Below are 57,144 nucleotides of genomic sequence, written 5' to 3' on the forward strand. Positions count from 1 at the left end.
CCCGCAACGACGTGTTCATCGACGGCATCCGCGATCCCGCGGTGTCGATCCGCGAGAACTTCTTCACCGAGCAGATCGAGATCCTGCGCGGCCCGGCTTCTTCGTATGCCGGGCGCGGCACCGCCGGCGGCGCCATCAACATCGTCACCAAGCAGGCTGGCGATACGAACTTCAAGCGGATGGATACCGAGTTCGGCACCGACCAGCAGAAGCGCGTCACGCTCGACGTGAACCAGGTGATCTCGCCAACCTTCTCGGTGCGCACCGGCGGTCTGTTCCAGGACTCCAACGTCGCGGGGCGCAACTACGTCACCGATGACCGCTGGGGCGCCTTCCTCTCGACCAAGTGGACGCCGATCGACGATCTCAAGATCACGACGAACTATGTCCATACCGATCTGTCGGGTTATCCGGATTTCGGTGTACCCTACTACAAGCAAGGCAACGTCCCCGTGACCTCCGCGGGCATTCCGCGCGGCACCTGGTATGGCTTCCTCAATCGCGACTTCCAGACGGCGCGGCAGGATTTCGGCACTGCCGCGGCCGAGTACAAGGTCAACGAGGCGATCACCCTCAGCAGCAAGTTCCGCGGCGAGCACTCGCTGCTCAACTATATCGGCACCTTGCCGCAAAATCCGAACACGACCAGCCCCAATCCGCTGCTCTGGACCACCACGGCGAGCGCGCAGAGCCGCTATCAGACGGTGGACGTCTGGGCCAACCAGAACGATGCGACGTTCAAGCTCGATACCGGGGGCATCAAGCACACGGCGGTGCTTGGTACCGAGTTCTCGAACGAGAACATCTCGATCGATCGCTACACCGGCCTCTCGTCCGAACTGTTCGGCGGCGGCTCGACCAGCTCGGGCGCGGTCACCGGCGTCAACGTGTACTCGCCGCAGTACACCTACATCCCATTCAGCAATACGCCGTCGCTGGTGGGCAACCCGACGCGCTACGGCGTCAACACCAACAGCGTCTACGTCATGGACACGGCCAACTGGCAGGACACGGTCATCCTGAACGGTGGGGTGCGCTATGACGGCTACACCATGAGCTCGTCGACGAACTCGCCGAAATACCTCAAGATGAACGCCGACCTGGTCAACTACAATGTCGGCCTGGTCTACAAGCCGATGCCGATCGGCAGCATCTACGCGGCCTATGCGACCTCGGCCAATCCGTTCGGCTCCGAGCTCGACGCCACCGGCACCGACTATGGCGGCGTGCCCGCCAACACCGCCGTGCTGCTCGGGCCGGAGCGCAACAAGGCCGCCGAGCTCGGCACCAAATGGGAGCTGGTCGACCGCCATCTGCTGGTCTCAGCCGCGCTGTTCCAGACCACCAAGGACAATGCCCGCGAGACCGTCGGCGGCCTGCTCACCTCGGGCGCGGCCTACCGCATCCAGGGCATCGACATCGAGGCGGAAGGCAAGCTCACCGATCGCTGGAGCATCTTCGGCGGCCTGGTGCTGATGCAGTCGAAGGTCACGCAGAGTGGCGTCGCTTCCAACATCGGCCTGCAGCTCGCCAACATCGCCCACCAGTCGTTCAGCATGCTGTCGAAGTACAAGCTCGACAATGGCTGGGAGATCGGCGGCCAGGCGGTCTACCGCTCCAAGGTCTATGGCGGTACCTTCGCGGCGAACACCGGCAACGAGCTGCCGAGCTACTGGCGCTTCGACGCGTTCGTCGAGAAGAAGCTTGATGCGCACTGGACCATGAAGCTTTATGCCCAGAACCTGACCAACAAGCTCTATTACGACACACTGTATCGGAGCGCGGTGCCGTTCGTCGCCGTGGCCCCGGGGCGCGCCTTCTACATCGTCACCACTGCGAAGTTCTGATCATGCTGATCTGCATCCCCGACGTTCTGTCGAAGGACGAGGTGGCCGAGTTCCGCCGCATCATGGATGCGGCGGAGTGGGAGGACGGCCGCTCGACGGCCGGGGCGCAGTCGGCCATGGTCAAGCGCAACGAGCAATTGCCACCGGATGGCGAGGCGGCGCGGGTGCTCGGCCAGCGCGTCATCCAGGCGTTGACGAAGCATCCGCGCTTCCTGTCGGCGGCGATCCCGCTGCAGATCTTTCCGCCCTTGTTCAACCGCTACACTGCCTCGCGCGGCGACCATTTCGGCATCCATGTCGACAATGCCGTGCGCGGCGATCCGCTCACCGGCTTGCGCATCCGCACCGACCTGTCGATGACGTTGTTCCTCGCCGAGCCCGACGAATATGATGGTGGCGAGCTTGTGATCGAGGACACCTACGGCTCGCACGAAGTCAAGTTGCCCGCGGGGCACGCGGTGCTGTATCCGTCATCGAGCCTTCACATGGTCACGCCGGTCACGCGCGGCGCCCGGGTCGCCTCTTTTTTCTGGATGCAGAGCATGATACGGGATGCCCACGTCCGGAGCATGATCTTCGATCTGGACACGGCGATCCAGAGCTTGGCGGAACGCCTCGGGAGGGACGATCCCGATGCTGTCAAGCTGACCGGCATCTATCACAATCTGATCCGGCAATGGGCCGAGGTCTAATGGGCCGAGATATGATGACATCGTTCCTCGTTAGGTTTGCAATCGTCCTGTCATGTCTGTCTGTTGCTGCGGGGCTACCTGCATATGCGCAGCAGGAGCCGGCCAGGTCCGCCCCGGCGGTCTCGACCGATCCGTCCGCGCCGGCGCCGGGCACGGCACACACGATGGCACCACCGGCATCGGTCCAGGCCGCGCCGACGGCCGCTGCGCCGGCCGGCGCAGAGAGCGGCACCCGAAGCGGCAAGTCGGTTGCCACCGGACTCGACGAGCTGTCGCCACTCGGCATGTTCCTCAAGGCCGACATGGTCGTCAAAGCGGTCATGATCGCGCTGGCGCTAGCTTCGGTCGCGAGCTGGGCGATCCTAATTGCCAAGAGCATCGAGTTTTCCGTGCTGCGCCGGCGGCTCGTCGGCGCGCTGCGCAAGCTCACCGGCGCCAAGTCGCTGGCGGAAGCGCAGCTCGCGCTCGGCCATGGAAGAAACGTTGCGGCGGTACTGCTGCAGGAGGCGATATCGGAGGCCCGGCTGTCGGCAGGGCTGAACAGCGATGAGGGCATCAAGGAGCGCGCGGCCTCGAGCTTCACCGAGATCGTGCGTGCCGAGGCCCGGCGCGTGCGCGTCGGCATGGGCCTGCTCGCCACGGTCGGCGCAATCTCGCCCTTCGTCGGGCTGTTCGGCACCGTCTGGGGCATCATGAACAGCTTCATCGGCATTTCCAAATCGCAGACCACCAACCTCGCGGTGGTCGCGCCGGGCATCGCCGAGGCGCTGCTGGCGACCGCGATCGGGCTTGCCGCGGCGATCCCGGCCGTCATCATCTACAACCACTTCTCGCGCGTGACGAAGGGCTATCTCGAGCTCGTCAACCGCGCATCGGGCGCCGCCGGCCGCCTGCTGTCGCGTGATCTCGACCGCAGCCAGGTCGGCATTCACGTGCGCGCGGCGGAGTAGCAGGCGATGGCCGTTTCGCTCTCCGAAGGCGATCTCGACGACGATTTCGACGAGACCCACGACATCAACGTGACGCCGTTCATCGACGTCATCCTGGTGCTCTTGATCATCTTCATGGTGGCGGCGCCGCTGTCGACCGTCGACCTGCCGATCGACCTGCCGTCCTCCAGCGCCACGCCGCAGAAGAAGCCGGACAAGCCGACCTATGTCTCGATCAAGCCGGACCTGTCGCTGGCGATCGGGGAGAACCTGGTCAAACGCGTCGACCTGGTGCGCGAGCTCGACGCCATGACCGATCAGCCCAAGGACCGGCCGATCTTCCTGCGCGCTGACAAGCTGGTGCCCTATGGCGAGCTGATGGGAGTCCTGGAGCTGCTGCGCGCCGGCGGCTACACCAAGATCAAGCTTGTGGCCCTGGAAGCGCCGCCAGCCGCGGCCGCCCAGGGACCTGCGCCAGCGCCGCCGGCCCAGCCCGCGCAGCCGTGAGGAGCGCCGACTTGTGATGAGCGACCTCGACATCGGGCACTCCCCCTCGCGCCGTCTGTGGTTTCTGGCCATCATGGGCGCGCTGATGCTGCATGTCGGCGGCGCCGCACTGGCGCTGACGCATCTGAAGGACGACGAGGACGCCGGCGGCCTCGGCGCGGCAGGCGCTGAGGTCATCGACATCGACATGGGCTCGCCGAAGGTCGAGAACGACGAGGTTCCGGTCGGACAGGACTCGGTGGCGCAGACCGCCGCTCCGCAGATGCAGGAGCAGAAGGCCGAGGTCGAGCAGACTGATCTCCAGAAGGACGTCCCGACCACGACCGAGGAGGCCGACCGCGAGGTCACGACCTCCGACGTGAAGAAGCCGACCGAGGAGCAGAAGGTCGCGACGGTCCAGACACAGGCATCAGAGGCGCAGGAAGCCTCCGAGGACACGGCGCGCAAGGCCCTGGACGAGAAGGTTCCTGAAGCCGAGAAGACCAAAGCGCCGAATGCCGGCATCGGCAAGGACGTGCAAAGGCTGACGGCCAATTGGGGCCGCAAGATCAGCGCCTATTTCGAACTGCACAAGAAGTATCCATCCGGAAAGAAGGTTGCGGCCCAGCTCAAGCTGGCGCTCGTGCTCAACCGGCTCGGCCGTGTCGTCTCGGTGGACGTCAGGGAAACGTCCGGCGATCCGGAGTTCGATCAGGCCGCCGTCAGCATGGTCCGCCGTTCGGATCCCGTGCCAAAGCCTCCCGCGGGCCTCACCGACGACGAATTCTCCTTCATCCTGCCGGTCAAGTTCAACCCGCCGAAATGAGCGGGTAGGGTTCGGCTGACCTCACTGCCAATACAGCCTGACTCCGACATAGACCGCGCAGAGCGCGGCGAAGATCAGCGCGACCGGCAGCTTGCGCGGAGCGGTCGTTCCGCTCTGCGCGGCCTTCGGCTTCGGCGGCAGCTTGCGGAAGGCGGTGACGTTGTCGGTCACCGGCTCGGCGGCGACCGGCTTGACTTCGGGCGGGGCGCCGCCACCGCCCATCTCGGCATAATAGGCCTTGTACATCTCGCGGATGGTGGCCTCGGTGGCCTCGTCCTCCGACATGTCGCCGAGGCGGGTCTTGTAGCTTGCCAGAAAGTCCTGCGCCGCCGGCGGCAGGCCGGAGGCGCCGTTCAGTTTGGCGATCATCTTCCAGGTCGCGAAATCGGCACGGGCGCGGGTGTCGGCGCGGCGTGCGATCATCATGTCGGCGGCTTTGACCAAGAGTGCCTCGGGGCTCGTTCGTTACCATCCCTGACGGGTAGATTTAGACGTTACCCGTCAATAACAGAAGCAGCTGCTTCAGAGAATCGGTCGTGGCGCGGAGCAGCCCCGACACAAGATCAAGATTGAGACCGAACTGGGAACCCGCCAGCGGCAGAAGGATCAAAAATCCGATCAGAATCAGCATGCCATAGGGCTCGAGCCGGGCAAGAGGCCGCGCCAGCACCGACGGCAGCAGGCCGACCGCGACCCGGCCGCCGTCCAGCGGCGGTATCGGGAGCATGTTGAACACGGCGAGCAGGATGTTGAACGAGAAGGCATTCAGCAGGTTGTGGGCAACCCACTGCGCGCCCCCGGCCGGCACGAACGGCATGAGGTGAAAGGCCAGGGCGGCCGCAAGCGCCAGCGCGATGTTGGTCGCCGGGCCCGCGAGCGCCACCATCACCATGCCGGCCCGCAGCGGCTGCAGATTGCGAAAATCGACCGGCACCGGCTTGGCGTAGCCGAACAGGAACGGCGAGCCGGACAGCAGCAGCATGCCCGGCAGCAGGATCGTGCCGAACGGATCGATGTGCTTGAGCGGGTTGAAGCTGACGCGACCGAGTCGCAACGCCGTGTCGTCGCCGAAGCGCCAGGCGACGAAGGCGTGAGCGGCCTCATGAAAGGTGATGGCGATGATGATCGGCAGGATCCAGACGGAGATGCCGTAGAGGGAGATGTTCAAGGATCGGGGTTCCGGACGCGTTACGGCCCTACATAGGCACGATGGTTCCCCGATGCTACGCGGGATTCTCCGGAAATTGCGGCAGGCCGTCGTTGAGTTGCACCCAATCCATCTTTTCAGAGACCCAGATGTGCTCGGTCGGGGCAAAGGCGTTGCGGTCGTCGAAGCAGGCCAGGGCCACGCCGACCACCGCGCGCGTGTTGCGCCATGAGAACAGCCTGACGCCGCAGCGCGGGCAGAACATGCGGTCGAGCGCGTCGGAGGAGGGGAAGCGCGCGGTTTCGCCGGTGATCGTCAGCGCGTCGTGCGCGAACAGCGCGCGGGCGAAGAACGGCGCGCCCGTCGCCCGCTGGCAGTTGCGGCAGTGGCAGACGCGCACGTTGATCGGCTCGCCGGTGCATTGGAAGCGCACCGCGCCGCAGAAGCAGCCGCCGTGGTGGGTCATCAGGCAAGCTCCATGGGTCAGAAATCGTGTCGTCAGCGAGACGTGTAGGGTGGGCAAAGGCGCGAGGCAGTCATGCCTGTGTTCTCGCAATATCTCCGGCGCGCTGTGCCCACCGTCCTGATGGGCGAAAGCCGATGGTGGGCACGTCGCCGTCTGCGACGGCGCCTTTGCCCACCCTACACATGGGACGTACCAAACTAACCAAACTAATAAGTTGCGCGGCCGCCGGAAATGTCGAATACGGCGCCTGTCGAGAACGAGCATTCTTCCGAGGCGAGCCACGACACCAGCGCGGCCAGCTCCTCGACCAGCACGAAGCGGCCCTTCGGGATCTTCGACAGCATGAAATTGATGTGCGCTTCCGTCATCTGGTCGAAGATGGCGGTCTTCGCCGCGGCGGGCGTCACCGCGTTGACCGTGATGTTGTGCTGCGCCAGCTCTTTGCCGAGCGACTTGGTCAGCGCGATCAGGCCGGCTTTGGACGCCGAGTAGTGCGCAGCGTTCGGGTTGCCCTCCTTGCCGGCGATCGAGGCGATGTTGACGATGCGGCCATAGCCCTGCTTCAGCATCACCGGCACGATCGCCTTGGCGCAGATGAAGGGACCGTCGAGATTGATGCGCAGCACCTTGCGCCACTCCTCGAGATCGGTCTCCCACACCGTCTTGTTGATGCCGGCGATGCCGGCATTGTTGACCAGGATGTCGATGCCGCCCAACGCGGCCAGCGTCGCGTCACGGGCGCCTTCGACCGCTTTGGTGTCGGTGACGTCGACCTGCAGCGCCAGCACCTCCGAACCGATCGCCTGCGCGGTCTTCTCCGCCAGCGCGATGTCGTGATCCCAGATCGCGACCTTCGCGCCCGACGCCTTGAAGCGCTCGGTGATGGCGCGGCCGAAGCCCTGCGCGCCGCCGGTGACCACGGCGCAGCGGTTGGTAAGGTCGATGTGGTTCATGATGTTTCCCCGGTCGATCTTTGTTGTCGTCATTCCGGGGCGCGCGCAGCGCGAACCCGGAATCTCAAGATTCCGGGTTCAGCCCTGCGGGCTGCCCCGGAATGACGGAGCAGAACTACAGCGTCCAGCCGCCGTCGATGGTATGCGCGACGCCGGTCGTGAACGCGCTCTCGTCGCTGGCGAGATAGACCGCGAGATGGGCGATCTCCTCCGCCGTGCCGAGCCGGCCCATCGGCTGGCGCGAGATGAACATCTCCAGCCCGTTCGGGCCGGCCGAGGCCGCGCGTCCCAGCATCGAGGGCGTTTCGATCGTGCCCGGGCAGATGCAGTTGCAGCGGATGCGCTTGCCCACGAAATCGGCGGCGACCGAGCGCGTCAGCGCCGCCACGGCCGCCTTGGTCGCACCGTAGACGTAGCGGTTCGGCGCCGCCTTGAACACGCCCGCGGCGGAGGCGATGTTGACGATGGCGCCGCCGCCCTGATCGAGCATCTTCGGCAGGAAGGCGCGGATGGTGCGATGCATCGACTTGACGTTCAGATCGAACGAGAAATCCCAGTCGTCGTCGGAGCAGTCGAGGATGGTGCCGTTATGCACGAAGCCGGCGGCGTTGAGCAGGATCTCGACCTTGCCGACCCGCTCGGCCATCGCGTTCACGGCCGCGGTGTTGCGCACGTCGAGCGTCGCGACCTCGGCAATGCCTTCGCTCTTCAGCATGTTCAGGCCGTTCTCATCGATGTCGGTGGCGAATACGGTGGCGCCTTGACGCGCGAAGGCAATGGCACAGGCGCGGCCGATGCCGGCAGCGGCGGCAGTGACGAAGGCGCGCTTGCCCTTGAGACGGTCGGACATGGGGTCTCCCTGGAGATGCGATTTGATGTCTTCCGTCATCGCGAGCGCAGCGAAGCGATCCAGGGGCCGAACGAGGACTCCGGATTGCTTCGTCGCTTCGCTCCTCGCAATGACAGGGGTTGGCTTTGTGCGTTGTGATTAGTGATTATGCCGCGCCACACCGACGGTGCCGGCGATGTTGTGATAGCGCGTGGCAAGCTCCATGCAGGCGCCGGTGGACTGCTGGCCCACCGTGTTGCGATAGAGCTCCTGCCACGGCGTCTGGTTGGCGGGGTGCGGGAAGCCGCCCTTGGCCTTCAGCTCGGCGCGCCGCTTCGCGAGCTCCTCGTCCGAGATCAGGATGTTGGCCGAGCCCTTGTTGAGGTCGATGCGCACGCGGTCGCCGGTCTTGAGGATTGCGAGCCCGCCATCGGCGGCGGCCTCCGGCGACGCATTGAGGATCGAAGGCGACCCCGAGGTGCCCGACTGCCGGCCGTCGCCGATGCAGGGCAGGGACAGGATGCCACGTTTGATCAGCGCCGCCGGCGGCTGCATGTTGACCACCTCGGCGCCGCCGGGATAGCCGATCGGCCCGGCGCCGCGGATGAACAGCACGCAGTGCTCGTCGATCGCAAGCGACGCATCGTCGATGCGGTCGTGATAGTCCTCCGGACCCTCGAACACGATGGCGCGGCCCTCGAACGCGTTGGGGTCCTTCGGGTTGACGAGATAGCGGTCGCGGAATTCCTTGGAGATCACGCTGGTCTTCATGATCGCGGAATCGAACAGGTTGCCGCGCAGCACCAGGAAGCCGGCGTCCTTCACCAGCGGCTTGTCGTAGGACCAGATCACGTCGCCGTCGGGCTTCGGCGCCTCGCGGCAATTCTCACCCATGCTGCGGCCGTTGACGGTGATGACGTCCTCGTGGATGCGCTTGTGGCGCATCAACTCGCCGATCACGGCCGGCACGCCGCCGGCGCGATGGAATTCCTCGCCGAGATAGAAGCCGGCCGGCTGCATGTTGACGAGCAGCGGCACGTCATGGCCGAACGTCTGCCAGTCGTCGATGTCGAGCTCGACGCCGACATGGCGCGCCAGCGCGTTGATGTGGATCGGCGCGTTGGTCGAGCCGCCGATCGCGGAGTTGGCGACGATGCAGTTCTCGAACGCCTTGCGGGTGAGAATGTCAGAGGGCTTGAGGTCCTCCCACACCATGTCGACGATGCGTGTTCCCGTCTCGTAGGCGATCTGGCCGCGCTCGCGATAGGGCGCTGGGATCGCGGCGCAGCCGGGCAGGGACATGCCGAGCGCCTCGGCCAGCGCATTCATCGTCGATGCCGTGCCCATGGTGTTGCAATGGCCAACCGACGGCGCCGAGGAGGCGACGATCTCCATGAACTCCTCATAGCCGATCTCGCCGGCGGCGAGCCGCTCGCGCGACTTCCACACCACGGTGCCGGAGCCGGTGCGCTGACCCTCGTGCCAGCCGTTCAGCATCGGGCCGCCCGAGAGCACGATGGCGGGGATGTTCACGGTCGCCGCGGCCATCAGGCAGGCCGGCGTCGTCTTGTCGCAGCCGGTCGTCAGCACCACGCCGTCGAGCGGATAGCCGAACAGGATTTCGACCAGGCCGAGATAAGCGAGGTTGCGGTCGAGCGCGGCCGTCGGGCGCTTGCCGGTCTCCTGGATCGGATGGGTCGGAAATTCCATCGCGATGCCGCCGGCGGCGCGGATGCCCTCGCGGACGCGGTGCGCCAGCTCGATGTGATGGCGATTGCAGGGCGAGAGATCGTTGCCGGTCTGGGCAATGCCGATGATCGGCTTGCCCGACTGCAGCTCGGCGCGGGTCAGGCCGTAATTCAGATAGCGCTCGAGATAGAGCGCGGTCATGCCCGGATTGTGCGGATCGTTGAACCACGCCTGCGAGCGCAGCTTGCGGCTCTTGTCAGCGCCGTTGCCGGCATGCCCGTTCGACTTCGTCATGTGTCTTCTCCCGCAGTGCAAACGTGGCGAGGCCGGTCCGTCGTCTGCGCGCCGTCGGCCCGCTGTCGAAGATCGCCTACGTCTTTCGTTCAAGTCGTTGTTGGTTCGAGTGGTTCTAGTTCATGGTCTTTGGTTGCGCTACCATTTTGTTCCGGAAGCGCGCCCCGACGCGGGCTGCGGACTTGCGGCGGCGCGCTGCAAGGTCGAGCTCTGCCGTTCGATCACCTCGAAGCCGAGATCGACGACGCGCTCCGCCACGGGACGCCCTTCGACGGCGTCCATGATCATCGTCGCCGCGCGCCGGCCCATCTCGTAGCGATTGGTGCGCACGCTGGTGAGCGTCGGAACCGCCGCGGCCATGAATTCCATGTCGTTGAAGCCGACGATCGCGACCTGCTCGGGCACCGCGATGTGCCGGCGCTGGCATTCGAACAGCACGCCGAGGGCGAGATCGTCATTGGCGCAGAACACCGCGTCGAGATCCGGCGCCTTCATCAGCAGATCGGAGAACAGGCTGCCACCCATTGTGGTCGAGGTCGGAACAGGCGCCGTGACGATGAGACGCGGGTCGAACAAGCCGGCCTCCTTCATCGCGTTCTGATAGCCCTGCAGCCTGCGCTGCACCCTTGGGTCCATGCGGGCGCCGATGAAGCCGATGCGGCGGCAGCCCTGCGCGAGAAGGTGTGAAATGGCTGCAAAACAGGCATCGACGTGCGAAAATCCGATCATCATGTCGATCGGGTCGGCGCCGAGCTCCATGATCTGCACGACGGGACAGTCCGCTGCCTGGATGATCGACCGGCTCTCCGCCGTCTGGTCGAGACCGGTCACGATCAAGCCGGCCGGCTTCTGCATCAGGAACAGCCGCAACAGGCGTTCCTCTTGCAGCACGCTGTAGCGGGTGTTGGCGAGCTGGATGCTGTAGCGGCTACCCTCGAACGCGTCATAGATGCCGCGCAGCACGTCGGAGAACACGTTGTTGGTGAGGGACGGTATCAGCACGCCGATCACTTCGGTGCGCTGCGAAGCGAGCGCGCGGGCGGCGAGGTTCGGCACATAGCCGAGCTCCTTGGCGGCACTCTCGATCCGCGTGCGGCGGCCGGCCGAGACCGTGGCGGGATTACGGAAGAAGCGTGACACCGTGATCGGGCTGACGCCCGCCAGTGCCGCAACTTCGGTCAGCCGGACTTTGCCCGGCTCGATGCGTTTCCGTCCCATGCCTCGCTCATAGCATAGGCGGTCTGGTACACAAGCGATATTGACAGCGCTATCACGCGGTTGCTAAGCGAGGCATTGCGGAAGCGAACTGAACTGCGGACAATGTCAGCCGAGCTGGTCCTTGTTTCAGATCCAGTCGGAGCGACCAGAGCCAACAACAAGACCACCAAAAACAAGACTGCCAAAAACAAGACTGCACGACCAAGACTACAAAACGACAAGCGGCCTGATCAAACGGCCGAGAACAACGGTCAGAATGCCGCCGGCAAGCAGCCAATGCTGTCGGTCTTTGAGGAGGAAATTGATGTCGTCGGTGCAAATTCGCGACGTGCGCAAATCATTCGGCGGATTCGAGGTGCTGCACGGCGTGACGATTCCGATCGAGGATGGCGAGTTCGTCGTGCTGGTCGGGCCGTCCGGCTGCGGCAAGTCGACGCTGCTGCGCATGCTCGCAGGGCTCGAGAACATCACCGCCGGAACCATCTCGATCGGAGAGCGCGTCGTCAACAACGTGCAGCCGAAAGAGCGCGACATCGCGATGGTGTTCCAGAACTACGCGCTCTATCCGCATATGACGGTCGCCGACAACATGGGCTTCTCGCTGAAGCTGCGCGGCGCACGGCCCGAGGACATCAAGAAGGGCGTCGCGCGCGCCGCCGAGATCCTGGCGCTGACGCCGCTGCTCGACCGCTATCCGCGCCAGCTCTCCGGTGGCCAGCGCCAGCGCGTCGCGATGGGCCGCGCCATCGTGCGCGATCCGCAGGTGTTCCTGTTCGACGAGCCGTTGTCGAACCTCGATGCCAAGCTGCGCGTCGCGATGCGCACCGAGATCAAGGAGCTGCATCAGCGGCTCAAGACCACCACCGTCTACGTCACCCACGACCAGATCGAGGCCATGACGATGGCCGACAAGATCGTCGTCATGCACGACGGTATCGTCGAGCAGATGGGCTCGCCACTCGATCTCTACGACAAGCCGGACAACCAGTTCGTGGCCGGCTTCATCGGCTCGCCGGCGATGAACTTCCTCAACGGCCACCTCAAGTCCAACGGCTCGGTCTATGTCGAGACCGAGAACGGCGCCAGGCTGCCGATCCTCACCGCGCCGGCTGCCTCCGACGGCCGCCCCGTCGTCTACGGCGTTAGGCCCGAGCATCTCGAACTCGCCGATGACGGCATCGAGGCCGAAGTGGTCGTGGTCGAGCCGACCGGCTCGGAGACGCAGATCGTCGCCCGCATCGGCACCCAGGACATCATCGCGGTGTTCCGCGATCGCCACGAGGTCAATCCTGGGGCGAAGATCCATTTGCGTCCGCGCGCGTCGGCGGCGCATCTGTTCGACAAGGACAGCGGCCGGAGAATTTGACCAGCCGCACGGCGCGGAACTGACAACAAGCAAAACAAGCAATATACTCAACGGGAGAAAACTTCAGATGGCTCATTTCCCCACCGATCGACGGTCTCTGCTCAAGGGTGGCGCGACCTTGCTGGCGGCTGCCGCGATCATGTCGGCCGAGGACCTGCTCGGCTACGCCAAGGCCTGGGCGCAGACCTCGCCCTTCAAGCCGGAGCCCGGCGCCAAGATCAACATGATGCGCTGGAAGCGCTTCGTCGAGGCCGAGGACGTGGCCTTCATGAAGATCGTCGACGCCTTCCAGAAGGCCAACAACGTCACCATCAACGTCTCCAACGAATCCTATGACGACGTCCAGCCCAAGGCCTCGGTCGCGGCCAATACGGGGCAGGGGCTCGACATGGTGTGGGGCCTCTACACGCTGCCCTTCCTGTTCTCCAACAAGTGCGTCGACATGACCGACGTCGCCGACTACCTCGGCAAGAAGTGCGGCGGCTGGACCGACTCGGGCAAGGCCTATGGCATGCTCGATGGCAAGTGGATCGGCATCCCGGTGGCGGCCACCGGCGGCCTCGTCAACTACCGCATCTCGGCGGCCGAGAAGGCCGGCTTCAAGCAGTTCCCGAAGGATCTCGCCGGCCTGTCCGAGTTCTTCAAGGCGATGAACAAGAACGGCACGCCGGGCGGCATGGCGCTCGGCCACGCCTCGGGCGACGCCAATGGCTGGGTGCACTGGGCGCTGTGGGCGCATGGCGGCAATCTGATCGACAAGGACAACAAGGTCGTCATCAACTCGCCGGAGACCGCCAAGGCGCTCGAATACGTCAAGGGCCTGTACGACAATTTCGTGCCGGGCACCGCGTCGTGGAACGACTCGTCCAACAACAAGGCGTTCCTCGCCGGCCAGCTCTACGCGACCGTCAACGGCATCTCGATCTATGTCACCGCCAAGAAGGAGGCGCCGCAGATCGCCGAGGACATGAACCACGCGCATCTGCCGCCCGGCCTCGACGGCAAGACCCGCGAGATGCATTTGGGCTTCCCGATCCTGGTGTTCAACTTCTCCAAGTACCCGCAGACCTGCAAGGCGTTCACCGCCTTCCTGCTGGAGCCGGAGCAGTTCAATCCGTGGATCGAGGCGGCGCAGGGCTATCTGTCGCACTTCCTGAAGGGCTACGACGCCAACCCGATCTGGACGGTCGATCCGAAGAATACGCCGTATCGCGAGGTCGCGGCGACCGCGACCACGCCGGCCGGCCTCGGCAAGCTCGGCGAGGCGGCTGCGGCCGCGATCGCCGACTTCGTCCTGGTCGACATGTTCGCGAACTACTGCACGGGCCGCGAGGACGTGAAGACGGCGATGGCGAGCGCCGAGCGCTCCGCCAAGCGCATCTTCCGCTGAGAAAGATCGCCGACCTTGTAGGGTGGGCAAAGGCGCGCCGAGATCGAATCGAGAGATCGCGATCTATCGCGCGCCGTGCCCACCATACGGGTTGCTGACTGTCGTCATTGCGAGGAGCCGAAGGCGACGAAGCAATCCAGTCTCTTTGCTCGGCCCTGGATTGCTTCGCTTCGCTCGCAATGACGGAACGACTTTTCTATCCGTCCCGAACGCCGGTGGGCACGCTACGCTTTGCCCACCCTACGGTTCGAAGGGAGCTGCTCGACCCATGAGTACCATTCAGACCTCGTTGCCGCGAGGCGCCGCCGTCGGCGAGCCCTCGGCATGGGTGCGCATCAAGACCAACCGCAACGTCATCGCGCTGTGGTTCATGTTGCCCGCGGCGGCCTTCCTGATCCTGTTCCTGGCCTATCCGCTGGGGCTCGGCGTCTGGATGAGCTTCACCGACGAGAAGATCGGCCGCACCGGCGTCTTCGTCGGGGTCGAGAACTATGAATGGCTGTGGGACGACTCGATCTTCTGGCTGTCGGTGTTCAACACGCTGCTCTACACGATCGTGGCAAGCGCCATCAAATTCGCGATCGGCCTGTATCTCGCGCTGCTGCTGAACCGGCACATGCCGTTCAAGGCCATGATCCGCGCCATCGTGTTGATCCCCTTCATCGTGCCGACCGTGCTGTCGGCGATCGCGTTCTGGTGGATCTACGATTCGCAATTCTCGATCATCTCCTGGTCGCTGATCAAGCTCGGGGTCATCACTCAGAACATCAACTTTCTCGGTGACACCAACTGGGCGCGTGCCTCCGTCATCATCGCCAACATCTGGCGCGGCGTGCCGTTCGTCGCCATCACCTTGCTGGCCGGCCTGCAGACCGTGTCACCCTCGCTCTATGAGGCCGCCACGCTCGACGGCGCCACCAGTTGGCAGCGCTTCCGCTTCATCACCTATCCGCTGCTGACGCCGATCATCGCAGTCGTCATGACCTTCTCGGTGCTGTTCACCTTTACCGACTTCCAGCTGATCTGGGCACTCACCCGTGGCGGCCCCGTCAACGCCACCCACCTGATGGCGACGCTAAGCTATCAGCGCGGCATCATCTCCGGACGGCTCGGCGAGGGCGCCGCGATCGCGACCGCCATGATCCCGTTCCTGATGGCGGCGATCGCGATCTCCTGGTTCGGCATGCAACGGCGCAAATGGCAGCAAGGATCCGACCAATGACCGACACCACGCTGCACGCCAAGGCGCCCACCACGGCCGGCTCCGACGAATCCGAGGGCATGAGCTACCTGGAGTCGCTGCCGCGCCGGCTGATCACGCTGTATCTGCCGCTGTTCATCATCCTCGTGGTGCTGCTGTTCCCGTTCTACTGGATGGGGCTGACGTCGATCAAACCCGACGAGCAACTGATCGACATGGAGAAGTACAATCCGTTCTGGGTGGTGCATCCGACCTTCAAGCACATCTCCAAGCTGCTGTTCGAGACGCAGTATCCGCGCTGGCTCTGGAACACGATGTATGTCGCGGTCGGCGCGACCACGCTGTCGATCTTCGCCTCCGTGCTCGCGGCCTACGCGATCGTTCGGTTGCGCTTCAAGGGCGCCGACACCGTCGGCGTGCTGATCTTCTTCGCCTATCTGGTGCCGCCGTCGATCCTGTTCATCCCGCTGGCCTCGGTGATCCAGGCCTACGGCTTGTTCGACTCGCCGCTGTCCTTGATCCTGGTCTATCCGACGCTTCTCATCCCGTTCTCGACCTGGCTCTTGATGGGCTACTTCAAGACGATCCCGTTCGAGCTCGAGGAGTGCGCCCTGATCGACGGCGCCAGCCGCTGGCAGATCCTGGTCAAGATCGTGGTGCCGCTCGCGGTGCCCGGCCTGATCTCGGCCTTCATCTTCTCGTTCACGCTGTGCTGGAACGAGTTCATCTATGCCCTGACCTTCCTGCAGTCGACGCCGAACAAGACGGTGCCGGTCGCGATCGTCAACGAGTTCGTCGACGGCGACATCTACAAATGGGGATCGCTGATGGCCGGCGCCCTGGTCGGCTCGCTGCCGCTGGTGATCCTTTACGCCTTCTTCGTCGAGCATTATGTGTCGGCGATGACCGGCGCGGTGAAGGAGTAGGCGAGATTCGCGTGTTCCGTCATTGCGAGCGCAGCGAAGCAATCCAGAGCTATGGAGAAGACTCTGGATTGCTTCGTCGCTTCGCTCCTCGCAATGACGACCAGTTTTCGTAGGGTGGGCAAAGCGAAGCGTGCCCACCGTCGTCCGGCATCACCCGGTGCTGCGGTGGGCACGGCGCTATGCGCCTTTGCCCACCCTACATTTTGAAGGAGCATTCCCTTGCATATTCTCGTTCTCGGCGCCGCCGGCATGGTCGGACGCAAGCTGGTCGAGCGGCTCGTGCGCGACGGCCGCCTCGGCGAGGCCGCCATCACCCGCATGACGCTGCAGGACATCGTGGCCCCGGCCAAGCCCGACACGTCCATCGCGGTCGAGACCATCGCCGGCGATTTCGCTGTCCCGGGCTTTGCCGAGAAGCTGGTCGCCGCGCGCCCCGACGTGATCTTCCACCTCGCCGCGATCGTCTCGGGCGAGGCCGAGCTCGATTTCGACAAGGGCTACCGCATCAATCTCGACGGCACGCGGATGCTGTTCGACGCCGTCAGGCTGATCGGCGACGGCTACAAGCCGCGGCTGGTCTTCACCTCGTCGATCGCGGTGTTCGGTGCGCCGTTCCCCGACGCCATCGGCGACGAGTTCGTCAATGCGCCGCTGCTCAGCTACGGCACCCAGAAGGCGATCGGCGAGCTGCTGCTGGCCGATTACAGCCGCCGCGGCTTCTTCGACGGCGTCGGCATTCGTCTGCCGACCATCTGCATCCGCCCCGGCGCGCCCAACAAGGCCGCCTCCGGCTTCTTCTCCAACATCCTGCGCGAGCCCTTGGCCGGCAAGGAGGCCGTGCTGCCGGTGTCTGAGGACGTCCGGCACTGGCACGCGACGCCGCGCTCCGCTGTCGGCTTCCTCCTGCATGCCGCGACTATGGACACCGCGCGGATCGGCCCGCGCCGCAACCTCACCATGCCCGGCCTGTCGGCGACGGTGGGCGAGCAGATTGCCGCGCTCCGGCGCGTCGCTGGTGACAACGTCGCGGCTCGCATCAAGCGGGTTCCCGATCCCTTCATCATCGGCATCGTCAACGGCTGGCCGCGGAATTTCGAGGCCAAGCGGGCCCGCGAACTCGGCTTCACCACGGAAGAAAAGACCTTCGACGACATCATCCGGATTCACATCGAGGACGAACTCGGTGGTAAGTTCGTGGCCTGAGAACGCCAGGCCCTGGACCTGAATGGCGCGAAGCGCCATTTTGGGAGAGGGAGACATTCGGGAGAGAGATCATGACCGCCAGCATTGTCGGATGGGCGCATACGCCGTTCGGAAAGTTCGACGCCGAGACCGTCGAGAGCCTCGTCGTCAAGGTCGCCAACGAGGCGATCGCAGATGCCGGCATCTCGGCCGGTGACGTCGACGAGATCGTGCTCGGCCATTTCAACGCCGGCTTCTCGCCCCAGGACTTCACGGCGTCGCTGGTGCTGCAGGCCGACCCGGCGCTGCGCTTCAAGCCGGCGACGCGGGTCGAGAACGCCTGCGCCACGGGCTCGGCTGCCGTGCACCAGGGCATCCGTGCCATCGCTGCCGGCGCCGCGAAAATCGTGCTGGTCGTGGGCGTCGAGCAGATGACGCGCACGCCGGGCCCGGAGATCGGCAAGAACCTGCTCAAGGCCTCGTACCTGCCGGAGGATGGCGACACCGTCGGCGGCTTCGCCGGCGTGTTCGGCAAGATCGCGCAGGGCTACTTCCAGAAATACGGCGACCAGTCCGACGCGCTGGCGCTGATCGCAGCCAAGAACCACAAGAACGGCGTCGCCAACCCCTATGCGCAGATGCGCAAGGATTTCGGGTTCGAGTTCTGCCGCTCCGAGAGCGAGAAGAACCCCTATGTTGCCGGCCCCCTGAAGCGCACCGACTGCTCGCTGGTGTCCGACGGCGCCGCCGCGCTGGTGCTGGCCGACAGCGAGACCGCGAAGTCGTTCGCCAAGGCGGTCAATGTCCGCGCCACCGCGCACGCGCAGGATTTCCTGCCGATGTCCAAGCGCGACATCCTCGCCTTCGAGGGCTGCACCGTCGCCTGGCAGCGCGCGCTGGAGAAGGCGGGCGTCACGCTGTCCGATCTCTCCTTCGTCGAGACCCATGACTGCTTCACCGTCGCCGAGCTGATTGAGTACGAAGCGATGGGCCTGACCCCGAAAGGGCAGGGCGCCCGCGCCATCAAGGAAGGCTGGACGCTCAAGGACGGCAAGCTGCCGGTCAATCCGTCCGGCGGCCTCAAGGCCAAGGGCCACCCGATCGGCGCCACCGGCGTCTCCATGCACGTCATGACCGCCATGCAGCTCACCGGCACGGCGCCCGAGGGCATGCAGCTGCCCAACGCCAAGCTCGGCGGCATCTTCAACATGGGCGGTGCGGCGGTCGCGAACTACGTCTCGATCCTGGAGCCGGCGAAGTAGGCGAGGTCCATACTCCGTCATTGCGAGCGAAGCGACGCAATCCAGGGCCGAGCATGCTGCCCTGGATTGCGTCGTCGCTGCGCTCCTCGCAATGACGGTGATACAGGAGAGCTTCCGCGATGCGGAAGCTCTTTGTCATTCGCTGGTCCGATTGCCTATCATGATCATCTCCACCGAACGTCTGACCTTGCGCGAGTGGCGCGACGAGGACCGGGCGCCGTTCGCGGCGATGTCCGCCGATCCGGCCGTGATGCAATTCCTCCGCGCGCTGCCAACGCGGCAGGACTCGGACCGGTGGATCGATTTCCAGATCGCCCATCAGGCCGCGCACGGCTTCGGCTTCTGGGTGGTCGAAGACCGCGCCACCGGCACTTTCCTCGGCGCCACCGGTCTGTTCCGCGTCACCTTCGACGCGCCGTTCACGCCGGCGGTCGAGATCGGCTGGCGGCTGGCGCGCGCGGCCTGGGGGCAGGGGATCGCGACGGAGGCAGCGCGCGCGTCGCTCGCGTTCGGCTTCGATGAGCTCGGCCTTGATGAGATCATCGCCTATGCCGCGCCGGCCAATCACGCCTCGCAGAACGTCATGCGCAAGCTCGGCATGATCCGCGACGAAGCGTCCGATTTCGATCATCCGCGGGTCGAGGCGGACAGTCCGCTGCGCCGGCAGGTGATGTACCGGCTGCCACGCGAGATGTGGGCCAAGAGCGAGATGCGGTAGGGTGGGCAAAGCGGCCGCCGAAGGCGGCAGCGTGCCCACCGTCGGGCGGCGTGCGCATCAGCAGGATGGTGGGCACGGCGCCATTGCGAGCGCATGCGTGGAGAGAGCGCGGCAGCGCCTTTGCCCACCCCAGGGTGCCATTCTGGTAGCCCGGATGAGCGCAGCGATATCCGGGTCCATCGCGACAGCTCGTGTGACCCCGGATGTCGCTGCGCTCATCCGGGCTACGGCTTCCAGACCTTTTCCTCGCTGAAGCCGAGCTCGGCAAAATCCTTCGTCCGGAACGAGGCGTCATCCGCCGGAAAGAACTCATCCAGCTGCGGCGGCTTCACCGACGTGCTCGACAGCATCGCATGCGCCTGGCCGCGGTGGTGGATGTCGTGCTGGAACAGATGCAGCAGGAGGCGGTCGCAGCGCTCGTTCTGCACGCGGCTCTCGCGGTTGATGCGTACGTTCACGTCGAGCCGCGCCGGTGTCAGCGCCTCGCAGAACGCGATCAGGCGGCGGTCCATCGCGCTCTGCGCCTTCGCAAGATCGGCCAGGCGCGGGAACGGCACCTCGTTCTGCCACGCCATCGGGCCGAGCCAGCCGCCTTCCAGCGCATCGATGTAGAACAGATCGATGATGTAGATGTGGTTCAGCGTCCGCTGCAGGCTCGGGAAAAAGCCCGTGCGCTCGGCGGCGAAATCCTCGGCGCTGAGCTGGCCGCAGGCGGTCAGCAGCCGGTGATTGGCCCATGCATTGTTATAGGCGAAAGCGCGAAAGGTCTGGACGAGATCGGCGGGCATTGGGACAGGGCACCCCGTGATGGCTCGCTTCAGATCATACGGAACTGATCACGCCATTCACCACCGATTTCCGCAGCCATCCGTGCACCATCCCCATGCGCGTTGCGGAACTCTGCCACAATTGGTCGCGGTGCATCGCTGCGCCTCCTGTGCAACAAGTTGAGATGCCGCACGACACACCCCTCATCGCGACCATCGTCGCCGGCCTTGGACTGGCCTTCGTCTTCGGAGCGCTCGCGCAGCGGTTCCGGTTCCCGCCGCTGGTCGGCTACCTCCTCGCCGGCGTTGCCGTCGGTCCATTCACGCCGGGCTTCGTCGCCGACCAGGCGCTGGCGACCGAACTGGCCGAGCTCGGCATCATTCTCCTGATGTTCGGCGTCGGCCTGCATTTCTCGCTCAAGGACCTGATGTCGGTGCGCGCCATCGCCGTGCCCGGCGCGATCGTGCAGATCACGGTGGCGACCCTGATGGGCATGGCCTTGAACTGGGCGATGGGCTGGTCGATCGGCGGGGGGCTCGTGTTCGGTCTCGCGCTCTCGGTCGCCAGCACCGTGGTGCTGCTGCGCGCGATGCAGGAGCGCCGGCTGATGGACACCGAGCGTGGCCGCATCGCGGTCGGCTGGCTGATCGTCGAGGATCTCGCGATGGTGCTGGCGCTGGTGCTGATCCCGGCCTTTGCCAGCCTGCAGAACGGCAATGGCGACGTCGCCGCCGCCGATCCGCTCGCCGCCCGCTTCGGCCTCGGGCTGACCGGCGTGCTGCTGCTGACCTTCGTCAAGATCGGCGCGTTCATGGCGGTGATGCTGCTGGTCGGCCGCCGCTTGATCCCGTGGATCCTGCACTACATCGCCCACACCGGCTCGCGCGAGCTGTTCCGCCTCGCCGTGCTCGCGATCGCGCTCGGCGTCGCCTTCGGATCGACAAAACTGTTCGGCGTGTCGCTCGCGCTCGGCGCCTTCTTCGCCGGCATGATGCTCGGCGAGTCGCCGCTGAGCCAGCGCGCCGCGCAGGAGTCGCTGCCGCTGCGCGATGCCTTCGCGGTGCTGTTCTTCGTCTCCGCCGGCATGCTGTTCGATCCGGGAAGCGTCATCCGCGAGCCCTGGCCGCTGCTCGCCACCCTGTTCATCATCCTGTTCGGCAAGTCGGTCGCCGCGTTCCTGATCGTGATCGCATTCCGCCATCCCACGTCGACGGCGCTGACGATCTCCGCAAGCCTCGCCCAGATCGGCGAGTTCTCCTTCATTCTCGCCGAGATCGGCGGCGCCTCGAACCTGCTGCCGAAAGCGGGCCGCGACCTGATCCTGGCCGGCGCCATCATCTCGATCATGCTCAATCCGCTGATGTTCGCCGCGCTCGATTGGCTGCTGCCGCGGCTGGAGCGCCGCCGCGCCGATGCCTCGACGCCGGCCGCAACACCGCCGGCCGAGATCCCGGTGACGCAACTGACCGAGCACACGATCATCGTCGGCTATGGCCGCGTCGGACGCCTCGTCGGCGAGGCGCTGCAGCAGCGCGGGCATCCGTTCCTTGTGGTGGAGACGTCGGAGGACATCCCGAAGCAACTGAAAGGCGCCGGCGTCGAGACCATCACAGGCAACGCCGCCCGCAGCAACGTGCTGCGCGCGACCAATCCGGCCCTGGCGCACGCGCTCGTCATCGCCATCCCCGAGGCGTTCGAGGCCGGACAGATCGTCGAGCAGGCGCGCGCCGCCAATCCGGCGCTGCACATCGTGGCGCGGGCGCATTCCGATGCCGAGGTCGATCATCTCAAGTCGCTGGGCGCCGACAAGGTCATCATGGGCGAGCGCGAGATCGCGCGCGGCATGATCGAGGAATTGGATACGAGGCCACCCGACGCCGCCCCCGAGCTGGCGCCGGAGCGGACGGCGGAGGGGGTGCAGATCCAGGCGTAGAACGCGCAGCCCCGGGTGAGCGAAGCGACACCCGGGTTCATTCGCACAGCTCGTGTGACCCCGGATATCGCTTCGCTCATCCGGGCTTCGGGCCTATGGCTGCGTCGAGCGGCGAATTTCGCTTGTGCCTTCAGACTGATTTGCCCTGTCCAGTCCCCGTGCGAAAAATATTCATGTTTCGTTTTTACAGAAAATATGTTTCACTCCCGCCATCCTGCTTCGCCACGAGGGGCGCTTCGCGATCGTCACGAACGTTGAGGCAGGGAGGCGGTGGCCGCGACGTGTCGCAGCGTAGCTTGTCTGCGCGGACGAACGGCATGGCGCGGACGTGAAGTCGCGTGGTCCCGGCATCCCGACGCTGATGCCAAGCCTAAGGGGCATGATGATCCCAACGGCGACGGTGGCCAAAAGCCGGTGCACCGAGGAGATCGCGAAGTAAGCGTGAAAACCATCGCGCAGGGAAGGCCGGGTCGGTCCGGCTGAACCTGTGGTTCTCTCCCCGTGCTTTCTTTCGCACGGGGGCCACGGGTGCCAGTCGGCACCCGGCCTTCCCTGCGCCCTCTGTTTCGAAGGGGGCGGCTTCGATCAGCACAGCTCGGACAGATCCTGTCGCGAGGCCCCTGATGCTCGCGTGGTTGCTGGAAGCAGACCTTGCCTTACTCCGGCATCATCTCGCCGGAGCCGCCGAACTCGGCCGGGAAATCCTTCAGCTTCGGCAGGCCGTCCCTGATGGGCAGCACCGTTTCCGCGTAGTTGACGTGCACGCCGGGCGTGAACTTCAGCGTCGGAATCGTCGCGGCATAGACGTCGATCATGCCGAGCGGCGGGTGATCGGTCATCAGATGTCCGCCACACTTGGTGCAGTACTTGCGGTAGCTCATGTCGGTCTTGTGGTAGGTGCCGATCGCATCGGCGCCCTTTGTCACCCGCACGCTCTGTGGCTTCCACAGGGTGAAGGCGTTGACCGGGCCGGCCGACCAGGACCGGCACGACGAACAATGGCAATAGCCCATTGCCTCCGGCTCGCCGTCGGCCTCGATCTCGACCGTGCCGCAGAAGCATTTGCCCTGATAGAGCGTCATGAGAGCGTTCTCCCTCGTGTGTGTTCTGGATGTTGGACCGGCATGCTGACACACCTGAACGTCGAAATGGAATCCTAGAATGCAGCTCGCTGCAGGGAACATCTGGTGCAGCGCAGCGGTCCTCGTCCGTGATCCGCGACACGGAATGTTGCGGCGGGGGATCAGACGCATGGCCCCATACCCGCAGGTCCGCTTGCTAGGGAACATCAGGTGCCGTTAGCTCTGGCGACAACAAGGATCGAGGGAGCCGACGCCACGATGGGACCGCTTGCGGGCATCAAGGTCATCGACATGACCACCGTGCTGATGGGGCCGTATGCTGCCCAGACGCTCGGCGACTACGGCGCAGATGTCATCAAGGTGGAATCGCCGGAAGGAGACGTCACCCGCAAGATCGGCCCCTGGCACCATCCCGGCATGGGCCCGGTGTTCCTCAACACCAACCGCAGCAAGCGCGTGATCTGCCTCGACCTCAAGAAGCCCAGGGGACGCGAGGCCGCGCTGCGCATGGTCAAGGATGCCGACGTGCTGCTCTACAACATCCGGCCGCAGGCGATGGCGCGGCTGAACCTCGGCTATGACGTCGTCTCCGCGCTCAATCCGCGGCTGATCTATGCCGGCGTGTTCGGCTTCGGCCAGGACGGTCCCTATGCGGCCAAGCCCGCCTATGACGACCTGATCCAGGGTGGGGCGGCGCTGTCGCACCTGATGGCGGTCGCCGGTGACGGCACCCCGCGCTATGTACCCAATGCGCTGGTCGACCGCATCGTCGGCCTGACCGCGGTCGGCGCCATCTGCGCCAGCCTCGTGCATCGCGACCGCACCGGGCGCGGCCAACGTCTCGACGTGCCGATGTTCGAGACCATGTCGGCCTTCATCATGGGCGACCACATGGGCGGGCTCACCTACGAGCCGCCGCTCGACAAGGGCGGCTATGCGCGGCATTTGTCGCCCGACCGCCGGCCCTACAAGACCGCCGACGGCCATATCTGCGTGATCGTCTACAACGACAAGCAATGGGACGCATTCTTCACGGCGTCCGGCCGCACCGACCTGCGCGGGGATGACAGGTTCAACAGCTTTGCCAGACGTGCCGCCAACATCGATTTCGTCTATGCCGAGCTCGCGCGCATCTTCCAGACCCGCACCACGGCCGAATGGACCGATCTGCTGGACGACGCCGATATTCCGGTCATGCCGATGCACGATCTCGAAAGCCTGCTGAACGATCCGCACCTCGTGGCGACCGATTTCTTTCCCGTGGTCGAACATCCGACCGAAGGTCCGATCCGCAGCACCCGCGTCTCCGCGACCTGGTCCGAGACCAAGGCCGAGCCGCAGCTTCTGGCGGCGCGGCCGAACGAGCATGGCGCGCAGATTTTGCGCGAGCTTGGTTTCTCGGACGAGGAGATCGATGCCATGATCCGCGACGGCGTGACGACGCCGGCGCCAGCCAGGGAGTGAGACGATGGATTTCGCGCTCTCCGCCAACCAGGAATCGATCCGCGACGCGGTGGCAAGAATCTGCGCTGATTTCGACGACGCCTACTGGCTGAAGAAGGACAAGGAGGGCGGCTTCCCCTTCGACTTCCACAAGGCGCTGGCAGATGCCGGCTGGCTCGGCATCTGCATCCCCGAGGAGTATGGCGGCTCCAGCCTCGGCATTCTCGATGCTGCGATCATGATGCGCACTATCGCCGAATCCGGCGCCGGCATGTCCGGTGCCTCGGCGATCCACATGAACGTGTTCGGGCTCAATCCGGTCGTCGTGTTCGGGACTAAAGAGCAGTGCGCGCGGATGCTGCCGGGCATCGTCGATGGCAGCGAGAAGGCCTGCTTCGCGGTGACCGAGCCGAACACTGGCCTCAACACCACCCAGCTCAAGACGCGCGCCGTGCGCAAGGGCGACCGCTACATCGTCAACGGCCAGAAGGTGTGGATCTCGACCGCGCAGGTCGCCGAGAAGATTCTGCTGCTGGCGCGAACGACGCCCTTGGAGGAGGTGAAGCGCCCGACCCATGGGCTCAGCCTGTTCTACACGGATTTCGATCGCAGCCGGATCAAGGTGCACGAGATCGAGAAGATGGGCCGCAAGCCGGTCGACTCCAACGAGCTGTTCTTCGAGGATGTCGAGATCCCGGTCGAGGACCGCCTGGGCGAGGAGGGGCGGGGCTTCGACTACATTCTGCATGGGATGAACCCCGAGCGCATCCTGATTGCCGCCGAAGCCGTCGGGCTCGGTCATCTCGCGCTGTCACGTGCGAGCGCCTATGCGCGGACGCGCAACGTGTTCAACCGCCCGATCGGTCAGAACCAGGGCATCCAGCATCCCCTGGCGAAGAACTGGATGGAGCTGGAAGCCGCCTGGCTGATGGTGCTGCAGGCCGGCTGGCAATATGACCAGGGCATGGCGTGCGGCCCGGCCGCCAACGCCGCGAAATATCTCGCGGCAGAGGCCGGCTTTCACGCCTGCGAGCAGGCGGTGATGACCCATGGCGGCTTCGGCTACGCGCGCGAGTATCACGTCGAGCGTTACCTGCGCGAATCCCTGATCCCCCGCATCGCCCCGATCAGCCCGCAACTGATTTTGTCCTTCATCGCCGAGAAGGTCCTCGGCCTGCCCAAGTCGTATTGAGATGTCGTAGTGGGACGAGCCGGTATTGAGATGATGAACCATTCAGCTGTCAGGGACGAACGCTGCCTGCATTCCCTCCCCCCTTGTGGGGGAAGGGCAGGGAGGGGGGTACCCAGCAAAGATTCGTTGTGTGGCCGTCATTCCGGGGCGCGACGAAGTCGCGAACCCGGAATCTCGAGATTGTTTTGCGCATTCGTTTCTCAGCTCGAGATTCCGGGTTCATCGCTGCGCGATGCCCCGGAATGACGGCAGAGGGCATGGCGCGATGACCTATATCACCGGCACTGGCCTGACATCCTTCGGCCGGCACGACGGCCGCTCCTCGCTCGACCTGATGAGCATGGCGGCGCAACTGGCGCTCGATGATGCCGGGCTAAGGCGGCGCGACATCGACGGCATCCTGTGTGGCTATTCCACGGTGTCGCCGCACATCATGCTCGCGACCGTGTTCGCCGAGCATTTCGGCCTCACGCCGTCCTATGCTCACGCCGTCCAGGTCGGCGGCGCCACCGGGCTCGCGATGGTGATGCTGGCGCATCACCTGGTCGAGGCCGGCGTGGTCAAGCACATGCTCGTGGTCGCCGGCGAGAACCGCCTGACCGGGCAGAGCCGCGACGCCTCGATCCAGGCGCTGGCGCAGGTCGGCCATCCCGACTACGAGTTGCCGCTGGGGCCGACGATCCCCGCCTATTACGGCCTCGTTGCGTCGCGCTACATGCACGAATACGGCGTCACCGAGGAGGACCTCGCCGAATTCGCGGTGCTGATGCGCACGCATGCGCTGGATCATCCCGGCGCGCAGTTCCAAGAGCCGATCACGGTGGCCGACGTCATGGCATCGAAGCCGGTGGCGCGGCCGCTGAAGCTGCTCGACTGCTGTCCGGTCTCCGACGGCGGCGCCGCCATCATCATCAGCCGCGAGCCGACCGGAGCGATAGCAGTGCGCGTGCGCGGTTGCGCCCAGGCGCACACGCATCAGCACGTCACGGCGGCGCCGGCCCTGAGCGAGCTCGGTGCCGAAATCGCGATCAAAAAGGCCAAGGCGGCCGCAGGCGTCGAGATCGCCGACGTCGACTACGCCGCGGTCTATGACAGCTTCACGATCACGCTGTGCATGCTGCTCGAAGACCTTGGGCTCGCCGGCCGCGGCGAGGCGGCGGCGCGGGTCAGGGCCGGGAATTTCAGCCGTGACGGCGTGGTGCCTCTCAACACCCATGGCGGGCTCTTGAGCTATGGCCATTGCGGCGTCGGCGGCGCGATGGCGCATCTCAGCGAGGCACATCTGCAGATGACGGAGCGGGCGGGTCACCGTCAGGTGGGCGACGCCACGCTGACCTTGCTGCACGGCGATGGCGGCGTGCTGTCGTCGCATGTCAGCATGTTCTGGGAGCGGGTGCGATGAGCGAATCGGCAGACTGGACCAGGGGTGTTGCAACGATTCGCTTTCAGCGCTGCGCGTGCTGCGCCCACCTGCAGTATTTCCGCCGCGACTTCTGCGCGGCCTGCGGCTCGCTTGCGCTCACCGATCACGCGGCGACGGGCGAAGGCGCTATCTATGCGGCATCATTGGTCTGCCGGGCCGCGACTCCGGAGACGCGCGCGCATGTGCCCTACAACATCGTGCTGGTGGATATGCGTGAGGGCTTTCGCATGATGGCCCATGGCGACCACGAACTTGCGATCGGCGATTCGGTCGAAGCGCGCTTCGTCGCCTTTGCAGGCGGCACGGTGCCTTACTTCAGGAAGGCGAAATGACGATGGAGCGCCGCGCTATGACAGGACACGCCAAACGCAGGCGGCCGAGGCGGGACGATACGCATGACAAATTCGTCCCGACCCGGATCGCCGCGCGATTGACGCAAAACTGTTACGCTACGCTCACCAACTCAAACGCAACTCTACTCGGTCGTTCGCGTGAGCAATCAAGCTCACATTCCTACCTACGGGCGATGAAGAAACTGCGACGCAGAACCTCCAGACAGCCCTTCATCGCCCGTAGAACAGGACGCTGGCGATGACGATCATGGACGTCACCGCCAGCATATGCGCGAGTGCCTCCGACGTTGCCCTCTTAGTGGCTTCCTTCATGCCGTTCCTCCCTGGACACTGGACACGACTCTCCGTGGCGCAAATACACACGCTACGTCGGCTGGAATTTTACTCGGAACACCCCACTTCGACGTTCGCTTCGCGAGTCCCCACTCGGCGTTCATCGACGGTTCAGAACATCGTCGGGTAATGCGGCGTGAATTGGGCTCGCTTATGGTTGTCCTGCGACCGAGTCCCGGTAACGTTTAGGCGAGCCCGTACAAATACGAGTGATGCGAATTATCGACCGAAAGCCGTTAGTTACTGTGGATTGCAACCTTGAGTAATTGTTTGCTTCGACCGCGTGCGACACTTCGATGACGGACTTCGACGCACTGAGATCAGTCTGCCGCAAGCAAATTGAGCCGCGCATTGGCGACAGTCAGACGCTCGGCCAACAGCTGCGCCAGATTGCGCATGATCCGCTCGCCGGCTTTCGGATGTCGCACGCGGAAACGTTCGAAATCCACCAGCGAGATCTCGAAAGCGGTGGCCGAGAAATCCGCGACGACGTCGGCGGAGCGCACGGGCTCCAGCAGTGCCATCTCGCCGAAGCATTGCCCTGCCGTCAGCGTCGCGAGCCGGATGCCGTCGGGCAGGGTGACGTGGACGACGCCGGAGCGCAGGAAGAACAGCGAGGCCGCAGCATCGCCGGCCGCAAGGATGCGTTCGCCCTGCCGATAGTGCCGGATGATCGCCAGTGCCGCGAGCTCATGGCGCTCGTCCGCGGAGAGCCCCGCGAGCAGCGGCTGCTCGGCGAGCTCGGTGGTTTCGAGGAAATCGATGGCGCCGCCATAGCGATAGACGATCTGGTCCTCGGCCCATTCGATCGCGGTGTCGAGCAGGTAGAAGTCGCGCACGTTCTTGCTGTCGCCGGTACGGGCCGCGATCTCCTGCCATTCCGGCGAGCTGCGGCGGATGCCCGACAGCACGACGGTGACGTGGAAGTCGGCGAGCTCGTGAAACAGCTCGGAGAGCAGGCGCAGGCCTGCTTGTGTCATCGCGGTGACGCGGTGGAGGTCGACGATGACGAATTGCGGTCGCGTGCTCGCCGCAAGCTGGCGCGAGACGTAGTCGACGCTGGAAAGGGACAGCGTGCCGACCAGCTCGAGCACGCGCACCGCGTCGGGATGGGCGGTGAGGATGTTGCGCTCCTGAGCGCGGCGGCTGCGTCGCGACGGGTTGGCGCCGATGTCGTAGTCGGCGATGATCGTGGTGCGCGCATCGTCGGAACGGTTCAGCATGTGCAGGCCGTAATGCGCCGACAGCGCCTCGCAGACCTTGATGCCGCGCACGCTGTTGCCGTGACCGTCGAGCCTGGGCGAATAGCTGCCGAGCCCGAGCCGTGCCGGCAGGCTTGCCAGGATGCCGCCGCCGACGCCGCTCTTGGCGGGAATGCCGACGCGGTAGATCCACTCGCCGGCGAAGTCATACATGCCCGACGAGGTCATCACCGACAGCGTGCGCGACACGGCATAGGGCGTCACCACCTGCTCGCCGGTGACCGGATTGACGCCACGATTGGCGAGCGTGGCCGCCATGATCGCGCAGTCGCGCGCTGTGACGAGCACGGCGCATTGCCTGAAGTAGACCGCGAGCACGTCGTCGACAGGCTCCCTGATGACGTCGGACGTCCGCAGCAGATAGGCGATCGCGCGGTTGCGATCACCGGTGGCGGCTTCCGATGCGAACACCGCGTCGTCGACATCGAGCTTGCGGCCGGCGAAGCGGCCGAGCGCATCGCGGATGGTCTCGAAGGCGTCGTCGTGCCGTGCCCTGCGGATCAGGCCGCTGCAGGCGATCGCGCCGGCATTGACCATCGGATTGAACGGGTGGTTCTCGGCATTGAGCCGGATCGAATTGAAGGGGTCGCCCGACGGCTCGACGCCGATCACGCGCTCGACCTCGTCGGAGCCGAGCGTATCGAGCGCCAGCGCGAACACGAACGGTTTCGACATCGATTGAATCGTGAACGGCACGCGGCTGTCGCCGACCTCATAGACATGGCCGTCGAGCGTGGCGAGGCTGATGCCGAAATGCGTCGGGTCGGCTTTACCGAGCTCGGGAATGTAGTTCGCGACCGCGCCGTCGTGGTCAGGCCAGAAGTCGGCATGGCAGGCCGACAGGAAGCGCTGCAGCGGCGGCATCGCGGCCGTCGCCCAATGCTGCGGATGTCGGATCGGCCTCGGGTGGATGGTCATGGCAAGCTCGGCGGGAACAAGGTCTCGCGCTGGTTATGTCGCAGCCGCGAGGGCGCAGCCAGCCCACACTTGTCGCAACGCTGGTCAAATGTTGCCGTTGCTCACCGATTGAGCGGGTTTGCGGGCGCGATGACCGCTCCGTGTTGCCATGCGCGGGGACGATGCCGATCGAAAGCCAGCGCTGCGGTACCGCGCTTTGGAACCGGCGATGGTCGTCACGCCCGCATGCCGCTGGCCGTTGTCTAAGGATGCCGAGTCTTGTGCCAACACGCTGAAGAACGGCGGCTTTTAGAGACGGTCTACTGTTGTGACGGCAAAACGGCTGGGTTAGCTTGTTCAATAAGCGGAATATCATTCCGCATGACGGAATTGGTGGGAAACGCATGGGACGACGGTCTGAGCGATTGAGCAGGAGCAGCATGCTGCCCGGAGATCTTGCCGGCGAGGGCGAGGTCATTCAGGTGGTGTCGCGGGCGTTCGACGTGCTTCGCTGTTTCGAGGGGCACGAGGCGCGGCTCGGCAATCTCGAAATCTCCAACCGCTGCGGCCTGCCGCGGTCGACGGTGTCGCGGCTGACGCACACGCTGACGCGCATGGGCCAGCTGGTCTACCTGCCGCGCGATCAGAAATACCGCATCGGCCCGAGCGCCGTGGCGATGAGCACGTCGATGACCAGAGGCTTGCAGTTGCGCAATCTGATCCGGCAGCGGCTGCAGGACGTCGCCGAGCAGTTGCCCGGCACCGTCGGCTTCGTCATTCCCGACCGCTTCCACCTCGTCTATCTCGAGTTCGGCCGCGCCGCGAATGCGCTCGGCCTGCATGAGACCACGGGCAGCCGCATCTCGATGGCCTCGACCGCGGCCGGTCATGCCTATGTCGCCGCGCTCGAGCCGGAGGTCGGCGACGCCTTGCTGGCCGAGATGGAGCGCGAGATGCCGGACGCGGCCAAGCTGCTGCGGCCACGCCTCGAGCACAACAGACAGTTTCTCAAGGAGCATGGCTACGTCGTAGCCTGCGGCCTGTGGAGTCCGCACATCAATGGCGTCGCGCTGCCGCTGTGGTCGCCGCAATACCAGACTTATGTCGTGCTCACGATCGGCCTGTTGTCGGCGATGTACGACGAGCAGCGGCTGCACGACGAGGTCGCCCAGCCGATGCGCGAGCTCGGCCGCAGCATCGCCGCGCTGCTGCAGGGCGCGGAAGCCGACGTCTTCAACAGCCGGATGGACAGAAAGCCGCTCCAGGTGAACGCGAAGACCAACCATAAGAACAAGACCATCACCGGGGCAGGGGGAACGAATGAGTTGGCAGCCGGAGCTCGAGGAACTGGCCCGGCGCGAGGCCTTCGCGCGGGAGATGGGCGGGCCTGACAAGGTCAAGCGTCAGCACGACCAGGGCCGCCTCACCGTTCGCGAGCGCATCGACGGCGTCGTCGATCCCGGCAGCTTCCACGAGATCGGCGCGGTCTCAGGGATCGGCGAGTATGACGAGCAGGGCGAGCTCACGCATGTGACGCCCGCCAATTGCGTGTTCGGGCGCGGCCGCATCGACGGCCGCACCGTCGTCGTGGTCGGGGATGACTTCACCGTGCGCGGCGGCTCGGCCGACGCATCGATCGCCGCCAAGCCGCTGATGGCGGAGGAGATGGCGCACGACTTCCGCCTGCCCGTCATCCGCATCATCGAGGGCTCCGGCGGCGGCGGCTCGGTCAAGACGATCGAGACCAAGGGCGCGGCCAACCTGCCCGGCGGCATCGGCGGCAATCGCTGGTACCGCTACACGACCGAGAACATGTCGCTGGTGCCCGTGGTCGCGCTCGGCCTCGGCTCGGTCGCAGGGCTAGGCGCGGCGCGGCTCGCGGCGAGCCACTACTCGGTGATGACCAAGCAGTCGGCGATGTTCGTCGCCGGCCCGCCGGTCGTGAAGCGGCTGGGGCAGGACCTCGGCAAGATGGAGCTCGGTGGCGCCGACATCCAGACCCGCGCCGGCGGCGTCGATCATGCGGTGGACACCGAGGCGGAGGCGTTCGCCTGCGCGCGGCGCTTCCTGTCCTACCTGCCATCGTCGGTCTACGAGCTGCCGCCGACCTTGCCCTGCACCGATGACCCGCAGCGCGTCGACGAGCAGCTCATCAGCGCGGTGCCGCGGGATCGCCGGCGCGTCTACAAGATGCGGCCGATCATCGAGTCCGTCGTCGACAACGGCTCGTTCTTCGAGGTGACGCAGAACTATGGCCGTCCGATCATCATCGGCCTCGCGCGTCTCGAAGGCCGCGCGGTGATGGTGCTGGCGAGCGATCCCTATCACTATGGCGGCTCGTGGACCGCGGATGCCTGCCAGAAGGTGATCCGCTGGGTCGATTTCGCCGAGACCTTCCATCTGCCGATCGTCTACCTGATGGATTGCCCCGGCTTCATGGTCGGGCTCGAGGCGGAGAAGGCGGCGACCATCCGCCATGGCGTGCGCGCGATGGCCGCCGTCAATCAGTCGACGGTGCCGTGGTGCACGGTGATCGTGCGCAACAATTTCGGCGTCGCCGGTGTCGTGCATCAGCCAGCCGACCGGTTCTCGATCCGCTACGCCTGGCCGTCGGCCTATTGGGGCTCGCTGCCGCTCGAAGGCGGCATCGAGGCGGCCTATCGCGCCGAGATCGACGCCGCGCCCGACCCGAAAGCCAAGCTCAAGGAGATCGAGGATCGGCTGAACAAGCTGCGCTCGCCGTTCCGCTCGGCCGAGAAGTTCTGGGTCGAGGAGATCATCGACCCGCGCAAGACGCGCGCGCTGCTGTGCGAGTTTGCGCGCCTTGCCGAGCCGCTGCGCACGCCCGGGCCGCCCACGGCGATGACGACTCGGCCGTGAGCCGCTGATGTTAAGCCGCGGCGGGCTTCGCCTGCCGCGCGATCGCCAGCGCCAGGAGCGCGGCGACGATGCACAGTGCCCCCGCCGTGAAGAACGCCGGCAGGTAGCTCTGCAACAGAGTGCGCGACAGGCCGGCGCCGAACGCGGCGGTGCCGGCGCCGAGCTGATGTCCGGCGAACACCCAGCCGAACACCAGATTGGCCCGCTCGGCCCCAAACCGCTGCGCGGTCAGCCGCACCGTCGGCGGCACGGTGGCGATCCAGTCGAGGCCGTAGAACATCGCGAACAGCGACAGGCCGTAGAAAGAGAAGTCGGTGAACGGAAGGAACAGCAGCGAGAGCCCGCGCAAGCCGTAGTACCAGAACAACAGCCAGCGATTGTCGTACCGGTCCGACAGCCATCCCGAGACGATCGTGCCGACGAAGTCGAACATGCCCATCGCGGCGAGCAGGCTCGCCGCCTGCACCTGCGGAATGCCGAAGTCGAGGCACATCGGGATCAGATGCACCTGGACGAGGCCGTTGGTCGAGGCGCCACAGATGAAGAAGGTCGCGAACAGCATCCAGAACACCGGTGCGCGCGCCGCATCGCGGAGGGTGCCGAGCGCGGCGGCGAGGATCGGTGTGGTGACGGGCGCGGGTGCGGCGATCGGGTCGGTGCCCTTGTCGCCGAAGGGACGCAGGCCGAGATCGCTCGGGCGATCGCGCATCAGCAGCAGCACGGCGGTGGCGGAAACGCCGAGCATGACGCAGATGAGCCCGAGCGCGACGCGCCAGCCGAGCCGCTCGGTGAGGCTGGCGAGCAGCGGCAGGAACACCAGCTGTCCGGTGGCGACGCTGGCGGTGAGGATGCCGACGACGAGGCCGCGGCGCGCGACGAACCAGCGCGTCGCGATGGTGGCGCCCAGCACCAGCGCGGTCATGCCGGTGCCGATGCCGATCACGACGCCCCACAGCAGCACGAGGTGCCAGACATGGGTCATCGCCAACGACGAAAGCAGCGCGGTCACGACGATCAACTGGGCCAAAAGCGTGATGTTGCGCAGACCGTAGCGGTTGAGCAGGGCGGCGGCGAAGGGGGCCATCAGCCCGAACAGCACGAAGCGGATCGACAGTGCCGAGGAGATCTCCGCGGTGCTCCAGCCGAACTCCTGCTGGAGCGGCACGATGAACACGCCGGGTGCTCCCACCGTGCCGGCCGATACCAGGGCCGTGAAGAACGTTACGGCCACCATGATCCAGCCATAATGGATATTGCGCCGTTCGAGTGCTGCCGCGAGCCGGTTCGAGATCATGTGCTTCTCAGTTCGATGGGGATTTCGCGCCATTCTGCCAGGACGCCTCAACGACATAAATGGCTAAGTTCCCTCGTTTCAGGACATCAAGGTCGCTCTACGGCGATCGCAGTCGCCTCGCCGCCGCCGATGCATAGCGACGCCACGCCGCGCTTTAGTCCGCGGGCCTGCATCGCATGCAGCAGCGTCACGATCAGCCGCGCGCCGGTGGCGCCGATGGGATGGCCCAGCGCGCAGGCGCCGCCGTTGACGTTCAGCTGGTCACGCGCAATGCCAAGGTCGCGCTGCGCGGCCATCGCGACGATCGCAAACGCCTCGTTGATCTCGAACAGGTCGACATCCTCCACCCGCCAGCCGACCTTGTCGAGCAGCTTCCTGATCGCCGGAATCGGCGCGGTCGTGAACCATTGCGGCTCCTGGCTGTGCGTGGCGTGGCCCTTGATCTCCGCGATGATGGGCAGCCCGTCACGGTCCGCACGCGAGCGCTTGGCGAGCACGAGCGCTGCGGCACCATCCGCGTTCGCAGAGGACGCCGCGGGCGTGATAGTGCCGTCCTTGCGGAACGCCGGCTTCAGCGCCGGGATCTTCGCCGGATCGACCTTGAGCGGATGCTCGTCATTGACGACCAGGCGTGCGCCGGATTTCTCGACGAGCGTGATCGGCGCGATCTCGGCCTTGAACACGCCGCTCTCGACTGCCCTGCGCGCACGCGTCAGCGTCTCGACGGCGTAGGCGTCCTGATCGGCGCGGGTGAACTGATAGGCCTCGGCCGTCGCCTCGCCAAAATCGCCCATCGAGCGTCCGGTCTCATAGGCGTCCTCCAGGCCATCCAGCATCATGTGATCGAGGATCCGATCGTGGCCCGCGCGATAGCCGCCGCGCGCCTTGGTCAGCAGATACGGCGCGTTGCTCATGCTTTCCATGCCACCGGACACGACGAGGTCGGCAGAACCGGCCTGGATGATATCGTGCGCCAGCATCGTGGCCTTCATTCCAGAGCCGCAGACCTTGTTGATGGTGGTGGCGCCCGTGGCATCGGGCAGGCCGGCGCCCCGTGCCGCCTGCCGCGCCGGAGCCTGGCCCTGACCTGCAGGAAGCACGTTGCCCATGACAACCTCCGTGACCGCGTCGGGCGAAACGGCGGCGCGTTCGAGCGCGGATTTGATCACGTGCGCACCGAGCTTGTGCGCACTCAGCGGCGACAACTCGCCCATGAAGCGGCCGAGTGGAGTGCGGGCAGCGGACAGGATCACGACGGGATCGGACGAGGCCATGACAGGCTCCCTTAAAAAAAGATGATGATCATCATATAATGACATCGCGAAAAAGGAAACCCCGGCAATCGCGCTGAACTTGTCGTGAAGCTGGCGCGACACTGCCGGGATCCGCGAGACGAGACTTGGAGAAACTTGCTATCGCTTGCGGTCGATGAACTGCTGCATCAGCCGTTTCGGCTCGTCGGTCAGGAACGACCGTCCGAAGGCGCCGATCGATATCTCGACGGACTCCTTCAGCGGCAGCTCCTCCCATTGCCGCAGCAGAGCCTTCTGAGTCCGCAGCGCTTCGGGACCGCAGGCGAGCAGGGATGCCACGGCCTTCTCGACCGCGATGTCGAGCTCTCCCTCGGTGGCGACGGCATCGACAAGGCCCCAGGCGAGCGCCGTCGGCGCGTCGATCGTCTCGGCCGTCATCAGCAGCCAGCGCGTGCGGCCCCAGCCGATGAGACGCGGCAGCAACGCGGCATGAATGACCGAGGGGATGCCGACACGAACCTCGGGCATGCCGAACTTGGCATCAGGTGCCGCGACACGGATATCGCAGGCCGTTGCGACCTCCAATCCGCCACCCAGACACCACCCCGGCATCCGCGCAATCACGGGTGCAGGAAAATTTCGCACCGCATCGCAGAGCCCGGCAAGTCGCGAGATGAACGTTTCCGCCGAAGCCTGATCGAGCGTCGCCATCTCCTTGATGTCGGCGCCGCCGATCATGCTCTTCCCGCTTTCGCCGGCCAAAACGAGAACGCGAATGCCGGCTTCGGCGGCGAGCGATTGCAGGCCGGCTTCTATGTCGAGAATCGCCGCCGAACCGAGAATATTGAGCGGACCGGCATTGCAGATCGTCAGCCGGACCACGCCGCGGCCGTCACGACTCACGCCGCAGTGGGAATTGAGCATGTCCATGGTTGTCCTCGTCGGGTTCCTGGGCAAGGGAGAGTGTGCCGGGAATAAATCAGGCCAGCGAAGTTGATTTAGATCAACTCGAATTCATCAAATAGCTGCAGTCAGCAGGACGCAGAACTGTTATTGTATGACCGCAGACATTCAATGGGACGGCAATGCGTTACTCTCCGGAACACAAGGCGGAAACCCACGCGCGGATCGTGCGCAAGGCATCGGTGCGGCTGCGCGAGCGTGGTGCTCACGGTGTCGGGGTTGCCGACCTGATGAAGGAGGCCGGGCTGACTCATGGCGGCTTTTATGCGCATTTCGATTCGCGCGAGGCGCTGGTCGTGGAGGCGTTCGGTTATGCGATCGACCGTTCGATTGAGCATTGGCGCAAGCTGCTGGACCAACTGCCGCCGCAGAAGCGACTCGCGGCCATCGTCGACGGCTATCTGTCCGCGGCTCATCGCGACGATGTCGGTCACGGCTGCGCGGTTCCTGCGCTTGGAGCGGAAATCGCCCGCGAGAGCGCAAAGACCCGCAAGGCCTTTGCTGCGAAGCTGGAAGAGCTGATCGCCCTGTTCGCCGAGTACATCAGCGACGTGCCGGCCAAGACTGCGCGAAGGCGGGCTTCGGCGATGCTCGCGACGCTGATGGGGACGCTCGTGATGGCGCGACTCATGGGCAGCGGCGAATTGTCAGACGAAATCCTGAGCTCCGGGCGCGAGGTGGCGCTGGCTGTCGCCAGCGGCGGCGGGCCGGCGGGGAGGGCCCCTGCGCGGGCGCCCGCGAAAAGGCCCGTGAAGAAGGCGGCAGCCGCGAAGCGCTGATCCGTCGCGGCTCGGATGGTGGACGCAGCGCGCCACGCTGCAGGGTCTGCCGTGATCGTGCCGGCCGAGCGAAGGGGCGGCATTTTCGCAGCGCCGGGCAGCGCTTAGACCCTTCCCAAACGCCGCAAAGACTGCAAGATGCCGGCCAAATCGGCACTGCTTACCCCTGCGGAGGATACCCCATGCGTTCGATCGGTCATTTCATTGGCGGCAAAGAGGTCAAGGGCACGTCTGGACGGACGGCCGACGTCTTCGAGCCCATGACCGGCGACGTTCAGGCCAAGGTCGCGCTGGCCTCTCGCGCCGAGCTCCGTGCCGCTGTCGAGAACGCAAAGGCGGCGCAACCGGCCTGGGCCGCGACCAATCCGCAGCGCCGCGCCCGCGTGATGATGAAGTTCGTCGAACTCGTCCAGCGCGACTATGACCAGCTCGCCGATCTGCTTGCGCGGGAGCATGGTAAGACCGTCCCCGACGCCAAGGGCGATATCCAGCGCGGCCTGGAGGTCGCGGAGTTCGCCTGCGGCATTCCGCACCTGATGAAGGGCGAGTACACTGAGGGAGCCGGCCCCGGCATCGACATCTATTCGATGCGCCAGCCGCTCGGTGTCGTTGCCGGCATCACGCCGTTCAATTTCCCGGCGATGATTCCGATGTGGAAGTTTGCCCCTGCCATCGCCTGCGGCAATGCCTTCATCCTCAAGCCCTCGGAGCGCGATCCGGGCGTGCCGATGAAGCTCGCCGAGCTGATGATCGAGGCCGGGCTGCCGGCGGGCATCCTCAACGTCGTCAACGGCGACAAGGAGGCGGTCGACGCCATCCTCGAGGATCCGGACATCATGGCGATCGGCTTCGTCGGCTCGTCGCCGATCGCGCAGTACATCTATGAGCGCGCGGCTGCGCACGCCAAGCGCTGCCAGTGCTTCGGCGGCGCCAAGAACCACGCCATCATCATGCCGGACGCCGATCTCGACCAGGCGGTCGATGCGCTGATCGGCGCCGGCTACGGCTCGGCCGGCGAGCGCTGCATGGCGGTCTCGGTCGCCGTGCCCGTCGGCAAGACCACGGCCGACCGGCTGATGGAGAAGCTGATCCCGCGCGTTGAAAGCCTGAAGATCGGCACCTCGGTCGATCCCTCGGCCGATTTCGGTCCGCTGGTGACCCGCGAGGCGGTCGAGCGCGTCAAGAATTATGTCGATATTGGCCTCAAGGAAGGCGCGACGCTCGCCGTCGACGGCCGCGGCTTCAAGATGCAGGGCTACGAGAACGGCTTCTACATGGGCGGGTGTCTGTTCGACAACGTCACCAAGGACATGCGGATCTACAAGGAGGAGATCTTCGGCCCGGTGCTGTCGGTCGTGCGCGCCAAGGACTACGCCGAGGCGCTGGCGCTGCCGTCGGAGCATGATTACGGCAACGGCGTCGCGATCTTCACCCGCGATGGCGACGCGGCGCGCGACTTCGCGGCCAAGGTCAATGTCGGCATGGTCGGCATCAACGTGCCGATCCCGGTGCCGATCGCCTACTACACCTTCGGCGGCTGGAAGAAGTCCGGCTTCGGCGACCTCAACCAGCACGGTCCGGATTCGATCCGCTTCTACACCAAGACCAAGACCGTCACCTCGCGCTGGCCGTCCGGTGTCAAGGAAGGCGCGGAGTTCTCGATCCCGCTGATGAAGTGAGGTCGGGTCCGTTCGGACTCTCTCCTTCGTCATTGCGAGCGAAGCGAAGCAATCCAGGATCTTTCTGCAGAGGCAGTCTGGATTGCTTCGTCGCCTTCGGCTCCTCGCAATGACGGCGCATGAGGAAAGCGCAAAGACCAACAAACAAGACCAGGAAACGCGGAGAACGGATGCAGTTCGCTCTCGACGAGGATCAGATCGCGGTGCGCGACATGGCGCGCGCCTTCGCGGCCGAGAAGATTGCCCCGCATGCGCTGCGCTGGGACGAGGAGAAGCATTTTCCCGTCGATGTGATGCGGGAGGCGGCGGGCCTCGGCATGGGCGGCATCTACATCCGCGACGATGTCGGCGGCTCGGGTCTCAGCCGGCTCGATGCGGCGCTGATCTTCGAGGCGCTGGCGACGGGCTGCCCCACGGTGTCAGCCTTCATCTCGATCCACAACATGGCCTCGTGGATGATCGACACCTTCGGTACCGAGGCCCAGCGCCAGGCTTACCTGCCGAAGCTCTGCGCCATGGACCTGATCGCGAGCTACTGCCTGACTGAGCCGGGCGCGGGCTCCGATGCGGCGGCGCTGCGCACGCGCGCGGTGCGCGACGGCGACGACTACGTGCTCAACGGGCAGAAGCAGTTCATCTCCGGTGCCGGCGCCACCGATATCCTCGTCGCGATGGTGCGAACCGGCGCCGATGGTCCCGGAGGCATCTCCACGCTGGTGATCGACGCCAATGCCCCCGGCGTGTCGTTCGGCGCCAATGAGCGCAAGATGGGCTGGAATGCGCAGCCGACCCGGGCCGTGATCTTCGAGAATGCGCGGGTGCCGGTGGCCAACCGGCTGGGTGAGGAGGGCATTGGGTTCAAGATCGCGATGGCAGGGCTCGACGGCGGCCGTCTCAACATCGCCGCCTGCTCGCTCGGCGGCGCGCAGGCGGCGCTCGACAAGACGCTGGCCTATACGAAAGAGCGCAAGGCGTTCGGTAAGCGGCTCGACGAATTCCAGGCGCTGCAGTTTCGCATCGCCGACATGGCGATCGAGCTGGAGGCGGCGCGCACCTTCGTCTGGCGCGCGGCGGCTGCGCTCGACCGCAAGGATGCTGACGCGACCATGCTGTGCGCCATGGCCAAGCGCTTCGGGACCGATGTCGGCTTCGAGGTCGCCAACCAGGCGCTGCAGCTGCACGGCGGCTACGGCTATTTGAGCGAATACGGCATCGAGAAGATCGTCCGCGATCTGCGCGTGCACCAGATTCTCGAAGGCACCAACGAGATCATGCGCCTGATCGTGTCGCGCAAGCTGATCGAGGCGGCGCGATGAGCGAGGTCATCGAAGGCGACCTGATCATCCGCCGCGAAGGCTCGGCCGGCATCATCCGGCTGAATCGGCCGAAGGCGATCAACGCGATGACGCTGGAGATGTCGATGGGCATCGATGCCGCGCTGGATCAGTTCGAGGGCGATCCGGCCGTCGCAATTGTCGTGCTCGAAGGCGCGGGCGAGCGTGGACTTTGCGCGGGCGGCGACATCCGCGGGCTCTATGAGAGCTCGAAGACGAACGGCGATCTCGGCAAGGTGTTCTGGCGCCAGGAATACATCATGAACGCGCGCATCGGGGCGTTCCCAAAACCCTATGTCGCCTACATGGACGGGCTGGTGATGGGCGGCGGCGTCGGACTATCGGCGCATGGCCGTCACCGCATCGTGACCGAGAAGACCAAGCTCGCGATGCCGGAAGTCGGCCTCGGCTTCTTTCCCGACGTCGGCGGCACCTGGCTCTTGTCGCGCGCGCCTGGCGAACTCGGCGCCTATTTCGGCCTGACCGGGCAGACCATGAACGGGCCCGATGCGATCCATGCGCGCTTTGCCGATGCCGTGGTGCCGACCGAGAAATGGCCGGCGCTGCGCGAGGTCCTGACCAAAGTCAGGCCGGGCACGCTGTCGATCGAGATCGACCGGCTGATCGCCGGCTTCGCGACGTCGGAGACGGCCGGCCCGGTGGCGGCGCAGCAGGCGAAGATCGACGCGTGGTTCGCCCATGACAGCATGCACGACATCTTTACCGCGCTGAGAGCGGACGGCTCGGAGCTCGCGTTGGCGACGCTGAAGACGCTGAAGGAGAAGTCGCCGCGCGGCATGGTCGTGACGCTCAAGCTGCTGCGACTGGCACGCGGTGCGGCGTCCCTGGAGGAATGCCTGGTGCGCGAGTATCGTGCGGCGCTCGAAGTGTTCCGCAGCGACGATTTCCGCGAGGGCGTGCGTGCGGCGATCATCGACAAGGACCGCAATCCCAGATGGTCGCCGCCTGATGTTGATCAGGTGACACCGGAGATGCTGGCGCCATATCTCGCCGAGATCGGCGCCGACGAGCTGACCTTTCCGCAGAGCAAATAACAATCAGGTCGAGGGGAGAGAACGAACCATGGCAACGATCGCATTCATCGGCCTCGGCAACATGGGCGGACCAATGGCCGCCAACCTGGTCAAGGCCGGCCACAAGGTGGTCGCGTTCGATCTGGTCGAGGCCTCGCGCGTCCAGGCCAGGGCCGATGGCGCCGAAATCGCCGACAGCGCCGTCGCCGCGGCCAAAAGCGCCGATGCCGTCGTCACCATGCTGCCGGCCGGCAAGCATGTGCTGGCGGTCTGGACCGAGGTCGTGCCGGCAATGACGAAGGGCGCGCTGATCATCGATTCCTCGACCATCGACGTCGAGAGCGCGCGCGCCGCGCATGCGCTGGCCGCCAAGCACGGCATCGCCGCCGTGGACGCGCCGGTGTCCGGGGGCACCGGCGGCGCCAAGGCCGCAACGCTCACCTTCATGTGCGGCGGCGAGGAAAGCGCCTTCGCCACGGCCAAGCCGATCCTGGAGAAGATGGGCAAGAAGATCGTCCATTGCGGCGGCGCAGGCGCCGGGCAGGCGGCCAAGATCTGCAACAACATGATCCTTGGCATTTCGATGATCGCGGTGAGCGAGGCCTTTGCGCTCGGCGAAAAGCTCGGCCTGTCGCATCAGGCGCTGTTCGACGTCGCCTCGACCTCGTCAGGACAGTGCTGGTCACTGACATCCTATTGCCCGGTGCCGGGCCCGGTGCCGGCCTCGCCCGCCAACAACGACTACAAGCCCGGTTTTGCGACGGCGCTGATGCTGAAGGACCTCACGCTGTCGCAGGACGCCGCCAAGGCGGCCGGCGCGGCGACGCCGCTCGGGCAGCACGCGCAGGAGATCTACAAGGCATTTGAGGCCGCCGGCCATGGCGGCGTCGACTTTTCAGGGATCATTCAGCACGTCCGCAAGCTCGCCGGGACCATCTGATGACGACATTCAAGGACGCACGCGCGTTTCTGCTGGCGCATCGCACCGACTACGATGCGGCCGTGAAGGGTTTTCGCTGGCCCGATCCCGTCCCGTTCAACTGGGCGCTCGACTGGTTCGATGCCGAACTCGCATCTGATCCGCAGAGTCGCGAGCGGACGGCGCTATGGATCTTCGATGCCGCGCAGGACCGCCAGACCAAGCTGTCCTTTGCCGCGCTGTCGCGCCGCTCCAACCAGGTCGCGAACTTCCTGCGCGCGCAGGGGCTGAAGCGTGGGGACCATCTGCTGCTGCTGCTCGGCAACGTCGTTCCGCTGTGGGAGACGATGCTGGCGGCGATAAAGCTCGGCGTCGTCGTGATCCCCGCGACCACGCTGCTGACGACCGACGAGCTGCGCGATCGTCTGGAGCGCGGCCGCGCCAAGGCCGTGGTCGCCGCGCAGGACCAGGTGGCGAAGTTCGCCGATCTCGGCGCCGATGATCTCGTCCGCGTCGTCGTCGGCGCGCCGGCAGCGCCTGCCGGCTGGCTGCCGTTCGAGCAGGCGGCCGACGCGGCCGAGGCGTTCACGCCGGATGGGCCGACGCAGCCGGATGATCCGATGCTGCTGTATTTCACCTCGGGCACCACGGCCAAGCCGAAGCTGGTGCGGCACAGCCACCGCAGCTATCCGGTCGGCCATCTCTCGACGATGTACTGGCTCGGCCTGCAGCCGGGCGACGTGCATCTCAACATCTCCTCGCCGGGCTGGGCCAAGCATGCCTGGAGCTGCTTCTTCTCGCCCTGGAATGCCGGCGCCACGGTATTCGTGGTCAATCAGCCGCGCTTCGACGCCAAGGGGCTGCTCGCGATCATCAAACGCTGCGGCGTCACGACGCTGTGCGCGCCACCCACGGTGTGGCGGCTGTTCATCCAGGAGCACCTCGCCGACTTCAAGGTCTCGTTGCGCGAGGCCTGCGGCGCCGGCGAGCCGCTCAATCCGGAGGTGATCGATCAGGTGCGTGCCGCCTGGGGGCTGACGATTCGCGACGGCTATGGCCAGACCGAAACCGCGGCCATCGTCGGCAACTCGCCGGGCCAGAAACTGAAGATCGGCTCGATGGGCCGGCCGCTGCCGGGCTATCGCGTCGAGGTCGCCGACATCGACGGCAATCTCGCCAGTGAAGGCGAGATCACGCTGGCGCTCACCGGCGAGCGTCCGGCCGGCCTGATGCAGGGCTATCAGGGCGACGACGGTAAGCTGTCCGGCGCCGATGGCACGCGCTACCGCACGGGTGACGTCGTGTTCCAGGACGGCGACGGCTATCTCACCTTCGTCGGGCGCTCCGACGACGTGTTCAAATCGTCCGACTACCGCATCTCGCCGTTCGAGCTGGAAAGCGTGCTGCTGGAGCATGAGGCCGTCGCCGAGGCTGCCGTTGTGCCGTCTCCGGATCCCATCCGTCTCGCCATCCCGAAAGCCTATGTGTTGCTGACGGCCGGCGCGGAGCGCTCGCGCGCCACGGCGCTGTCGATCTTCGTGCATCTTCAGGCGCGGCTGGCGCCGTTCAAGCGCATCCGCCGGCTCGAGCTCGTGAGCGAGCTGCCGAAGACGATCTCCGGAAAGATCCGCCGCGTGCAGCTGCGCCGGCTGGAGCATGAGGACGACCGCACGGATCATCTGCGCGGCACGGAGTTCAAGGAAGAGGATTTCCCGGAGCTGAAGACCAGGCCGTCCGGGCACGAGGTGTAGGAACGCATGAACCAGATCTGGAAGAAGCCGCCGATTTCGCTCGCAGCCTATCAGGCCATGGTGGGCCAGGAGATCGGCGTGTCATCGTGGCACGTGCTCGATCAACAGCGCATAGACACCTATGCCGATGTGATCGAGGATCATCAGTTCATCCATGTCGATCCGGAGAAAGCCAAGGCGACGCCGTTCGGCACCACGATCGCGCACGGTTTTCTGACGATGTCGCTGCTGTCGGTGATGTCCTACGAGGTGATGCCGGCGATCGAGGGCACGGCGATGGGCGTCAATTACGGCTTCGACAAGCTGCGCTTCATCTCGCCGGTGAAATCGGGAAAACGCGTGCGCGGCCGCTTCGTGCTGGCGGAAGCCACGCTGCGCAAGCCCAAGGAATTGCAGTCGCGCACCAATGTCACGGTCGAGATCGAAGGCGAGGACAAACCCGCGCTGGTCGCCGACTGGATCGGACTGATCTATCTCAGCTAACTCTCTTCGTCCCAACCCACCCCTCGTCATCGCCGGGCTTGACCCGGCGATCCAACAAAACTGAGAGTTTTTCGAAGTGGATGGATGCCCGGGTCAAGCCCGGGCATGACGAGCCTAGAACCTAGGACACAGCAACATGGCAATCAGATTTGACGGACGCGTCGCCATCGTCACCGGCGCAGGCAATGGTCTCGGACGCGCGCATGCGCTGGGATTGGCGAACCGCGGCGCCAAGGTCGTGGTCAATGATTTCGGTGGCACGCGCGACGGCACCGGCGGCTCGATGACTGCGGCGGAGACGGTGGTCGAGGAGATCCGCAAAGCCGGCGGCACCGCGATCGCCGACGGCGCCGACGTCTCGAATTTCGAGCAGGTCACTGCGATGGTCGAGCGCGCCACGAAGGAGTGGGGCAGCGTCGACATCATGTGCGCCAATGCCGGCATCCTGCGCGACAAGTCGTTCGGCAAGATGGAGGTGGCGGATTTCGCCAAGGTGCTCGACGTGCATCTGGTCGGCAGCTTCTACTGCTGCAAGGCGGTGTGGAACGGCATGCGCGAGCGCAACTACGGCCGCATCGTGCTGACGACCTCGTCCTCGGGCCTGTTCGGCAATTTCGGGCAGGCCAACTACGGCGCGGCCAAGACCGGCATGGTCGGCCTCATGAACGTGCTGGCGGAGGAGGGCCGCAAGACCAACATCCGCGTCAACATCATCTCGCCGACGGCGGCGACGCGCATGACGGAGGAACTGCTGCCACCGCAGGCGCTGCAGCTGATGAAGCCGGAATCGATCACGCCCGCGGTGGAGTATCTGCTGAGCGAGGACGCGCCGACCCGGACCATCATGGGCGCGGGTGCCGGCTCCTTCGCGGTGATCAGGATCCTGGAGAGCGAGGGCATCAACCTGCCGCCGGAGGAATGGACGCCGGACGCGATCGCCGCGCATTTTGCCGAGATCAGCGACATGTCGAAGGCGAGGGCGCTGCAGGGCGCATTCGAGCAGACGCAGAAATATGTCGGTCAGGCCGCCGCGCGGCTGGGGATCAAGCTGTAAGACACGATGCCCGGGTCGAACTCCGCCGTCATGGCCGGGCTTGACCCGGCCATCCACGTCTTTGGCACTGAATGCGTGGAGAGGCGTGGATGCCCGGGTCAAGCCCGGGCATGACGACCTTTTGCTCGGCGACCTGCTCGGCCTAGATTGGCGCCATGTCCTCTTCAAACCAAGTCGCCGTCATCGGAGCCGGCCCGGCCGGGCTGATGGCGGCCGAGGTGTTGGCCGAGGGCGGTGCGGCCGTGACCGTCTACGACGCCATGCCGTCGGTCGCGCGTAAGTTTCTGATGGCCGGTCGCGGCGGCCTCAACCTCACCCATAGCGAAGAGCTGCCCGCCTTCCTGGCGCGCTACCGCGAGGCGGCGGCGTGGCTTGAGCCGGCGATCCGCGTGTTCCCGCCGCAGCGGCTGCGCGACTGGTGCGAGGCGCTGGGCGAGCCGACCTTCGTCGGCTCCTCCGGCCGCGTGTTTCCGAGGGCAATGAAGGCCTCGCCGCTGCTGCGCGCGTGGCTGCGCCGCCTCGATGCGCAGGGCGTGCGCGTCGAGTTGCGGCATCGCTGGACCGGCTGGGACGCGGACGGACATCTCACATTCGAAACGCCGGCGGGAGCGCGCGCGGTCGCCGCTGACGCTGTCGTGCTCGCGCTCGGCGGCGCCTCTTGGCCGCGGCTCGGGTCCGACGGCGGCTGGGTGCCGATCCTGGCGGCGAAGGGCGTCGCGATCGCGCCGCTGCGGCCGGCCAATTGCGGCTTCACCGTCGCCTGGTCAGACATCTTCCGCGATCGCTTCGAGGGCCAGCCGCTGAAGGGCATCGCGCTGTCGTTCGGTGATCGCGGCGTGCGCGGGGAGGCTGTCGTCACGCGCGATGGCATCGAGGGCGGCGCCGTTTATGCGCTGTCGGCCGAGCTGCGCGAGGCGATCGCGCTGACAGGGGGGGCGATCCTGCACGTCGCGCTGCGGCCCGACCTCGCGACAGCCGATCTCATCACGCGGCTCTCGGCACCGCGCGGCAAGCAGTCGTTCTCGAACGTGCTGCGCAAGGCGGTGCAGTTGTCGCCGGTGGCGATCGGGCTGCTGCAGGAGGCGGCCAAGGCGCACGGCCTGGCGTTGTCGTCGCTGCCGCCGGAGCGTCTCGCGACGCTGATCAATGCCGTGCCGCTGAAGCTGACGGGCACCGCCGGACTCGCCCGCGCCATCTCCAGCGCCGGCGGCATCGCGCATGGCGAGCTCGACGCCGATTACATGCTCAAACGCCTGCCCGGTGTGTTCGCCGCCGGCGAGATGCTCGATTGGGAAGCCCCGACCGGCGGCTATCTGCTGCAAGCCTCGTTCGCGACCGGGGCCGCCGCGGGCAGGGGCGTCTTGAAGCGGCTCGAATTGTAGGGTGGCCAAAGCGAAGCGTGCCCACCATTGGCATTCGTACAAGAACGCGGTGGGCACGACGCTTCGCGCCTTTGCCCACCCTACAGATTTCTCGTCATCGTCGCTTCGCTCCTCGCAGTGACGCTGCGAGAGAGCTTCGTCCTACCGCAGCTTGCCCCGCGCCGCGACCGGCAACGTGCCCAGGATCTCCTCGCCGCGGACCGTCACGACCTCGTCCATCATGTTGACGACGACGCAGACGTGGTTGGGGATGATGCGCACGACGTCGCCGACATTGGGGCGGGTGTTGCTGCGGGAGAGATCGAGGAAGCCGTGCTCCTCGGCGAAGCGGGCGATCTTCGCTTCCGGGTGCTCCAGGATCAGGCCGTGGCCGTCGAGGCCGCCGGTGTCGGTCGTCAGCGTCTTCGAGCCGGCGTCGAGGATGCCGCGCTCGGGCGCGGCGCGGCTGACGACGGTGGAGTAGATGTGCAGCGCGCAGTCGTCCCAGGTCGCGACCCCGGCGGCGACCTGCATGCGGTCGTTGTAGATGTAGGTGCCGGGCCGGTGCTCGGTGGCGCCCTTGAGCTTGCCGAGATTCTTCAGGTTGGGCGAGCCGCCGGTCGAGACGATGGCAGCCTCCAGCCCTTCGGCGCGAACGCCGGCCAGGGCCTCGTCATAGAAGCGCTGCGCCTCGTCCCAGCCGGTCTCGGTCGGATACAGCATGAAGCCGGCGAAGCGCAGGCCGTCTGACGCTGCGATCTGGCGCGCGAGCTGGATCGCTTCCGTCGGCGTCTCGACGCCGGCGCGCTTGCGCCCGGTGTCGCATTCGACCACGACCGACAGCGTGCAGCCGGATTGCTTTGCCGCCTGCGGCAGGCCGGAGATCACGGTCGCGTTGTCGGCGGCAACCGTCATGTTGGCCTTGGCTTGCAGCGCGGCGAGGCGCGCCATCTTTTCCTCGCCGATCAGGTTGTAGCTGATCAGGATATCGGCGATGCCGGCATCCGCCATGATCTCAGCCTCGCCGATCTTCTGGCAGGTGATGCCCTGCGCGCCCGCCTCGATCTGCAGCTTGGCAAGCACCGGGCTCTTGTGGGTCTTGATGTGCGGGCGGTTGGCGACGCCGGCGGCTTCGCATTGCGTCTGGATGCGCGCGATGTTGCGCTCAACTCTGTCCATGTCGATGACGGCGCAGGGCGTGCCGTAGTCCCTGGCGATCTTGGCGGCGAGCGGGGTGGTCATGTCATTTACTCCATATAGCCGTCATTGCGAGGAGCGAAGCGACGAAGCAATCCAGAGTCACGACTGCAGCCCTGGATTGCTTCCGCCGTCGCCCTTCGGGCTATGGCGGACATGTCGCTTCGCTCGCAATGACGAAGTGATTTCGATGAACGTCACGCGCCCTCGATCTCCTCGCGCAGCACTTCGAGCTCCAACCAGCGGTCTTCGGCGGCGGTGAGCTCGGCTTGCGCAGTGGCGATCGCGAGGGAGGCGGCGTCGAATTTCTTGCGGTCTTTCGCATACAGCGCGGGGTCGGCGAGCACGGCCTGCTGCTTGGCGATCTCGGCTTGCAGCTTGGCGATCGTCTTCGGCAAGGTCTCCAGTGCGTGCTTCTCGTTGAAGGAGAGCTTGCGCTTCGGCGCGCTCGCAGGCGCCGCGGCCGCGTGCTTGGTTTCCTTCTTCTCCTCAGCCGCCTTGGCATGCTGGCGCTTCAGGTCGGCGCCGCGCTGCGCCAGCATGTCGCTGTAGCCGCCGGCGTATTCCTGCCATTTGCCGTTGCCCTCGGGGACGATCACCGAGGTGACCACGCGATCGAGGAAGTCGCGGTCATGGCTGATCAGGATCACCGTGCCCTCGTAGTCGCCGAGCATGTCCTCGAGCACGTCGAGTGTCTCCAAGTCGAGATCGTTGGTCGGCTCGTCCAGCACCAGCAGGTTCGATGGCTTGGCCAGCGCGCGCGCCAGCATCAGCCGGCCGCGCTCGCCCCCGGAGAGCACTTCGAGCGGCGTGCGCATCTGCTCGCGCGAGAACAGGAAGTCCTCCATGTAGCCGACGACGTGCTTCGGCTTGCCGGCCACCATGACGTGATCGCCGCGGCCGCCGGTCAGCGCTTCGGCGAGCGTCGTCCGGGGATCGAGGCTCTCGCGGTGCTGGTCGAGCGTCGCCGTCTCCAGATTGACGCCGAGCCGGATGCTGCCGCTGTCCGGCTCGCTGCCGCCGGTGAGCAGGTTGACCAGCGTGGTCTTGCCGGCGCCGTTGGGGCCGACGATGCCGATGCGGTCGCCGCGCTGGATGCGGATGGAGAAGTTGTCGACGATCTTGCGATCACCATAGCTCTTCGATGCGCCCTTCGCTTCGATCACCAGCTTGCCGGACTTGTCGGCCTCGGCCGCGGCGAGGTTGGCGGCGCCCGCCGTGCCGCGATAGTCGCGGCGCTGCTGGCGCAGCGCATGCAGATTGGCGAGCCGTTTGACGTTGCGCTTGCGGCGGCCGGAGACGCCGTAGCGCAGCCAGTGCTCTTCGTTGACGATCTTGCGGTCGAGCTTGTGCTGCTCGCGTTCTTCCTCCGCCAGCACCTCGTCGCGCCACGCCTCGAACGCCGCAAAGCCGCGGTCGATCTGCCTGATCTGGCCGCGGTCGAGCCACGCTGTCGCGCGGGACAGATTGGTGAGGAAACGACGATCGTGACTGATCAGCACCAGCGCCGAGCTTCGGCCGTCGAGCTCGTTCTCCAGCCACTCGATGGTCGTGAGGTCGAGGTGGTTGGTCGGCTCGTCCAGCAGCAGGATGTCGGGGTTGGGCGCAAGCACGCGCGCCAGCGCCGCGCGGCGCGCCTCGCCGCCGGAGACATGCGCGGGATCTTCTTCTCCAGTCAGTCCGAGCTGCTCGACGAGATAGCGCGCCTGATAGTGATCGTCGCCCGGGCCGAGCCCGGCCTCGACATAGGACAGCGTGGTGGCATGGCCGGAGAAATCCGGCTCCTGCGGCAGATAGCGAACCGTGGCGCCCGGCTGCACGAAGCGGGTGCCGCTGTCGCATTCGACGAGGCCGGCGGCGATCTTGAGCAGCGTCGACTTGCCGGAGCCGTTGCGGCCGATCAGGCAGACGCGCTCGCCGGGCGAGACCGACAGTTCGACGCCCTGCAGCAGCGCGGTGCCGCCGAAGGTCAGGCGGATGTCTTTGAGTTGGATGAGAGGCGGCGCCATATCTCTAGCTCTGCTGCTGGACCCGCGCCGCGCGCTGGCGCTGCAGGCGGCGGATCGTGGTATCGAGGGTGGAGAGGAAGGTGGAGCGGTCGCGCGGCGTGAACGAGCGCGGGCCGCCGGTCACCTCGCCCGATGACCGCAGATCGGTCATGAGGTTGCGCACAGCGAGCGTCATGCCGATCGACTCCTCGGTGAACGGCTTGCCGTTCGGTGCGATCACGGCGCTGCCGGCCTTGACGCAGCGGCTCGCCAGCGGAATGTCCGCGGTGATGACGACGTCGTCGGCGCCGGCGCGCTCTGCGATCCAGTCGTCCGCGGCATCCATGCCGCTGCCCGCCGCCACGCGCGTGATCAGGGGATCCTCGGGCACGCGGATGAAGCCGCCCGCAACCACGATCACTGGCAGGCCGTGGCGGATCGCGACGCGATAGATCTCGTCCTTCACCGGACAGGCGTCGGCGTCGACATAGATCGTGACAGGGGCGAGCTCGGCGGTTTCGGTCGTCATCTGGCGTTCTGCTGGGGGTGGCCGGTTGGTACCCCATCGCCAGCCAAATTGCGAGCCAAACGCTGGCCTTGCCAGGACCTTTCCGGCCGTTACCATCGCCCGAAAAGGGTCAAAGGGAGGCAAGGATGGCAGACGGAATCGCGGCGTATGCGGTCGAGGCGTTCAACACGGCCAAGCAGTCCGAGAACAAGATGCACGACGACCGCGTGGCCCGGCGGTTCGGCTTCGCCGGCGGCCTCGTGCCCGGCGTCGAGGTGCTGGCCTATATGCTGCATCAGCCGGTCGCGCGCTGGGGGCGGGCGTTCCTGGAGCGTGGGCTGATCGAGGCGCGGTTCACCAAGCCGGTCTATGACGGCGAGATCGCCGAGGTCAGGGCGGAGGAGGTCGGCGACGGGCTCCGCCTGGAGGTGACGAGTAAAGGCGAGATCTGCGCCACCGGTTCCGCGTCGCTGCCCGCGTCGGCGCCCGACATCGCTCTGGCCGAATATCGAGAGGTTCCAGCCGCGGCGGTGCGGCCGCTCGTCGGTGCGGAGTCGTTCGCTGTCGGCAGCTGGCTCGGCACGGCCCCACGCGCGTGGCCGGGACAGGCGGCCACCGCCTATCTCTCTGAGATTCGCGAGCGCGATCCGATCTATGCAAACGAGCGGCTTGGTCATCCGGGCATGTTGCAGAGGGTGATGAACCGCCTGCTGGTCGACAACATCGTGCTAGGTCCGTGGATTCATGTCGGCAGCCGCATGCAGCTGCTGTCGGCGGTTGCCGAAACCGACGAGATCACCGCGCGTGGCCGGGTGGTCGCGAACTACGAGAAGAAGGGCCACCGCTTCGTCGAGATCGATGCGCTGGTGGTGGCGAACGGCACGCGGCCGCTGGCGCACTGCCACCATGTGGCGATCTACCAGCCGCGCGCGCAGGCGGCGGCGTAGTGGTAAAAGGCAGGCGGCATCCATAAGGCAGCTGTCATGCTCCGCGCAGGCGGAGCATCCAGTACGCCGCGACGTCTCGGCTGAATCGTAACCGCCTCGGAGTATTGGATCGTCCGCATGCGCGGACGATGACAGTTGAGATTGGGGCATGCTGGTCGCCCCACACTCCCGTCATTGCGAGCGCAGCGAAGCAATCCAGACTGTCTCCGTGGAAGGATTCTGGACTGCTTCGCTACGCGCTACGCTCGCAATGACGTGGAGAGGACCCGCAGCCCGATCGACAGTCCGTAGTCCGGATGCGCGCGCGCCGGCGCCCAGCGGGTGCAGGCGGGAGCGACATCCGGGTTCACCGATACGGCCCGTGAGACCCCGCATATCGCTGCGCTCGTGCGGGCTACGGGCTTTTCGTTTAGCAATGAGATGTTTTCGCCTCATCGCGAGCGCAGCGAAGCAGCTACGCCGCGGTCTTCGCCTTGCCGTCCTGGATCGCGCGCCAGAGCTTCTCGGTGGTCAGCGGCATGTCCAGGTGCTTCACGCCATAGTCCGACAGCGCGTCGATCACGGCATTGATCACACTCGCCATCGAGCCGGCGCAGCCGGCCTCGCCGCAGCCCTTGGTGCCCAGCGGGTTGCTCTTGGCGGGCACCGGATGGTTGTCCACCGTCATCATCGGCACGTCGGAGGCGCGCGGCAGCGCGTAGTCCATCAGCGAGCCGGTGATCGGCTGGCCGCTCTCGTCGTAGCGCAGATGCTCCATCAGCGCCTGGCCGATGCCCTGGGCGACGCCGCCATGCAATTGGCCGGCGACGATCATCGGATTGATCACCGTGCCGAAGTCGTTGATTGCGGTATACGCGACGATCTGCGCGACGCCGGTGTCCGGCTCGATCTCGACCTCGCAGACGTGGCAGCCATTGGGGAAGGTCGACTCCGCTACCGTCGAGTTGTGGTCGACGTCGAGCGAGGCCGGCACGCCCTCGGGCATCTTGCCCTCGCGCAACCGGCGCGCCAGCTCCATGATGTCGATGCTGCGGTCGGTGCCGGCGATGGTGAACTGGCCGTTGGCAAACTCGATGTCGGCTTCCGAGGCTTCGAGCAGATGCGCGGCGGCCTGCTTGCCCTTGGCGATCACGAGCTGCGAGGATTCGACGATGGCCTGGCCGGTCGCGGTGATCGAGCGCGAGCCGCCGGTGCCGTTGCCGAACCGCACGAGATCGGAATCGCTCTGCTCCAGCCGGATCTTGTCGAAGGGCACGCCGAGTTGCGCCGACAAGACCTGCGAGAACGGCGTGGCGTGGCCCTGGCCGTAATCGAGCGTGCCGGTCGTCAGGGTCACTCCGCCATCGGCGTCGAAGGTGATCTTGCCGAGTTCGCCTGACGGCGGCGCGGTGACCTCGAGATAGGAGCCGACGGCGATACCGCGCAGCTTGCCGTTCTTGCGGCTCTCGCGCTTGCGCTTGGCGAAGCCGGCGTAGTCGGAGACCTGCAGCGCCTTCTCGAACACCGCGGCGAAGTCGCCGGAGTCGTAGGTGACGCCCGACGCGGCCGGGAACGGCATCTGGCTCGGCTTGATGAAGTTGCGCTTGCGGATGGTGAGACGGTCGATGCCCATCTCGCGCGCGGCGGTGTCGATCAGCCGCTCCATGAAGTAGTTCGCCTCGGGACGGCCGGCGCCGCGATACGCGCCCATCAAGGTGACGTTGGTCAGCACGGTCTTGATATCGACGCCGAGCAGCGGCGTCTTGTAGACGCTGGCGAGGTTCTTGCCGGTGTTGAGCGACAGCGGCAGCGGCGCCACGCCCATGATGTAGGCGCCGAGATTGCCATAGCCGGAGAGCCTGACAGCGAGGAACTTGCCGTCGGCGTCGAGCGCCAGCTCGCCATGGATGATCTGGTCGCGACCCTGGCTGTCGGACAGGAAGGCGGTGGTGCGCTCGTCGCGCCATTTCACGGGGCGGCCGAGCTGCTTCGCCGCGTGCAGAATGCAGACGTATTCGGGATAGGAGACGTTCTTCATCCCGAAGGAGCCGCCGACATTGGTGGTGAGGATGCGGACCTTGTCCGGTGCGACGTTGAGGATCTTGGCCAGCGTCGCCTTGTTGCCGGACACGCCCTGGGTCGGCACCTGCAAGGTGAAGCGCTCGGTCTTGCCGTCGAACGCGGCGAGCGCCACGCGCGGCTCCATCGACACCACGGCGACGCGGGTGTTGACGATGTCGAGCTTGGTGACGTGCGCGGCCTTGGCGAAGGCCTCTTCGATCTTGGCCGTGTCGCCGTAATGATAATCGAGCGCGACGTTGTTGGGGATATGGTCATAGAGCTGCGGCGCGCCGGGCTTGGCGGCTTCCTCGGCATTGGTGACCGCGGGCAGGGGCTCGATATCGACCTCGACCGCCTCGGCCGCGTCGCGGGCCTGGGCCGCGGTCTCCGCCACCACGAACGCGACGGGGTCGCCGACGAAGCGCACCTTGTCGGTGACGAGCGCCGGCCGGTTGGTCTGCAGCAGCGGCGAGCCGTCCCGGCCCTTCAGCGGCAGGCCGCAGGTGAACGGGCCATAGTTGGCTCCGGCGAGGTCGGCTCCAGTCCACACCCCGAGCACGCCGGGCATGGCCTTGGCGGCCGCGGTGTCGATCCTCTTGATGATGCCATGGGCGTGGCTGGAGCGGACGATCCAGGCATGGGCCTGGCCGGGCAGGTTGAAATCGTCGGTATATTTGCCGTGACCGCGCACCAGCGTGTCGTCCTCCTTGCGCCGGACCGGCTGCCCGACGCCGAATTTCTGCAGCGCGATCGCGTTTTCGAGGGAGGCCGGGACGGTGTGATCTTGCATGAATGAGGGTCCAAGAGGCTGGATTGGTCGCAAATGCGGGCTGTTCCCAGATAGTGCAGCGCCCGCGGCCGGACAACGGTTGATTAGGAATGGTGCATCACGCCTGACGGAGGGGCTGTTGCGCCGGCGCTATCCACTGATAATGTCTCATGAAAGAGAACTTCCATCTGGGCCGGTTCGGCCAGCGGAAAGACATTTGAATGATCAATGACACGCGGCTGCGGGAGAGTCCCACGCCGCGCGGGAACCTGGAGCCCGGCTTGCGTCCGGGTCTGGACGTCGCGACGCCTTCCTGCGCCAGCAATGGCAGCAGCGTCTACGCGGCCCTGGACCTCGGAACCAACAATTGCCGGCTCCTGATCGCCTGTCCTTCGGGCGACAGTTTCCGCGTGGTCGACTCCTTCTCGCGCATTGTCCGGCTGGGCGAGGGCATCTCGACCACCGGCTGCATCAGCGATGCGGCGATGGATCGGGCCATCGCCGCGCTCAGCATCTGCCGGGACAAGATCCAATCCAAGAAGGCCAGCCGCCTGCGTCTGATCGCGACCGAGGCCTGCCGGGCCGCCTCCAATGCGGAGGGGTTCCGCAGCCGGGTGGCAGCGGAGACCGGCATCGAGCTCGAGGTGATCGACCGCGAGACTGAGGCGGCGCTGGCCGTCAAGGGCTGCGCGCCGCTGCTGGATCCAGGCGGGCGCGGGGCCATCCTGTTCGACATTGGCGGCGGCTCCAGCGAGCTGGTGCGGATCGAGCGCGATCCGGCCGACCGCAGCGCCGAGCCGCGGATCAAGGCCTGGATGTCGATCCCGCTCGGCGTCGTGACGCTGGCCGAACGCTTCGGCGGCCGAGACGTGACGCCGGAGATCTATGCCGCCATGGTCGAGGCCGTGGCCGAGCATGTCGGGCCGTTCGCGGCCGAGAACGGCGGCGACCTCTCCGACATGCATCTGCTCGGCACCTCCGGCACCGTGACGACGCTCGGCGGCATTCATCTCAACCTCGCCCGCTACGATCGGCGCCGGGTCGACGGCATCTGGATCAACGATGCCGACATCACGACGACGATCGCCAAGCTGCTGGCGATGAGCTACCAGGACCGCGCCGAGAACAACTGCATCAGCATCGACCGCGCCGACCTCGTTCTGGCGGGCTGCGCCATTCTCGACGCGATTCGCTTGGCGTTTCCGCTGCCGCGGCTGCGCGTCGCCGATCGCGGCCTGCGCGAAGGCATGCTGGTCGAGATGATGCGCGAAGACGGTGCGCTGCGCACGGCGTAGCGACTTCACCCTCCCCTGGAGGGGGAGGGTCGTCTCACATGGAGCGCAGCGCAATGTGAGACGGGGTGGGGTGAGTTCCACGAGCAGTCTTCGTGTGGCTCACCCCACCCCGATCGCTCGCTTCGCTCCCGATCGACTCTCCCCCTCCAGGGGAGGGTGACCTTTGTAGTTCCGCCAGACCTCGAGCATGGACGGATTTTCGCCTCCCGCGTCTGGTCACGACGACCGAGAAACACATGGCAAAAGACACGACCGGCCGCATGCATGTGCAGGTCAAGACCGGAGGCAAGCGCAAGCTGTCCTCGAAACTCTGGCTGGAGCGCCAGCTCAACGATCCCTATGTCATCAAGGCCAAGCGCGACGGCTATCGCTCACGCGCGGCCTACAAGCTGCTCGAGATCGATGACAAATACCGGCTGCTCAAGCCCGGCATGACGGTGGTCGATCTCGGCGCTGCGCCTGGCGGCTGGAGCCAGATCGCGGCGCGTCGGGTCGGGGCCGAGGCCGGGAAGGGCAAGGTGGTCGCGATCGATCTGCTGGAGATGGGCGAGATCCCCGGCGTCACCTTCACCCAGCTCGATTTCCACGCCCAGGATGCGCCGGAGAAGCTGACGGCGATGATCGGGGGCCGCGCCGACGTCGTGATGTCCGACATGGCCGCCAACACCACCGGCCACCGCAAGACCGACCAGCTCCGCATCGTCGGTCTCGTCGAACTCGCCGCGCATTTCGCCAGCGAGGTGCTCAAACCGGGCGGCAGCTTTCTCGCCAAGACGTTCCAGAGCGGCGCCGATGCCGACTTGATGGCGCAGCTCAAGCGCGATTACGCCAGCGTCCGCCACGTCAAGCCGGCGGCGAGCCGACAGGATTCGTCGGAGCGCTACGTGCTGGCGATGGGTTTCCGCGGCGGAGAGCAGGCCGACCTGTTGTAATGTCGTCATTGCGACCGGCCAGCGCCGGCGATACAGAGCAGATGCAACAAGGTCTCGGGAATCGGCTTGGGCCGACGAGACTCGTTCCGGAGGTCCCGAAATGCGCGTCCTGACCTGCAGCGCTGTCGCGGTCGCTTTGACGGTGGGCTCGGCCATATCGGGGCCGGCTCACGCCCAGGCCTACGATCCGCGCTATCCCGTGTGCATGAAGGTCTATGAAGGCGGCCGGTTTGGCGGTGGCGAGTGGATCGACTGCAGCTATACGTCGCTGCCGCAATGTCGCGCGACGGCGTCGGGCCGTGCGGCGATGTGCGATCTCAATCCCTTCTACGCCCCGCCGTCGCCTCCGCCGCGCCGCGCGCATCGGCGGCATCGCTGAAACATTTCATGACGGAACGGCCGTTGCCGTGCCGCAATCGAACTGAAGATTCGAGACCCTCGTACCCATCGGGCTGCCGTGATGCCGCATCGTTTCATCGTCGCGATCGTGATGCTTCTGCTGCTGGTCCCCGCGATCGCGACCGCGGCGCCGTCGCACAAGCGCAAGGCCCACCGCTGGCAGGGCTATGGCTTCCTG

The 57,144-nt window shown here is 65.8% G+C and carries 49 protein-coding genes and 1 pseudogene (2 of these 50 cut by a window edge); 33 read left to right on the forward strand and 17 right to left on the reverse strand.

What is annotated here, in order from left to right:
* The 5 genes in view from QX124_RS15935 to QX124_RS15955 are tightly spaced (at most 16 nt apart) and all read left to right on the forward strand, a layout consistent with a single transcriptional unit that may run on beyond the window.
* Positions 1-1,847 carry the 3' portion of a TonB-dependent receptor gene (locus QX124_RS15935; RefSeq protein ID WP_315776875.1) on the forward strand. The gene continues 574 nt to the left of window position 1, outside the view, so 1,847 of the gene's 2,421 nt are visible here — the last part of the coding sequence; the start codon falls outside the window, past its left edge; its stop codon occupies positions 1,845-1,847.
* A gap of 2 nt (positions 1,848-1,849) precedes the next feature.
* Positions 1,850-2,539 (forward strand): Fe2+-dependent dioxygenase, encoded by a 690-nt coding sequence (locus QX124_RS15940; protein WP_315797668.1) that lies wholly within the window; start codon positions 1,850-1,852, stop codon positions 2,537-2,539.
* Between the two features lie 11 nt (positions 2,540-2,550).
* Complete coding sequence (exbB, locus tag QX124_RS15945) at positions 2,551-3,489, forward strand: tonB-system energizer ExbB (protein ID WP_315797669.1); 939 nt, start codon at positions 2,551-2,553, stop codon at positions 3,487-3,489.
* Positions 3,490-3,495: 6 nt separating this feature from the next.
* Positions 3,496-3,975: a TonB system transport protein ExbD gene (gene exbD, locus QX124_RS15950; RefSeq protein ID WP_315739697.1), complete on the forward strand. Its 480-nt coding sequence runs from the start codon at positions 3,496-3,498 to the stop codon at positions 3,973-3,975.
* A gap of 16 nt (positions 3,976-3,991) precedes the next feature.
* Positions 3,992-4,780, forward strand: a complete 789-nt coding sequence (locus QX124_RS15955) for a TonB family protein (RefSeq protein WP_315739698.1) — start codon at positions 3,992-3,994, stop codon at positions 4,778-4,780.
* A gap of 21 nt (positions 4,781-4,801) precedes the next feature.
* On the opposite strand, the gene QX124_RS15960 is transcribed toward QX124_RS15955, so the two are convergent.
* The 7 genes from QX124_RS15960 to QX124_RS15990 all read right to left on the reverse strand — a co-directional run bounded on the left by QX124_RS15960 (position 4,802) and on the right by QX124_RS15990 (position 11,376).
* Positions 4,802-5,206, reverse strand: coding sequence for a hypothetical protein (locus QX124_RS15960; RefSeq protein WP_315739726.1), 405 nt, complete (start codon positions 5,204-5,206; stop codon positions 4,802-4,804).
* A gap of 61 nt (positions 5,207-5,267) precedes the next feature.
* Complete coding sequence (locus QX124_RS15965; protein WP_315739699.1) at positions 5,268-5,948, reverse strand: site-2 protease family protein; 681 nt, start codon at positions 5,946-5,948, stop codon at positions 5,268-5,270.
* 55 nt (positions 5,949-6,003) lie between these two features.
* Positions 6,004-6,393 carry a GFA family protein gene (locus tag QX124_RS15970; protein ID WP_315739700.1) on the reverse strand — a complete coding sequence of 130 codons (390 nt, stop codon included), beginning with the start codon at positions 6,391-6,393 and terminating at the stop codon, positions 6,004-6,006.
* A gap of 206 nt (positions 6,394-6,599) precedes the next feature.
* Positions 6,600-7,346, reverse strand: a complete 747-nt coding sequence (locus QX124_RS15975) for an SDR family NAD(P)-dependent oxidoreductase (protein ID WP_315739701.1) — start codon at positions 7,344-7,346, stop codon at positions 6,600-6,602.
* Positions 7,347-7,461: 115 nt separating this feature from the next.
* Positions 7,462-8,196: an SDR family oxidoreductase gene (locus QX124_RS15980; RefSeq protein ID WP_315739702.1), complete on the reverse strand. Its 735-nt coding sequence runs from the start codon at positions 8,194-8,196 to the stop codon at positions 7,462-7,464.
* Between the two features lie 138 nt (positions 8,197-8,334).
* A complete protein-coding gene (locus tag QX124_RS15985) occupies positions 8,335-10,158 on the reverse strand; it encodes an IlvD/Edd family dehydratase (RefSeq protein WP_315739703.1) in 1,824 nt (607 codons plus the stop codon).
* A 138-nt stretch (positions 10,159-10,296) separates the two neighbouring features.
* Positions 10,297-11,376: a LacI family DNA-binding transcriptional regulator gene (locus QX124_RS15990; RefSeq protein ID WP_315739704.1), complete on the reverse strand. Its 1,080-nt coding sequence runs from the start codon at positions 11,374-11,376 to the stop codon at positions 10,297-10,299.
* Between the two features lie 304 nt (positions 11,377-11,680).
* On the opposite strand from QX124_RS15990, the gene QX124_RS15995 reads away from it, so the two are divergent.
* From QX124_RS15995 to QX124_RS16025, 7 genes are all read left to right on the forward strand, one after another.
* The gene (locus tag QX124_RS15995; RefSeq protein ID WP_315739705.1) at positions 11,681-12,742 is read left to right on the forward strand and encodes a sn-glycerol-3-phosphate ABC transporter ATP-binding protein UgpC; all 1,062 of its coding nucleotides are present in this window, start codon (positions 11,681-11,683) and stop codon (positions 12,740-12,742) included.
* 67 nt (positions 12,743-12,809) lie between these two features.
* The gene (locus QX124_RS16000; protein WP_315797670.1) at positions 12,810-14,132 is read left to right on the forward strand and encodes an ABC transporter substrate-binding protein; all 1,323 of its coding nucleotides are present in this window, start codon (positions 12,810-12,812) and stop codon (positions 14,130-14,132) included.
* A gap of 268 nt (positions 14,133-14,400) precedes the next feature.
* Entirely contained in the window at positions 14,401-15,354 is a 954-nt protein-coding gene (locus QX124_RS16005) for a sugar ABC transporter permease (protein ID WP_315739707.1), read from the forward strand.
* Positions 15,351-16,259 (forward strand): carbohydrate ABC transporter permease, encoded by a 909-nt coding sequence (locus QX124_RS16010; RefSeq protein WP_315739708.1) that lies wholly within the window; start codon positions 15,351-15,353, stop codon positions 16,257-16,259. Before QX124_RS16005 ends, QX124_RS16010 begins: the two co-directional genes overlap by 4 nt.
* A 219-nt stretch (positions 16,260-16,478) precedes the next feature.
* Positions 16,479-17,462 carry a D-erythronate dehydrogenase gene (denD, locus tag QX124_RS16015; protein WP_315797671.1) on the forward strand — a complete coding sequence of 328 codons (984 nt, stop codon included), beginning with the start codon at positions 16,479-16,481 and terminating at the stop codon, positions 17,460-17,462.
* Positions 17,463-17,533: 71 nt separating this feature from the next.
* Positions 17,534-18,703, forward strand: coding sequence for an acetyl-CoA acetyltransferase (locus QX124_RS16020; RefSeq protein ID WP_315770907.1), 1,170 nt, complete (start codon positions 17,534-17,536; stop codon positions 18,701-18,703).
* A 160-nt stretch (positions 18,704-18,863) separates the two neighbouring features.
* Positions 18,864-19,421 (forward strand): GNAT family N-acetyltransferase, encoded by a 558-nt coding sequence (locus QX124_RS16025; RefSeq protein ID WP_315739711.1) that lies wholly within the window; start codon positions 18,864-18,866, stop codon positions 19,419-19,421.
* A 224-nt stretch (positions 19,422-19,645) separates the two neighbouring features.
* Here QX124_RS16025 and QX124_RS16030 read toward each other — a convergent pair whose 3' ends face one another.
* Complete coding sequence (locus QX124_RS16030) at positions 19,646-20,209, reverse strand: DinB family protein (RefSeq protein WP_315739713.1); 564 nt, start codon at positions 20,207-20,209, stop codon at positions 19,646-19,648.
* A 164-nt stretch (positions 20,210-20,373) separates the two neighbouring features.
* On the opposite strand from QX124_RS16030, the gene ybaL reads away from it, so the two are divergent.
* Positions 20,374-22,122, forward strand: coding sequence for a YbaL family putative K(+) efflux transporter (gene ybaL, locus QX124_RS16035; RefSeq protein ID WP_315797672.1), 1,749 nt, complete (start codon positions 20,374-20,376; stop codon positions 22,120-22,122).
* Positions 22,123-22,778: 656 nt separating this feature from the next.
* Here the strand turns inward: ybaL and QX124_RS16040 are convergent.
* A complete protein-coding gene (locus QX124_RS16040; RefSeq protein ID WP_315739144.1) occupies positions 22,779-23,204 on the reverse strand; it encodes a GFA family protein in 426 nt (141 codons plus the stop codon).
* Positions 23,205-23,462: 258 nt separating this feature from the next.
* Between QX124_RS16040 and QX124_RS16045 the strand changes: the two genes are divergently transcribed.
* From QX124_RS16045 to QX124_RS16060, 4 genes are all read left to right on the forward strand, one after another.
* Positions 23,463-24,668 carry a CoA transferase gene (locus QX124_RS16045; RefSeq protein WP_315797673.1) on the forward strand — a complete coding sequence of 402 codons (1,206 nt, stop codon included), beginning with the start codon at positions 23,463-23,465 and terminating at the stop codon, positions 24,666-24,668.
* Positions 24,669-24,672: 4 nt separating this feature from the next.
* Positions 24,673-25,839, forward strand: coding sequence for an acyl-CoA dehydrogenase family protein (locus QX124_RS16050; protein WP_315797674.1), 1,167 nt, complete (start codon positions 24,673-24,675; stop codon positions 25,837-25,839).
* A gap of 265 nt (positions 25,840-26,104) precedes the next feature.
* The gene (locus tag QX124_RS16055) at positions 26,105-27,241 is read left to right on the forward strand and encodes a thiolase family protein (RefSeq protein ID WP_315797675.1); all 1,137 of its coding nucleotides are present in this window, start codon (positions 26,105-26,107) and stop codon (positions 27,239-27,241) included.
* Complete coding sequence (locus QX124_RS16060; protein WP_315797676.1) at positions 27,238-27,594, forward strand: Zn-ribbon domain-containing OB-fold protein; 357 nt, start codon at positions 27,238-27,240, stop codon at positions 27,592-27,594. Before QX124_RS16055 ends, QX124_RS16060 begins: the two co-directional genes overlap by 4 nt.
* A 674-nt stretch (positions 27,595-28,268) precedes the next feature.
* Here QX124_RS16060 and glsA read toward each other — a convergent pair.
* On the reverse strand, positions 28,269-30,128 hold the full coding sequence (gene glsA / locus QX124_RS16065) for a glutaminase A (RefSeq protein WP_315797677.1): 1,860 nt from the start codon (positions 30,126-30,128) through the stop codon (positions 28,269-28,271).
* A gap of 383 nt (positions 30,129-30,511) precedes the next feature.
* Between glsA and QX124_RS16070 the strand changes: the two genes are divergently transcribed.
* Positions 30,512-31,498, forward strand: coding sequence for an IclR family transcriptional regulator (locus QX124_RS16070; protein WP_315739150.1), 987 nt, complete (start codon positions 30,512-30,514; stop codon positions 31,496-31,498).
* On the forward strand, positions 31,428-32,987 hold the full coding sequence (locus QX124_RS16075) for an acyl-CoA carboxylase subunit beta (protein WP_315797678.1): 1,560 nt from the start codon (positions 31,428-31,430) through the stop codon (positions 32,985-32,987). The genes QX124_RS16070 and QX124_RS16075 overlap by 71 nt, the downstream gene beginning before the upstream one ends.
* 10 nt (positions 32,988-32,997) lie before the next feature.
* On the opposite strand, the gene QX124_RS16080 is transcribed toward QX124_RS16075, so the two are convergent.
* From QX124_RS16080 to QX124_RS16090, 3 genes are all read right to left on the reverse strand, one after another.
* A complete protein-coding gene (locus QX124_RS16080) occupies positions 32,998-34,281 on the reverse strand; it encodes an MFS transporter (protein ID WP_315739152.1) in 1,284 nt (427 codons plus the stop codon).
* An 86-nt stretch (positions 34,282-34,367) separates the two neighbouring features.
* Positions 34,368-35,555 carry an acetyl-CoA C-acyltransferase gene (locus tag QX124_RS16085; protein WP_315797679.1) on the reverse strand — a complete coding sequence of 396 codons (1,188 nt, stop codon included), beginning with the start codon at positions 35,553-35,555 and terminating at the stop codon, positions 34,368-34,370.
* Between the two features lie 138 nt (positions 35,556-35,693).
* Entirely contained in the window at positions 35,694-36,464 is a 771-nt protein-coding gene (locus tag QX124_RS16090) for an enoyl-CoA hydratase (RefSeq protein ID WP_315797680.1), read from the reverse strand.
* A 155-nt stretch (positions 36,465-36,619) separates the two neighbouring features.
* Between QX124_RS16090 and QX124_RS16095 the strand changes: the two genes are divergently transcribed.
* The 9 genes and pseudogenes from QX124_RS16095 (at position 36,620) to QX124_RS16135 (ending at position 46,912) form a co-directional block, all read left to right on the forward strand.
* Positions 36,620-37,276 (forward strand): TetR/AcrR family transcriptional regulator, encoded by a 657-nt coding sequence (locus QX124_RS16095; RefSeq protein WP_315739155.1) that lies wholly within the window; start codon positions 36,620-36,622, stop codon positions 37,274-37,276.
* Between the two features lie 182 nt (positions 37,277-37,458).
* On the forward strand, positions 37,459-38,955 hold the full coding sequence (locus tag QX124_RS16100) for a CoA-acylating methylmalonate-semialdehyde dehydrogenase (protein ID WP_315739156.1): 1,497 nt from the start codon (positions 37,459-37,461) through the stop codon (positions 38,953-38,955).
* Positions 38,956-39,125: 170 nt separating this feature from the next.
* The gene (locus QX124_RS16105) at positions 39,126-40,271 is read left to right on the forward strand and encodes an isobutyryl-CoA dehydrogenase (protein ID WP_315776854.1); all 1,146 of its coding nucleotides are present in this window, start codon (positions 39,126-39,128) and stop codon (positions 40,269-40,271) included.
* Positions 40,268-41,344 carry an enoyl-CoA hydratase/isomerase family protein gene (locus QX124_RS16110; protein ID WP_315776853.1) on the forward strand — a complete coding sequence of 359 codons (1,077 nt, stop codon included), beginning with the start codon at positions 40,268-40,270 and terminating at the stop codon, positions 41,342-41,344. The genes QX124_RS16105 and QX124_RS16110 overlap by 4 nt, the downstream gene beginning before the upstream one ends.
* 10 nt (positions 41,345-41,354) lie before the next feature.
* Positions 41,355-42,263: pseudogene (gene mmsB / locus QX124_RS16115) on the forward strand (3-hydroxyisobutyrate dehydrogenase); the annotation flags it as partial.
* On the forward strand, positions 42,263-43,993 hold the full coding sequence (locus tag QX124_RS16120; RefSeq protein ID WP_315797682.1) for an AMP-binding protein: 1,731 nt from the start codon (positions 42,263-42,265) through the stop codon (positions 43,991-43,993). The pseudogene mmsB and the gene QX124_RS16120, both read left to right, overlap by 1 nt.
* Before the next feature lie 6 nt (positions 43,994-43,999).
* The gene (locus tag QX124_RS16125; protein ID WP_315739161.1) at positions 44,000-44,476 is read left to right on the forward strand and encodes a MaoC family dehydratase; all 477 of its coding nucleotides are present in this window, start codon (positions 44,000-44,002) and stop codon (positions 44,474-44,476) included.
* A gap of 136 nt (positions 44,477-44,612) precedes the next feature.
* Entirely contained in the window at positions 44,613-45,530 is a 918-nt protein-coding gene (locus QX124_RS16130) for an SDR family NAD(P)-dependent oxidoreductase (protein ID WP_315797683.1), read from the forward strand.
* A gap of 155 nt (positions 45,531-45,685) precedes the next feature.
* Positions 45,686-46,912 carry a TIGR03862 family flavoprotein gene (locus QX124_RS16135; protein WP_315797684.1) on the forward strand — a complete coding sequence of 409 codons (1,227 nt, stop codon included), beginning with the start codon at positions 45,686-45,688 and terminating at the stop codon, positions 46,910-46,912.
* 141 nt (positions 46,913-47,053) lie between these two features.
* On the opposite strand, the gene QX124_RS16140 is transcribed toward QX124_RS16135, so the two are convergent.
* From QX124_RS16140 to QX124_RS16150, 3 genes are all read right to left on the reverse strand, one after another.
* On the reverse strand, positions 47,054-48,133 hold the full coding sequence (locus QX124_RS16140; protein ID WP_315797685.1) for a D-TA family PLP-dependent enzyme: 1,080 nt from the start codon (positions 48,131-48,133) through the stop codon (positions 47,054-47,056).
* Between the two features lie 152 nt (positions 48,134-48,285).
* The gene (locus QX124_RS16145; RefSeq protein WP_315776847.1) at positions 48,286-50,097 is read right to left on the reverse strand and encodes an ABC-F family ATP-binding cassette domain-containing protein; all 1,812 of its coding nucleotides are present in this window, start codon (positions 50,095-50,097) and stop codon (positions 48,286-48,288) included.
* 4 nt (positions 50,098-50,101) lie between these two features.
* Positions 50,102-50,605 carry a YaiI/YqxD family protein gene (locus QX124_RS16150; protein ID WP_315739167.1) on the reverse strand — a complete coding sequence of 168 codons (504 nt, stop codon included), beginning with the start codon at positions 50,603-50,605 and terminating at the stop codon, positions 50,102-50,104.
* A 125-nt stretch (positions 50,606-50,730) separates the two neighbouring features.
* On the opposite strand from QX124_RS16150, the gene QX124_RS16155 reads away from it, so the two are divergent.
* Positions 50,731-51,531 (forward strand): hypothetical protein, encoded by an 801-nt coding sequence (locus QX124_RS16155; RefSeq protein ID WP_315797686.1) that lies wholly within the window; start codon positions 50,731-50,733, stop codon positions 51,529-51,531.
* 454 nt (positions 51,532-51,985) lie between these two features.
* On the opposite strand, the gene QX124_RS16160 is transcribed toward QX124_RS16155, so the two are convergent.
* A complete protein-coding gene (locus tag QX124_RS16160) occupies positions 51,986-54,361 on the reverse strand; it encodes a xanthine dehydrogenase family protein molybdopterin-binding subunit (protein ID WP_315797687.1) in 2,376 nt (791 codons plus the stop codon).
* A 200-nt stretch (positions 54,362-54,561) separates the two neighbouring features.
* On the opposite strand from QX124_RS16160, the gene QX124_RS16165 reads away from it, so the two are divergent.
* From QX124_RS16165 to QX124_RS16180, 4 genes are all read left to right on the forward strand, one after another.
* Positions 54,562-55,635 carry a Ppx/GppA phosphatase family protein gene (locus QX124_RS16165; RefSeq protein WP_315797688.1) on the forward strand — a complete coding sequence of 358 codons (1,074 nt, stop codon included), beginning with the start codon at positions 54,562-54,564 and terminating at the stop codon, positions 55,633-55,635.
* Between the two features lie 236 nt (positions 55,636-55,871).
* Positions 55,872-56,567 carry an RlmE family RNA methyltransferase gene (locus QX124_RS16170; RefSeq protein ID WP_315757912.1) on the forward strand — a complete coding sequence of 232 codons (696 nt, stop codon included), beginning with the start codon at positions 55,872-55,874 and terminating at the stop codon, positions 56,565-56,567.
* Positions 56,568-56,667: 100 nt separating this feature from the next.
* On the forward strand, positions 56,668-56,946 hold the full coding sequence (locus tag QX124_RS16175) for a DUF3551 domain-containing protein (RefSeq protein ID WP_315797689.1): 279 nt from the start codon (positions 56,668-56,670) through the stop codon (positions 56,944-56,946).
* An 81-nt stretch (positions 56,947-57,027) separates the two neighbouring features.
* Positions 57,028-57,144, forward strand: the 5' end (the start) of a protein-coding gene (locus QX124_RS16180) for a hypothetical protein (RefSeq protein WP_315739174.1). The gene runs 243 nt beyond the window's last position; 117 of the gene's 360 nt are visible here — the first part of the coding sequence; it begins with the start codon at positions 57,028-57,030; its stop codon lies beyond the right edge, outside the window.

The sequence above is a fragment of the Bradyrhizobium sp. SZCCHNRI3043 genome, from assembly GCF_032377735.1.
Taxonomy (GTDB): Bacteria; Pseudomonadota; Alphaproteobacteria; order Rhizobiales; family Xanthobacteraceae; genus Bradyrhizobium.

Excerpts from the sequence above, each read along its gene's own strand:
- QX124_RS15940 (WP_315797668.1), top strand. The coding sequence starts at position 1,850 with ATGCTGATCTGCATCCCCGACGTTCTGTCGAAGGACGAGGTGGCCGAG.
- exbB (WP_315797669.1), top strand. The coding sequence starts at position 2,551 with ATGATGACATCGTTCCTCGTTAGGTTTGCAATCGTCCTGTCATGTCTG.
- exbD (WP_315739697.1), top strand. The coding sequence starts at position 3,496 with ATGGCCGTTTCGCTCTCCGAAGGCGATCTCGACGACGATTTCGACGAG.
- QX124_RS15955 (WP_315739698.1), top strand. The coding sequence starts at position 3,992 with ATGAGCGACCTCGACATCGGGCACTCCCCCTCGCGCCGTCTGTGGTTT.
- QX124_RS15960 (WP_315739726.1), bottom strand. The coding sequence starts at position 5,206 with ATGATGATCGCACGCCGCGCCGACACCCGCGCCCGTGCCGATTTCGCG.
- QX124_RS15970 (WP_315739700.1), bottom strand. The coding sequence starts at position 6,393 with ATGACCCACCACGGCGGCTGCTTCTGCGGCGCGGTGCGCTTCCAATGC.
- QX124_RS15975 (WP_315739701.1), bottom strand. The coding sequence starts at position 7,346 with ATGAACCACATCGACCTTACCAACCGCTGCGCCGTGGTCACCGGCGGC.
- QX124_RS15980 (WP_315739702.1), bottom strand. The coding sequence starts at position 8,196 with ATGTCCGACCGTCTCAAGGGCAAGCGCGCCTTCGTCACTGCCGCCGCT.
- QX124_RS15985 (WP_315739703.1), bottom strand. The coding sequence starts at position 10,158 with ATGACGAAGTCGAACGGGCATGCCGGCAACGGCGCTGACAAGAGCCGC.
- QX124_RS15990 (WP_315739704.1), bottom strand. The coding sequence starts at position 11,376 with ATGGGACGGAAACGCATCGAGCCGGGCAAAGTCCGGCTGACCGAAGTT.
- QX124_RS15995 (WP_315739705.1), top strand. The coding sequence starts at position 11,681 with ATGTCGTCGGTGCAAATTCGCGACGTGCGCAAATCATTCGGCGGATTC.
- QX124_RS16000 (WP_315797670.1), top strand. The coding sequence starts at position 12,810 with ATGGCTCATTTCCCCACCGATCGACGGTCTCTGCTCAAGGGTGGCGCG.
- QX124_RS16005 (WP_315739707.1), top strand. The coding sequence starts at position 14,401 with ATGAGTACCATTCAGACCTCGTTGCCGCGAGGCGCCGCCGTCGGCGAG.
- QX124_RS16010 (WP_315739708.1), top strand. The coding sequence starts at position 15,351 with ATGACCGACACCACGCTGCACGCCAAGGCGCCCACCACGGCCGGCTCC.
- QX124_RS16020 (WP_315770907.1), top strand. The coding sequence starts at position 17,534 with ATGACCGCCAGCATTGTCGGATGGGCGCATACGCCGTTCGGAAAGTTC.
- QX124_RS16025 (WP_315739711.1), top strand. The coding sequence starts at position 18,864 with ATGATCATCTCCACCGAACGTCTGACCTTGCGCGAGTGGCGCGACGAG.
- QX124_RS16030 (WP_315739713.1), bottom strand. The coding sequence starts at position 20,209 with ATGCCCGCCGATCTCGTCCAGACCTTTCGCGCTTTCGCCTATAACAAT.
- ybaL (WP_315797672.1), top strand. The coding sequence starts at position 20,374 with ATGCCGCACGACACACCCCTCATCGCGACCATCGTCGCCGGCCTTGGA.
- QX124_RS16040 (WP_315739144.1), bottom strand. The coding sequence starts at position 23,204 with ATGACGCTCTATCAGGGCAAATGCTTCTGCGGCACGGTCGAGATCGAG.
- QX124_RS16045 (WP_315797673.1), top strand. The coding sequence starts at position 23,463 with ATGGGACCGCTTGCGGGCATCAAGGTCATCGACATGACCACCGTGCTG.
- QX124_RS16050 (WP_315797674.1), top strand. The coding sequence starts at position 24,673 with ATGGATTTCGCGCTCTCCGCCAACCAGGAATCGATCCGCGACGCGGTG.
- QX124_RS16055 (WP_315797675.1), top strand. The coding sequence starts at position 26,105 with ATGACCTATATCACCGGCACTGGCCTGACATCCTTCGGCCGGCACGAC.
- QX124_RS16060 (WP_315797676.1), top strand. The coding sequence starts at position 27,238 with ATGAGCGAATCGGCAGACTGGACCAGGGGTGTTGCAACGATTCGCTTT.
- glsA (WP_315797677.1), bottom strand. The coding sequence starts at position 30,128 with ATGACCATCCACCCGAGGCCGATCCGACATCCGCAGCATTGGGCGACG.
- QX124_RS16070 (WP_315739150.1), top strand. The coding sequence starts at position 30,512 with ATGGGACGACGGTCTGAGCGATTGAGCAGGAGCAGCATGCTGCCCGGA.
- QX124_RS16075 (WP_315797678.1), top strand. The coding sequence starts at position 31,428 with ATGAGTTGGCAGCCGGAGCTCGAGGAACTGGCCCGGCGCGAGGCCTTC.
- QX124_RS16080 (WP_315739152.1), bottom strand. The coding sequence starts at position 34,281 with ATGATCTCGAACCGGCTCGCGGCAGCACTCGAACGGCGCAATATCCAT.
- QX124_RS16085 (WP_315797679.1), bottom strand. The coding sequence starts at position 35,555 with ATGGCCTCGTCCGATCCCGTCGTGATCCTGTCCGCTGCCCGCACTCCA.
- QX124_RS16090 (WP_315797680.1), bottom strand. The coding sequence starts at position 36,464 with ATGGACATGCTCAATTCCCACTGCGGCGTGAGTCGTGACGGCCGCGGC.
- QX124_RS16095 (WP_315739155.1), top strand. The coding sequence starts at position 36,620 with ATGCGTTACTCTCCGGAACACAAGGCGGAAACCCACGCGCGGATCGTG.
- QX124_RS16100 (WP_315739156.1), top strand. The coding sequence starts at position 37,459 with ATGCGTTCGATCGGTCATTTCATTGGCGGCAAAGAGGTCAAGGGCACG.
- QX124_RS16105 (WP_315776854.1), top strand. The coding sequence starts at position 39,126 with ATGCAGTTCGCTCTCGACGAGGATCAGATCGCGGTGCGCGACATGGCG.
- QX124_RS16110 (WP_315776853.1), top strand. The coding sequence starts at position 40,268 with ATGAGCGAGGTCATCGAAGGCGACCTGATCATCCGCCGCGAAGGCTCG.
- QX124_RS16120 (WP_315797682.1), top strand. The coding sequence starts at position 42,263 with ATGACGACATTCAAGGACGCACGCGCGTTTCTGCTGGCGCATCGCACC.
- QX124_RS16125 (WP_315739161.1), top strand. The coding sequence starts at position 44,000 with ATGAACCAGATCTGGAAGAAGCCGCCGATTTCGCTCGCAGCCTATCAG.
- QX124_RS16130 (WP_315797683.1), top strand. The coding sequence starts at position 44,613 with ATGGCAATCAGATTTGACGGACGCGTCGCCATCGTCACCGGCGCAGGC.
- QX124_RS16135 (WP_315797684.1), top strand. The coding sequence starts at position 45,686 with ATGTCCTCTTCAAACCAAGTCGCCGTCATCGGAGCCGGCCCGGCCGGG.
- QX124_RS16140 (WP_315797685.1), bottom strand. The coding sequence starts at position 48,133 with ATGACCACCCCGCTCGCCGCCAAGATCGCCAGGGACTACGGCACGCCC.
- QX124_RS16145 (WP_315776847.1), bottom strand. The coding sequence starts at position 50,097 with ATGGCGCCGCCTCTCATCCAACTCAAAGACATCCGCCTGACCTTCGGC.
- QX124_RS16150 (WP_315739167.1), bottom strand. The coding sequence starts at position 50,605 with ATGACGACCGAAACCGCCGAGCTCGCCCCTGTCACGATCTATGTCGAC.
- QX124_RS16155 (WP_315797686.1), top strand. The coding sequence starts at position 50,731 with ATGGCAGACGGAATCGCGGCGTATGCGGTCGAGGCGTTCAACACGGCC.
- QX124_RS16160 (WP_315797687.1), bottom strand. The coding sequence starts at position 54,361 with ATGCAAGATCACACCGTCCCGGCCTCCCTCGAAAACGCGATCGCGCTG.
- QX124_RS16165 (WP_315797688.1), top strand. The coding sequence starts at position 54,562 with ATGATCAATGACACGCGGCTGCGGGAGAGTCCCACGCCGCGCGGGAAC.
- QX124_RS16170 (WP_315757912.1), top strand. The coding sequence starts at position 55,872 with ATGGCAAAAGACACGACCGGCCGCATGCATGTGCAGGTCAAGACCGGA.
- QX124_RS16175 (WP_315797689.1), top strand. The coding sequence starts at position 56,668 with ATGCGCGTCCTGACCTGCAGCGCTGTCGCGGTCGCTTTGACGGTGGGC.